Raw genomic sequence first — 57671 nt, forward strand, 5'->3', positions numbered from 1 at the left:
TCACGTGGGACCAGACTTCACTGAACCGGATAAAGCGGACTGGACGCCGAACGTCGAGCGGGCGGAGATCGTCTTGCCTGTTAAGGCCGACGACCTTTTGTCCGACCCCGAAACGCTGCTCAGACAGGTCGATCAATACGCGGCTCCAAACGAAGCTGCTTTGCTGACTTATTTGACCTTGCCGTTGCAGGACTGCGAGCGAATACATGTGGCGTTCGAAATGGCGCGATCCTTTGCCCACCGCATCGCAAAGGAGCGCGAGCTGGCAACGCTGGTGATTTTGCATAGTCCGGGGGCAATCGGGACCGCGTATCCGCTGCACGCTCACCTGCTCATCGTGCCGCGGCGGATCAGTGGACTGGGCCTCCGGCATGGTCCTTTTGACCAGCCGCTGATCCGGGACGAGGGCCAAGAGGTCTTAAGGGAACTATGGGAAGACCACCGTAGTGGGGGAGGCAAGCCCTAGTCGCTGATCGGCAGCTCGGTTTCGGAGGCCCCAACGCTTTTCGGAACCGAGCGGCTGATGTTGATTGCTGGACCGCCGGCTGAGCAGTGGCATGCCCAAATTGGCCAGCGGCGCGAGCCAAAAAGGGGCGTGATAAATCTCATTATCCGAGGATTTAAATGCATCGGGGGAGAGGGACAACGTTGCGGCGAATGCTGATGATGCCCGCCGTTTAAAACCGGTGTTAAGAAATTAGGGGCATATCAGGAAAATAAACCTGCAAGGACATGAGGGTCGTGTTCTGCTCGATGAGATCGTGAATCTAAATTCAAGGTCGATTGCCAGCCGCTTACACTTGCTTCGTGACTGCAATTTCTCTGGCCGCGAATTCGAATGAAGCGCCGGACGCGCGCCGACGGCTACCGCCGATACGTTGATAAGGGATGGCTGAGGAATGGTCCTCGAATGAAAATCAGAAGGTAAATACAATGACGCAGGTCACCGCGATCGATCTCGAAGCTGGGGTGAAGAATGCGATCGAACACAATGCAGCGATGATGGGGCCGATGCTCGATACTATTAGATTCCGAGCGCTTTTGGCACCTGATAAAGACGACTACCGGGCCGTTAGAATTTTCCCTGGCGCTGTCGTGATTGAAGTTGATCTTATGGTCCAATGGGGCGTCAAACAGCGAGTAAGGTTGCCTTTGACAGCTTGCATCAATCAGATTGAGATCAATCTGGCTGAGGTTGGGAGGAGGCTTGAGCGAGTGCTGGCTAATCTCGATGAACTGCTTGAGCACCGCGATTTAATCCAAGCCGAGGCAAACAAGCAGGTATCATTGGCTCGGCGTCAAGGCATCGGACTTAGGGTTACTGCGGTGGAGTTCGCTACGGTCGATCCTGAACGGGCGGATCGAATGGGCGAAATGGATATTCGTTACGAAGCAGCCGCCTGTGACATGCTCCGATCGTTTCGGGATACGCTCTCCGTTTCCTCAGTCAAGGAGACGAGTATCGAAATGAAAAGCTTGCGTGCTAAGCTTCTCCCCGCATCCGAAAAATTCAAGTTGGCCGATGCGAAGGGAGCGGTTGGCTTTATTGAAGCCAGAAGCCTGACGCAGTTGCAAGGCTTATCGAAAGACCTCGAAGCTGATTTGCGGGAAATTGCGCGATCACCAGAGGCTCAATGCGGGTCGCAAGACATGTTTTGCACGCGGTTCGAATGGATCGGCGGCACCGTATATTCTGAAGATTATCTACCCGACATTGGGGAAATTGATCCTATTTGCTCGTCGGTAAAATCTGCTGATCTGATGCTGGCTGAAGGTGATCTGGTTGCATTCACTGCTGACGGTCGACTGTTAAGCTGATTACGGGATCCCATGGATCTAGCTCACGGGGAAGCAACGAAGGCACATCGATCAAAGATAGCTTCGTGCTCTATTATCGGCCCTACTGGCACTGATCGCAGGAATCCAAAGGCGGACGTGCGCGCACGCGAAGCGCGATAGTGATTGGCGACGAGCCCCGGAAAGCAGTTCTACAAATAAGGTTGTATAATCTTCCCGAGCGGTATTATTTGGCTTGACGGACACGCATCAGCCACGGATAATCCCGATCAGGATGATGGATGCCGAGAAATTGGGTGCGGTGGTGCGCGCTGAACGAAAGGCTCAGGGGCTGCGCCAGGTCGAACTGGCCGCCGCCAGTGGGGTGGGGGTTCGCTTTCTTGCCGAACTGGAAGCGGGCAAGCCCACCGCTCAGATCGGGAAGGCACTTGCCGTCTTGGCGGCACTCGGCTGCCAGGTCGAGATCGTGCGGCCCGGAAGCGCCGAGGCGATCTGATGGTCGAGCCGCTGCGTGAATTGACGGTTTTTCTGCGCATAACGGTCGCCGGTCGACTCACTGTCGACCGTGCGGGGGCGATGGCGTTCCGCTACGATCCCGACTGGCTCGCCGATCCGCAGGCGCCGCCCCTGTTCCATTCCCTGCCCAAGACCGCCGAAGCGGCCGGTGACCGCCTCTGCAAGGCGGTGTTCGGCGGTCTACTGCCGGAGGAGGCCCAGCGCAGCGCGGTCGCCCGTGCGCTCGGCATCTCGCCCGACAACACGTTCCGCTTGCTGGAGCGATTGGGCGGGGATGTGGCTGGCGCGCTGTCCTTCCTGCCCCCCGGCGAGGAGTCGGCATCTGCCGCCGCTCCGACCCGGCCGCACGAACCGCTCGACGACGACGACCTGGCGGCGATCATGCTGCAGCTTCCGGTCACGCCGATGCTGGCAGGGGAGGGCGGGCTGCGCCTCAGCCTGGCGGGCGCGCAGGACAAGCTGCCGGTCGTGCTGGCGGGCGGTGCTATCGCTCTGCCCCATCCCGGCGAGCCGTCGACCCACCTCATCAAGCCCGAGCCGGCGCGTTTCCCCGGCCTTGCCGCCAACGAAGCCTTCTGCATCGCCCTGGCCCGCGCCTGCGGGCTTGCGGCAGTGCAGGCCGAGCGTCGGGTGGTGGTCGAACGCCCGTTCCTCCTCGTCGAGCGCTACGACCGCGAGACCACCAATGGCGCCACGCTGCGCCTGCATCAGGAGGATTTCGCCCAGAGCCTCGGCGTAGTGCCGAGCCGCAAATACGCGGCCGAAGGCGGGCCTGCATTCCGCGACGCCTTCGCTCTCGTGCGCAGCGCCACCACTCGCCCTGCACGCGAGGTTCTGCGCCTCCTGGACGCCGCGCTGTTCAATCTGGTGATCGGCAATGCCGACGCCCATGCGAAGAATTTCAGCCTTCTGCACCGGGACGGCAAGGCAGGGCGCGAGACCATCCTCGCCCCGCTCTACGATTTGGTCGCGACCTTCCGCTGGCCCGGTCTCGCCCCGCATCTCGCGATGCGATTCGGGGATGCGCGCCGCCTGGAAGAGGTCGACGGCGCGAGCTTTGAGCGCTTCGCGGACCAGGCGGGCGTCGGCGCGCCGTTCGTGCGCCGTCGGGCGGGCGAGATCGCGGAACTCGTGCTGGATCATGCCGAGCGTGTCGGCTCAGCCGACGATACCGAATTGCGCGATGCGCTCACCTCACGCGCTCAGACCCTGCGCCAGAAGGCCGGACGCTGATACGACCGGAATTGGCGTATCGGCAATCTAGCACGGCTTCTCTGAACGGAGAGACTTCGAATGCGCCACCATGCCGATGCCATACTGCACTCACCGAGCGACCTCGTGCGCTATCTCGGCTGCGCGCACGCCACCGCGCTCGACTTCATGCGTTTGACCCGGCCCGAAGATGCGCCCGAACGTAACCAGGAAAGCGATGCGATGGGCGCTCTCGTGCAGGAGGCCGGCCTCGCTCACGAGGAGGATTATCGCAACCGGCTTGCGGCGGAAGGCGGACTTGTCGAGATCCCGGCCGAGGGAAGTCTTCAGGAACGGGCGGCAACCACCATTGCGGCGATGTGGAAGGGCGCGCCCGCGATTTTCCAGGCCGCTTTCCTGCAGAGCCCCTGGCACGGCTTCGCCGATTTCCTCGTCCGGGTGGAGGAGCCGTCCGACCTCGGAAGCTGGTCCTACGAGCCGGTCGACACCAAGCTCGCCCGCTCGGCCAAGGCGAGCCATATCGTTCAGCTCGGCATCTATGCCCGGATGATCGGGACGATCCAGGGGAGGGCGCCCGCCCGGGTGCACGTCCAGCTCGGTTCCGGCGAACGGGCAAGCTTTCGCATGGCGGAGTTCGGTCACGTTCTGGATGCGGCGATCACGCGTTATCTGGCCTTCGTTGCCAACGGCGCTCGAGGCACAACGCCCGATCCGTGCGATGCCTGTTCGCTCTGCCCTTGGCTGGATCACTGCGAAGGGGTTTGGGAGGCAGAGGACCGCCTCACGCGCATCGCGGGGCTGTCCACGCCTCAGGCGGAGAGATTGCAGGCCGCCGGCATAGCGATCTTCGCCAATCTCAGCCCAGGTGACACGGTCGAGGTAACGCCCTTTTCCGAACCCGGCCGGACGATCGAAGCCCAGGTGATCGCGACCGACAACCGCGTGTCTCAGGAAAGTCGCGATTTCATCGTCCGCACCGCGATACCCAACGAAGACGATAAGTTGCGACCCGGAATGAGCTTCCGCGTGCAGTTCACCCGCAACGGCACGACCCGGCCGGCAATTCCCGAAGAGGCGATCGTGTGGGGCGGCGAAGGCTCGCACCTGTTCCTAGTCCGAGAGGGCAAGGCCGTGCGCGTGCCGGTCACCATCACCTCGCGGCGCGACGGGCGGGTGTTCGTCGACGGACGGGTGAGCCGCAACGACCGCGTGATCGTGGAAGGTGTTCAAAAGGTCCGCGACGGGCAGGACATTCGGCTCGTCCGCCGAGCGCGACAGCCCGAGCAAAATGTTCGCGTCGAGAACGCGCCAACCCGCGGCAGAGATGGAGACTAGGTCGGATCTGCCCATGCTCGCGGTCAAGCGGCCGCTGCTGATCGGCGTCCTCAACCTGCTCATCGTCATTGCGGGTGTTGCGGCGCTGATGGGTGTGGAGGTGCGCGAGCTTCCCAATGTGGACCGGCCGATCGTTTCGGTCACTGCCACACTGCCGGGAGCCGCGCCCGAGACGATGGATGCAGAGGTCACGAGCATCCTAGAAGACGCCGTGGCGCGGGTTTCGGGCGTGCGCCAGATCAGTTCCTCGAGCGAGGAGAACAATTCTCGCATCCGGGTCGAATTCAACCCCGGCGTCGATCTCGACACAGCGGCGACCGACGTGCGTGAGGCGGTCAGCCGCACCCAGCGTGATCTGCCCGAGCGGGTCGAGCAGGTCACCGTGGTGAAGGCGGACCAGGATGCGCAACCGATCATGACGCTGGCCGTGCTGAGCGATGCCTACGATCAGGCGGAGCTGACCCGGTTGGTCGACAACGATATCATTCCCGAATTGCTGACAGCCGACGGCGTCGCCAGCATCGAGCCGTTCGGCGCGCGGCAGCGGCAGATGCGCGTCGCGGTCGACCCGCTACGGCTCAACCGCTTCGGCCTCACCTTGACCGATGTCGCCGATGCGCTCGAGAACGCGCCGTTCGATGTGCCGGTCGGCTCGTTCCGTTCGGATGCGCAGAACCTGGTCGTGCGCGCCGATGCGAGTGCAACCGAGCCCGACCGAATAGAGAACGTGGTCATCTCGGGCAATGTGCGGGTGGGCGACGTCGCGCAGGCCGATTTCGCGCCTGCCAATGCGACCAACTTCGTGCGGCTGGACGGGCGGCCGATCATCGGGCTGGGGGTAGTGCGGCAGGCCAGTTCGAACACGATTCAGATTTCGGATTCGATCCGGCAGGCGATCGAGCGGGTCAACCGGCGGTTCGACAATGTCGAGGTGGAGGTCGTTTCCGACGATGCGGAGTTCATCCGCATTTCGGTCCGGGAAGTGCTGATCACTCTCGCCTTCACGATCCTTGTGGTCGTGGCGACCATGCTGATCTTCTTCCGCGCGTGGCGACCGACGATGATCCCGAGCACGACGATCCCCGTGGCGCTGGTCGGCGTGATCGCGGGCATCTGGCTTATGGGCTTTTCCATCAACCTGCTCACGCTGCTGGCGCTGGTCCTCGCAACCGGACTTATCGTCGACGACGCGATCGTGGTGCTGGAAAACTGCCAGCGGTTGCAGAACAAGGGGCTGGGCAAGCGCGCGGCGGCGGTCGTGGGCACACGGCAGGTGTTCTTTGCGGTCGTCGCGACCACCGCGGTGCTGGTCTCCGTGTTCGTGCCGATCAGCTTCCTGCCGTCCGAGACCGGGCGCCTTTTCCGTGAATTCGGCTTCGTGCTTGCGGTCGCGGTCATCCTGTCCAGCTTCGTCGCACTCTCGCTAGTGCCCGCGCTGGCGGCGAAGTTCGACCTTACCAGTAACGGCGAGGGCGATGGTCGCCTGTCCCGCTTCGGCAGCGCCGTGACTGACCGCTACGACCGCACCTTGAAGCGCGCGCTCGATGCACCGAGAGCTATGATCATCGGTTCCATCCTGGTGGCGGGGCTGGCCGGGTTTCTCTATACCCAGCTCGATAACGAACTGGTCCCTGACGAGGATCGCGGTGTGATAACTGTCGATGCGACAGGGCCGGACGGCGTCGGACTCGATTTCATGGATCGCGAACTCGACGAAGTGGAGGGGGTGCTCCAGCCCTATCTCGAGAGCGGTGAGATCGAGAGTACCTTCTCGATCGTTGGCCGCTACGATCCCAACCGCGTCCGCGTGACCGCCGAACTGGCAGACTGGGGCGATCGGGATCGCAGCCAGACCGAGATCGTGCAGGACCTCAACGACCCACTCGCCCAGATTCCCGGCTCGCGCACCAATGCCCGCGGACGCGGTACGCTCAGCTTCGGCGGCGGCGGCGGCGGGCTGGAGGTCGCGCTGACCGGTGCCGAATATAGCCGTATCTATGAGAGCGCCGATGCCCTCGCGACCGCGATCGACAGGCAGTCCGACATTCTATCCAACGCCGAGATTTCCTACCAGCCCACCCAGCCGCAGCTTTCCGTCCGGATCGACCGGCAACGGGCGTCGGACCTCGGCATCGATCTGAACGACCTGTCGCAGACGCTGCGGGCGATGGTCGGTGGGGAGGAACTGGTCGACCTCAACGTCGGCGACCAGGCCGTGCCGATCTTCCTCACTGCGCAGGCGGTCAGCGTGACAAACCCCAACGATCTGCGCAATCTCCACGTGCGTGGATCGGGCGGCGAGACCGGTGGGAACCGGCTGGTGCCGCTCTCGGCAGTGACCACTATCGTGGAGCAGGGGATCGCCGCCGAACTGGACCGCACCGAGCAGCGCCGTGCGATCGAGGTGAATGCCGATATCGAGGCGGGCACGCCCCTGCGCGACGCAGTCGACGAGATCGAGCGGCTGGCGCAAGAGACGGTGGCCGAAGACATCGACTTGCTGCTGCAGGGCGACGCCGAGAGTCTGGAGGAAAGCTCCAATGCCCTGCTTCTGACTTATGGCTTCGCGCTCGCGATCGTTTTCCTCGTTCTGGTTGCGCAGTTCGAAAGCCTGACCAGCGCGCTGGTCGTGCTACTGACGGTGCCCTTTGCCTTGGCAGCGGCCGTATTCGCCTTGTTCCTCTCGGGTGTGTCGCTCAACATCTATTCCCAGATCGGACTGGTGATGCTGATCGGGCTGATGGCCAAGAACGGCGTGCTGATCGTCGAGTTCGCCGATCAGTTGCGCCATCAGGGACGCAGCGTGCGCGAGGCGGTGGAGGAGGCCGCGGCCATCCGCCTGCGCCCGATCGCCATGACGCTAGTCTCTACGGTTATCGGCGCGGTGCCGCTGATCCTTGCGAGCGGTGCGGGCGCTGAAGCGCGGCAGTCGATCGGCTGGGTAATCTTCGGCGGGCTCGGCATCGCGGGCGTCTTCACGCTGTTTCTGACACCGGTGCTCTACCTTGTTATCGCCCGCTTCGGTCAGCCGCGCAGCGTCGACCTCGCCCAGTTGCACGAGGAGATCGACTCGCTGGATGAGGATATGACGGTGGCCCCCGCATGATCCGTGTCGGCATCTTTGTCGCGGCAGCCGGGGCTTTGTCGGCCTGCGCTTCCCTCGACCCCTATCCGGTCGATCGTCCCGTGACCGCGCCACCTGTCTACGCGGGAGACTTGCCGCCCAGCGGCGTGGCGGCGAACTGGTGGGAGGGGTTCGGCGACCCCGTGCTCGACACGCTGGTGCAGCAGGGGCTCGACGCCAATCTCGACATTGCCATCGCGCGCGATCGTCTGCGCGCAGCCGATGCACTGTTACAGGCGGAGCGGGCGGACCGAATGCCGCGCTTCGATGGAGCGGCCGACGCGACTATCGGCTTGGGCACAAGCGATAGCGATAGTGCGAGCGTGGGCCTGCTCGGCAGTTTCGATCCGGATATTTCGGGGCGCCTCGCAGCGGAGATCCGAGCCGCCGCCGCCGACTATGCGCAGGCCGAATACATCGTCGCCGACCAGCGCAGACTGGTGGCCGCCGCCATCGCCGCGCAGTATATCGAGTACCGCCGCACCGGCGCGCAGCTGGAGCTGCTCGCGCAGTCGACCGACTTGCAAGAGCGGACCTTGCGCATCGTCACGCTGCGGTTCGAGGCTGGGCTTGCGGCCAATCTCGATGTCCGGAGAGCCGCAGCAGACCTCGCGCAAACGCGCGCACGGCGGGGCCTGATCGAGATTGCGAGGGCGGGCGCGGCCAACCGGCTCGCGATCCTGCTGGGCCAGGCAGCAGGGCCGTTCGCTCCGCCCCCCGCTCCGGGCGAGAAGACCATTCCCGACTTTGCCGGTGGGCCTCCCGCGGGCACGCCTGCCGATCTGCTGCGCCGCCGGGCCGATGTGCTTGCCGCCGAAGCGGCGCTGCTGCGGGCCGCCGCCGGCGTCGGAATCGAACAAGCGGACTTGCGCCCCTCGCTGACAATCCCGGCCAGCGTGGCGCTCGGCGATGGCAGCATCGGCGGCATCTTGGACGAGTTCATCGCCAGCGTCGGAGCGGTGCTGGATCTGCCGCTTTTCGATGGTGGCCGTCGACGCGCTGAGGTTGCCGCCGCGGAAGCGGAAGCCGACGCCCGCTTCGGTGAATACCGGCTCACCTTTCTCGAGGCTCTGGGCGAGGTGGAGAACGCTCTGGTCGCGCTCGACGCAAACGGCCAGCGGATCAATGCACTGCGCGAGGCGATCGAGCAAAGCGAAGCCGCGCTCGAACAGTCCGACGCCCTTTACCGCGAAGGTCTAGCGACCTTGTTCGACGTCCTCGATGCGCAACGTCAACTGATCGCCAGCCGCCAATCGCTTATCGACAGCGAGGCTGCGCTTGCGACGGCGTTCGTGTCGTTTCACGCGGCCATCGGCGGGCCGGATGGTCAGCTTCCCTAGGGAAGGATATATGCAACCACCGCCCGCCTTTTTCGTCGAAATCACTGGACGAAGCACTTTGCCCTTCGAGTGACGCAAACAGTGGCGGGACCGCCGGTCACGAGTTCGGTGGGCAACGCTCGGCTGGCACTGGGCTCCAGACGAACAGGGTTCGAATATCAGAACTGGCGACGACCCGCCGATCGGAACGGCGGCCAGCACCTTTGAAGCTGAAGAACTGTTGGTCAGACAGTCCGAGCGAGCACCGCCTCGGCGCTGGTCCAGTCGGCCTTCCCGTAGCGGGCATTGTCGAGCGGCGAGAGCTTGCCTCGCCCGCTCGCCATGTCGCGAATATACTGCATTCCCTGCCAGGCCGGGAACGCAGCATCGCTATCCGGGGTCAGCAGCCGGGCAACGCGGATCAGCGCCAAAAGCCGGCCCATCCCGCCTGCACGAAGCAGCTTCCAGGGCCGGCCGTCCAGCCGCGTCATCCCTGCCGCGAGATCGCGGGGCGAAACCACGTCGCCCGCAATGCGAAGGAGGCGGGGGGCGCCATCGTCCAGAGCAACATCGGCGGTATAGTCGGCCGTGTCGTCCTTGGTCGTGAAGTCCATCAGCTGGTCTGCGTCGCCCTTCTCCAGCGTCATTCCGCCCCCCCGCATGACTTTCCACAAGCTTTCCGGGGCATTTATTGCTATATCGTGCTGATGCGAGGCTGCTTGCACGCGCCCGTTCCCCGTTTTCTGCCTGAGCGGAACTCTTCCGCCCGCTAAACCTCGCCGCCCTGTCCACGGGCGGATCTATTGTGAGTTCCAATGTCCTTCGAAAATCTACCGTCAATTCTGCGCGACACCCTTGTCGAACGCGGTTTCGCCTCTGTTACTCCGGTGCAGGCTGCCGTGATCGCCCCCGATGCCGGGGGGCGGGACCTGATCGTTTCCGCGCAGACGGGTTCGGGCAAGACGGTCGCTTTCGGTTTGGCGCTTTCGAGCGAACTGCTTACCCACGGTGACGCTGAGTCGCGCGGCGAGGGGCCACTGGTACTCATGATCGCCCCGACGCGCGAGTTGGCATTGCAGGTCAGTCGAGAGCTCGCCTGGCTGTATGGCAGGACCGGTATTCGCATCGCAACTTGTGTCGGCGGAATGGATGCGTCCAAGGAACGACGGGCACTGCGGGGCGGACCGGCGATCGTCGTGGGCACTCCTGGGCGGCTGCGCGATCACCTCGAACGCGGCGCGCTCGACCTGTCGGGGCTCGCGGGCGTCGTGCTCGACGAGGCTGACGAGATGCTCGATATGGGGTTTCGCGAGGATCTCGAAGAAATTCTCGACGCCGCGCCGGAAACGCGCCGTACGCTTCTGTTTTCAGCAACCTTGCCTCGTCCGATCGTTCGCTTGGCCGAGCGCTATCAGACCAACGCCTTGCGTTTGACACTCGCGAGTGAGGGCCACGGGCACGGAGACATCGCTTACCAGGCGATTACCGTCGCTCCGTCCGAGATCGAAAACTCGGTGGTGAACCTGTTGCGCTTCCACGAGGCGGAAACGGCCATTTGTTTTTGCGCCACCCGCGACAATGTGCGGCGGCTGCATGCCACCTTGCAGAATCGGGGTTTCGCCGTCGTGGCCCTGTCGGGCGAACATTCGCAGTCGGAACGCAACCAGGCTATGCAGGCATTGCGCGATCGCCGTGCGCGCGTTTGCGTTGCCACGGATGTGGCGGCGCGTGGTCTCGACCTGCCTTCGCTGAGCCTCGTCATTCATGTCGAGATACCGCGCGATGCGGAAACGCTGCAGCACCGTTCGGGTCGTACCGGCCGGGCGGGAAACAAGGGCACCGCCGTCATTGTGGTGCCCTACAATCGCCGAAAGCGTGTGGAAGGCATGTTGCGCGGTGCGAAGATATCGGCGGATTGGATGAGCGCGCCCTCGGCCGAATCCATTCGCGCTCAGGATCACATCCGCTTGATGGACAAGCTTTCTGCTCCGGTCGAATACGAGGAAGCGGACCGCAAGGTGGCCGCCGAGTTGATGAGCCGCATGGCACCGGAAGACATCGCAGCGGCACTGGTGCAGGCCCACCGTGCGAAGATGCCGCAACCGGAAGAATTGATCGCGGATACACCGGCGGCGCGTGAAAAGAACAAGGCCGACAATCATCGTCCGGGCTTCGACGACGTGGTTTGGTTCAAGATTGGCATCGGCCGACGACAGAATGCCGAGCCGCGCTGGCTGTTGCCGATGATTTGCCGCCGGGGCCACATAACGCGTAACGAGATCGGGGCGATCCGGATTGGCCAGAACGAAAGCTGGTTCCAAATCCCGCGAGCGATCGCTTCGAAATTTGCGGACACGATTGGCCGCACAGCTTCCGCAGACGACAGTCAAGATGCCATCGCAATCGAGCGAAGCGACGAAGGGCCGCGTGTGGAGGCCCGCCAGAACCGCAAACGTGGCGATCACGATCCGGGTGTGAAAAACTTCCGAAAGGGTCGCCGCGAGAAGGGTGGCGGAGAAAAGAAAGGGAAGCGCAAACCCGCTCGGCCGTCGGGACGCTGAAGGGCGAGTTCTGACATGGGCTAGTACTGTCGCCAAGGCCCGGAGCGATTGGCGGCAGCGGTTTGCAACCGCACTGCTAGAGTTGAGATGCTTTGCCATCCTTACGGCGATCGCTAGGCGGAATGGGATGGACTTCGACGACCTCATCTTTCGCTATTTCGGGACCACCTCGCTGGATGGGGTTGGCGAGGGGGCGCGGGTGGCCGGCGTTGAGCGGATGCTGGTCGATTTCGGGCTCTCGCGCGATCGCGGGGGTCGGTTCGCATTGTGGACGCTGCTGTACATGTTCGACGCCGCACCCGATCTGGACGTTGCATTTCCCGATCCGGCGGATCGTGAGGCGGCGCGCAATTTCATGGATTTGCTCGCCGGTGCCGAGGGCGAGCCGCAATGAACGTGCCCGCCTTTCGCGACTTCGATGCTGAGCGCTTCCTGATCGAGCACTGGCAGAAGCGGCCGCTGCTGATCCGCAATCCGTGGCGGTCATGGCGCAATCCATTGCCGCCGGAGGAACTGGCGGGGTTGGCGTGCGAGGGCGAGGTGGAATCACGCCTCGTCCACGAAACGGCATCCGGCGAGCTGGACCTGGAGCACGGTCCGTTGTCGCCCGAGCGGTTCGGCGAATTGGGGCGCTATCCGTGGACTCTGCTCGTGCAGGCGGTCGATCACCACGTTTCCGCCGTCGCTGCGCTGCTCGATGCATTTCGTTTCATTCCCAACTGGCGGGTGGACGATGTGATGGTCAGCTACGCGGTTGATGGCGGCGGGGTGGGCGCTCATTTCGATAGGTACGATGTGTTCTTGGTGCAGGGGCTGGGCCGCCGGCGCTGGCGGATCGGGCCGCAGTGCGACGAAGCCACCCCGTTGCAGCCGTACGATGATCTGCGCTTGCTGGCAGAATTCGAACCCACGGCTGAATGGGTGCTGGAGCCGGGCGATATCCTCTACGTCCCGCCGGGTTTCGCGCATGAGGGCGTGGCGGTCGGCGATGATTGCATGACCTATTCGGTGGGCTTCCGCGCGCCCTCGCGCGGCGAACTGCTGTCGGGGTGGATCGATCACGCGCTCGACACCCTTACCGACGACGATCGCTACACCGATCCCGACCTGAGCATGCAGGACAATCCGGGTGAGATTTCCAGCGCGGCGCTCGACCGGGTCTACGAGATGATGACGCGCAGCCTGTCCGACCGGCCCGCATTCGCGCGCTGGTTCGGCGAGTATGCCACTGCGCCGAAGACCGACCGGCTGGACTGGGCACCCGAGGGGGCGGTTTCGATGCAGGACGTACGGTCCGCGATGGAATCCGGCGCGACGATCATGCGCAATCCCGCCAGCCGCTTCGCCTTCGTGTGCCATGAGGCTGGATCGGTGACGCTGTTCGTCGATGGCGTCGCAGAGGAATGCGCCGGTGCGGCTGCCGATTTTGCCCAGCGTCTCTGCGCGGAGCCAACGATGGTTCCCGGCCCCGACATGGCGAGGTGCCCATCAGTGGTGAACCTGATCCACGAGTTGGTCCACCGGGGCGGCGTAGCCTTCAGCGAAGACGACTGACACGCGCGATCACACCGCGCGCCACGCGCCCGGCGCCAAGCCGTCCAGCGTCCATTCGCCCACCGACCAGCGCACCAGCCGCAGGGTGGGATGACCGATGGCGGCAGTCATGCGGCGCACCTGCCGGTTGCGTCCCTCGCGGATCGTCAGCCGCAGCCAGCTGTCAGGAATGGATTTCCGCACGCGGATCGGGGGATCGCGCGGCCATAGCCGCGGGTCGTCGATGCGCTCCGCGCTGGCGGGCAGGCTCAGGCCGTCCTTCAGCCGCACGCCCCGTCGCAGCATTTCTAGGTCGTCTTCGCCCGGATCGCCGTCCACCTGCACCAGATAGGTCTTGGGCAGCTTGTGCCGTGGATCGGCGATCCGCGCCTGCATTCGCCCATCGTCGGTCAGGATCAGCAGCCCCTCGCTGTCGAAGTCGAGCCGTCCTGCCGGGTAATATCCCGGTGCGTCGATGAAATCGGCCAGCGTCGGGCGCGGCGGTCCCTGCCTCTCATCGGTGAATTGGCACAGCACGCCGTACGGCTTGTTGAAGGCGATCACGCCCGCCATTGCGCTCAGGCTTCTACCTGTTCGAGTGTTTCCTGCGCGTCCAGCCATTCGGCTTCGGCCTCTTCCAGCGCCGCGGCTATCGAAGCCCGCTCGCGAGCGAGATCGGCTGGCGATTTCGCCTGAGGGGCGGGCGACGGATCGGCCAGCGCGACATCAATCGCGGCGATCTGCTCCTGCAGCGTGGCCACGCGCTTTTCCGCTGCCGAGACATTGCTACGCGCAGCTTTGGCTTCCTGTCGTTGCTTGGCGGAGGAACCCCGGCCCCCCCTTCCCTTGGCCTTGCCGCCTTCCTTCGGCTGGTTCCGGCCCAGCACGAAATCGATGTAATCCTCCATGCTGCCTGGATATTCGCGCGCCGTACCCTCATCCACCAGCACCAGCCGGTCAGCCGTCAGCTCCACCATATGCCGGTCGTGGCTGATGAGGAGGACCGCGCCGTCGAAGGCGTTGATCGCCTGCACCAGCGCCTCGCGCGCGTCGACGTCCAGGTGGTTGGTCGGTTCGTCCAGGATCAGCAGGTGCGGCGCGTCGCGAGTAATCAGGGCCAGAGCCAGCCGCGCCCGCTCGCCGCCGGAAAGCTTGCCGACCTGGGTCGTCGCCTTTTGCCCGGAGAAGCCGAACCGGCCCAGCTGCGCGCGCACTGCACCGGGGGACGCCTTTTCCATCGCGCGGGTCATATGGTCGAGCGGCGTGTCGTCGGACGACAGCTCTTCCACCTGATACTGGGTGAAATAACCCACTTTCATGCGGGGGGAGACGTTCATTTCGCCCTCCATCACCGGCAGCTGCGCGGCGAGCAGACGGGCCAGCGTGGTCTTGCCATTGCCGTTGCGGCCCAGCAGCGCGATCCGCTCGTCCGGATCGATCCGCAGATCGAGGCGCTGCAGGATCGGCGTCTCGTCATAGCCCACCGCGGCGAGATCGAGCGTGATCATCGGCGGGCGCAGCTCGTCCGGGCTGGGGAAATCGAAGCTGAGGCCCGGATCGTCCATCAGCGCGGCGATCGGCTGCATCTTGGCCAGCATCTTGGCGCGCGATTGCGCCTGCTTCGCGGTGGAGGCACGGGCGCTGTTACGCGCGACGTAATCCTGCAGCCGGGCGCGCTGCGCATCCTGCGACGCCTTGGCCGCGGCGAGCTGCGCGGCACGCTCCGCCCGCTGCCGCTCGAACGCGTCGTAATTGCCGGGATACATGGTCAGCTTGCCGCCCTGAAGGTGCAGAATCCCGGTAACGACATTGTTCAGCAGATCACGTTCGTGGCTGATGACGATCAGCGTGCCCTGATAGGATTTCAGGAAGGATTCCAGCCATAGCGTCGCCTCCAGATCGAGGTGATTGGACGGCTCGTCCAGCAGCATGATGTCGGGTGCGGACAGCAGCAGGGCACCAAGCGCAACCCGCATCTTCCATCCGCCCGAAAAACTTTCGAGCGGGCGCGCCTGCATCTCCTCATCGAAGCCCAGGCCGTTCAGAATGATGGCCGCCCGCGAGGGCGCAGCATAGGCGTCGATCGCCAGCAGACGTTCGTGAATATCGCCGAGCCGGTTCATGTCGGTGCAGGTTTCCGCCTGCTCCAACAATTGCGAGCGCTCGGTATCGCCCGCGAGCACCGCGTCGAAAGCGGTGGTGGCGCCATCGGGCGCTTCCTGCGCGACATAGCCCAGCCGCGACCGGCGCGGCATCTCGATCGTGCCGTCATCCGCCTCCAACTCGCCGATCAGCGCTTTCATCAGCGTGGACTTGCCCGCGCCGTTGCGCCCGATCAGCCCGATCCGCGCGTCGATCGGGATGGCAGCCGAAGCGCCCTCGAGAATGGCCCGGCCGCCAAGCCGCAACGTCAGATTGTTGATGGTGATCATGAGGCCGCCGCCACTATCAGCGAAGCGGCGTATTCCCAAGCGAATGACGTTCTGACTGGTGGAGGTCGCGTTTGGTTCTTCTCAGCCGGCTCGGCTACCGGGCGTAATCCGGATCGCATGTAGGACCGCTTCTGGCTTGCGGTTGCGCAGCAAGGATCGGGTAACCGTGTATGCGGATACCCGATCCTTGCTTTTCACTTAGCCTGACAGCTCGTGGGATTGGACCGTTACACAGCCGATACCGCAGAATAACCGTATTGCGGTGCTTCGGCGTTCCTACTCAGAAGCGATAGCTCGCACTGAGTTTGACCGAACGGCCATACCGGTAATAACCCTGCGAAAGCAGCGGATTGCCGTTCAGGCTGTATGTCTGCTTGGAGTCCAGCAGGTTCTGTCCGTCGAGCGCGAGAGTGACGCGATCGGTAATGTCATAGGATATGTGAGCCGTTACCCAGGTAATGGCATCGGCCTCCTCGTTATACCCTGCACCCAGCACGTTGATCGCGGTGGTGAAGCTGTCCGTATGATCGGCCGTCGCGGCCAGCGACAGCGGACCTTTCTCGTAAAGCAGGCTGAGAGAATATACGGACGGCGCAATCCCTTCCAGCGGACGGACCTCGTCGCCGACATAGCTCTTGGACCAGTTGCGCGTGAATTGCCCGCGGACGCCGAAGCCGTTGTTGAAGAGATGCTGCAGACCGACTTCGATACCCTTCACCTTGGCGTAATCGCCATTGATGGGGCGGATGATGTTGAACAGATATCCCGGCACGCCGATGTCGACGCCCGGCTCCCAGCTGGTCGTGATCTGGTTCTTTATGTGCTTGTAGAATCCGGCGACGTTGAAGATCGAGCTCGGCGCGAAATACCATTCGAGCGACACGTCGAACTGATCGGCCTGGTACGGTTTCAGATCCGCGTTGCCGCTATAGACCTGTGTGAATTCGCCCCACGACACACTCTCGGTGGTGTTGGTCGGCGCAAGGGCCTCGACCGATGGACGCGCCATGGTGCGCGCGGCGCTGAGACGCAGGCGAAGGTTGTCGATCAGGTCGATGCTCAGATTGGCCGAGGGCAGGAGGTAAGTGTACTCACTGTCCTGCGTTATTTCGGACGGGGCGTCGTAGACGGCGGTGTAGTTGAACGCGCCGTTGGCGATGATGCTCAGAATCTTCGCATCCCACGCCTGCGCGCTGGTATTGGTATTCACCAGGCGCAGCCCGATATTGCCGCTCCAGCGTGCGCCCGACAGGTTGGCCTGCACATAGCCCACCGCGGTATCCTCCGTCACGCGGTAGCTCTGAAGCGGGTTCCACACAGGCGCTGCGGCGGAGAAATCGTATGTCCCACCGCCCGGGCGCGGCGTTCCGTCATACGCTTCGAGCGCGGCAAGGTAGCCCGGAATGTCGAATGAGAGGAAGGAGCGGGGGAACATCGCGTTCACACCGTTCATGAAGTTGGGCAAGTCCAGGGTGCGTGAAATGACGTTGCCGCCCAGGTCGCCAACGTTGATCGCGTAGTTGCCGGAATAATAGTCGGCACCGCCGGTCAGCGAATTGTTGACCAGCTCACGCGCCTTCTCGCGGCTGTTGTAGGTGAAGCCGAACAGAACGGATTCCAGCGGCCCCATGTCGGTGAACAAGTTGCCGGCGAAGGACAAGCCGGTGATCTTGTCGTCGATGTTGTCGCCTGCCAGCGAGAAATAGTGGGTGTTGAAGTCCGAAGGACCGAACGCTCCATCCGCCAGCCCGCTGACGAGGTCTCTTCCGTCGTTGAAGGTAACGCGCACGTCGGGCACCGCGGAATCGTTCAGCATGAAGCTCGCGGTATTGGGCTGGTTCATGCGCAGGACCACGTAGCTGTCCTGACCGCCCGAATTCCGCGAGGAACTGGAGCGGTAGATGTCTGCGGTCAGGGTCAGGGCGTCGGTCGCCTCCCACTTCGCATTGGCACCGTAGAGATCGGTATCCACCACACGGTAGGATGTCTGGTTGAGCAGTTCCGGATTCAGAGCCAGCTCCGGATCGGGATTGTTCATGTCGAAACTGGTGACGATACCGTCCTGGATCTGGATGTTCGACCAGCGCCCCGGGGAAAACAGCGTGTAATACGACTGCTGGAAACCGACCTGTGGGGAATCGAGCTTCGTCTTGATGCCGTCGAGCGTGAGGGTGAAGGTGTCCGTGGGACGCCATTCGACCTTGGCGGTGAAAGCCCGGCGACGTTTTTCTTCCAAGATCGAGCCGACCCGGAACTGGCCGAGACCGATCAGGCCGTATTCGTCGGGATCGAGCTCCCCGTTGCCGTTCGGGTCGATATTTCCACCCCAGGCATTGCCGTACAGCCAGCTTTCGTCGGTCGGATCGGGGTTGCGGGTCCAGCCGCCATCGTTGCCGGCGACGTCGGTGCGATCCTTGCGCCGCTCGAGAACCACGCCCAGCATGACGCCTAGCGTATCGTCGGCGAAGGTGTTGCTGACGACCCCGGAAAACTTCACGCCCGCATATTCGGACATCAGGTTGTAATCGCCCTGCAGGCGGACCACTCCGTTCAGGCCGACCTTGTCGAACGGGCTCGCCGAACGCAGATTGACCAGGCCGCCGATCGCACCCTCGGTCAGCGACGCTTCCGCCCCCTTGATCACGTCCGCCCCGCTGATCACGTCGGCGGGCAGGACGTCGTAAGCGAAATCGCGGCTCGCGCCATCGGTGGCAAGCGTCCGACCGTTGAAGGTCGTCAGGGTGTATTCGGGGCCAAGGCCGCGGACGCTGACATACTGTCCCTCGCCGCCGGCGGTGCGGCTTATGGCGACGCCCGTGATGTGCGCGAGCGAGTCTGCCACGTTGTCATCGGGGAAGACGCCCAGTTCCAGCGCGCTGATCGAATCCTGTACCGTCGATGCATTCTTCTTCAGATCGACCGAGCGGGCGATACTCCCGCGCACGCCGCGAACCACGATCACTGTGGACGACGTATCGGCGTAATCGGTTTGCTCATCGTCCGCCGCGGCCTGCGCATCGTCCGCCGTAACGTCCTGGGCCGCCAACGGAGTGGCCGCGACCAGTGCTGCGACACTGGAACCCACGACTGCCATGGCACGAAATTGACGATATGCGTTCATCATAAGCCCTCCATCAAGCTGCCCGGCATTCTCCGGCCGTAACAGCGCCCCGATTTGCGAAACGAGGGCCGTGCCCTCAGTATGTTTCATTTTGCATCGTACGCACGTAATTTTTTGATGGCAAGCACAATATAACGATATTTATCCCGGTGGTTTTGGCCCGCGATACGTTTGTGCTTTGCTGAAACCTACCGTTATCATGCGTTTGCAGGGCGCTTCGAAACCGTGTCGTATTGCGGATGATAACGGTACCTCTTACAAGGCATATTCAAGCGGGCATCACGGGGCACAATGACCAAATTGCGAGACACCAGCGGTCGGCGCCAGAAAATGATCGCCATGCTGAAGGATTTGGGCAGTATCCAGGTGGCGGAACTGTCCCGGCAGTTCGACGTGTCGTCCCAGACGATCCGGAAAGACCTTGATTTCCTGTGCGAACGCGGGCTGGCCGAAAGGTCCTATGGCGGCGCCATATCGACCGACGTCATAAACGCTGGCGGCGAACCCGCCGTCGAGACGAAGCAGGTGATCAATGTCGAGGAGAAGCGGCGGATCGGGAAGTGCGCGGCCGATATGGTTGTGGCGGGCGATTCGATCGTGCTCGATTCAGGTACGACCGCCATGGCCATCGCGACGCACCTGCCGGATATCGAAGACATCACCGTCGTCACGAACGATTTCAACGTCCTGTCGATACTCGCGCGCAAGGAGCACGTGGTCACGGTGATGCTGGGCGGGCAAATGCGCCGGCGCAACATGGCCTTCTACGGCGGGCAAACGATGGACGCGCTGGACGCGCTGCATGTCGACAAGCTGTTCCTGGGCGTGGATGGGTTCGATCTGCAGCGAGGGCTCACTACCCATTACGAGCCCGAAGCTGTCCTCAACCGCAAGATGGTGGGCCGCGCTCGATCGGTCATCGCGGTGACCGACAGTTCGAAATTCGGGCGCACCTGCCTGCACCGGATCATCGATGTCGGCGAGATTTCCGCGTTGGTGACCGACACCGACGCGCCCGACTACATTCGCGATGCAGCCCGGACGGTCGGCTTCGATCTTTACGAGGCTTGAGAGAAGGCGGGGAAGACCCGCAGCGCGTTCTCGTAGTAAATCTTCCGGATCACCGAACGCGGCAATGCCAGCCCGGGCGTATCGGCCTTGAGCGTGTCGACATACTGGCTGTCCGGTGTCGCGAGATATTTCCAGTCCGACCGCCATACGCTCTCTGCCTGCGCGGCGAAGTCCGCGCCGGGATCCATCGGCGGGTTCTGGGACTTCGCCTCCTCCGATGGGGGGCTTAGCGTTAGATCGGTGCCGTACATGACCCGGTCCTGATACTTGATGAGGAAATCGCGCACCCGCTTGCGATCGCGGTTCGACTGATATTGCAGGTTGCTCATCCTCGCCGCCATGTCGACGACCGCGTTGGGATGGGCATCGAGGAACGCCGCCAGTTCGTCTACGCTCCACTCGATACTGGCCAGATGCGCCCCTACTACTGTCAGATCGGGATGCGCTTTCACGAAGCGATCGCGTGCGTCCATCAACTGGCGATAGCTCGGCATCTCTGGATGCAGGTACATGTGATATTCGGGATGCGCCGCGAAATAGAGGCGATCGTTCTCGGTGGTCATCTGGTCCAGCGGCAGCCAGCAGTTGTAAGGCTCGCCCTGATGCGCGATCAAGGGAACACCGCGCTGCGTGATATGCGCCATGACGGTGTCGAAGCCGGGATCGTCCAGCATGATCAACTCCCCGTCCCGGTCACGCTCGACCATGCCGATGTTCTTCCATACCTTCACGCCGATCGCACCGGCGGCCAGCTCCCTGTCGATGTGAGCGTCCGTCCGGGAAGACCAGTTCGCGGATTCGAAACCGTCCATGGAGAAGGTAGTGGTAAACTGGAAATGCCCGGGATCATCCGCGAAGTAGCGGTGCGCTACCTCAGCCTGCGTATCGAGAGAGGGGAAGTCGGGGTAATCCACGTTGATCGACAACACCTGGAAGCCATTGTCCCGTACCAGGGTGAGGAACGATGGATCGTACATGTTGGCATGCACGTGGACGTCCACCTTGGCTACGCGGTCGAAGTCGGCTTGGGTATAATGCGTATCAGCAGAGGAGAGAGCCTCCGGGCGGGAGCCGCCTACCGCTGTGCATGCACCAAGCGCTGCTGAAAGAGCGGCGAGCACGAGCGAATGCTTCAGACTGGGGATTCTCATCTGGCCTCCTGATCGAATGAAAATGAAAGTTCATCCTTGCATCGATTTTCGTTATGTTACATCTATCGGTGCGAAGAGCAAACGGATATTCCGGGCGGGTTTGTCCGGCGAGTTGAGCGCTGGAGGGCGAGGAATGAATTACAAACCAAGTCTGCGACGTCGGCAGTTGCTGCAGCTAATGGGCGGCACGTCCGCTGTGCTGGCAGTCGGCGCGATTACCGTTCCTCCGGTGTTCGCCGCGCCGGTCGCCAACCGCTTCGGCGATGACGCGCTGATGATCGAGATCGACGGCGCCATGCGCACGCGCCTGCTTGTCGGCGGACGCGCGCTGACCGACTTTTCGGATAGCGAGATGCTGCTTCCCGTCGAAGGCACCGCGCTCGCCCAGTTCCTGCTCACCGAGCAGGGCGAGGGTCCTTCGAAGGTGGCGGGTCTTTCCGGAACGACGCACAGCGCCACGGGAGTGAGCGCGAGCGGAATCGAGAAGACGGTCGAATTCACGTTCGATCCCGCGCGACCGGGCGTCGCAGCGATCGTCGCCACTTACCGCAACAAGGGGCGCGAGGCGGTGTCGCTGCGCGGATGGCGCAATGCGTCCCACAGCCTCGCTCGTGGACCGCGTGGCGTGTGGACCTTTGCCGGATCGTCGCACGGCGACCGGCGCGATTGGATCCAGCCCGCACCGGCAGGGTTCGAGCAGCGCAACTACATGGGCATGAACGCATCGGATTATGGCGGGGGAACCCCGGTCGTCGACATCTGGCGTCCCGACGCGGGCCTGGCCGTCGGCCATCTGGAGCTGACGCCAGAACTGGTCGCATTGCCGGTCGCGAGTACGGCCAGCGGCACAAGCATCGCGATCGAGAGCGATCGGCCGTTCGCGCTGGCACCGGGCGAGGAGGTGTCCACGCTGACGACCTTCGTCGCCGCGCATACCGGCGACTGCTTCGTGCCCCTGACCGCTTATCGCGAGATCATGGCCGCGCGCGGGATGACCGACGCCTATGTTCCGGCGTCCGCATACGAAGCGATGTGGTGCGCCTGGGGATACGAGCGCAATTTCAATGTTGCGCAGGTCATCGACACTCTGCCCAAGGTGAAGGAGCTCGGCATCGAGTGGGCCGTCCTCGATGACGGCTGGCAGACGGCGGAGGGCGACTGGTATCTCGATCCGGTCAAGTTCCCGCGCGGCGACGCCGACATGATCGACTTCGTCGACCGCATAAAAAAGGCAGGGCTGCGCCCCCGTTTGTGGATCGCACCGCTGGCCGTCGATCCCGGCACCGACCTGCTGCGCGATCACACGGACATGCTGCTGCTGGACGAGAACGGCGCGGTCAACGATGTGACGTGGTGGAACGCGTTTACGCTGTGTCCGGCCTACCAGCCGACGATCGACAACTGCACCGCCCTGGTGCGTAAGATCATCGGTGAGTGGGGATTTGAAGGGCTTAAGCTGGACGGGCAGCACCTCAACGGTGTTCCGCCGTGTTACAATCCGGCGCACAACCACGCCTATCCAGAGGAAGCGTGCGAACAGCTGCCTGCCTTCTGGGAGGCGGTGCATGAAGCGGCGACATCGATCAATCCGGATGCAATCCTGGAATTCTGCCCATGCGGCACATCCTTCGCATTCCATTCCCTTCCCTACATGAACCAGGTTCCGGCATCCGACCCGCTGTCGTCCTGGCAAATCCGGACCAAAGGCAAGACGACCAAGGCGCTCATGGGCCCTTCGGCCCCCTTCTCCGGCGATCATGTGGAGCTAAGCGACGGCGGAACGGACTTCGCTTCTGCAGTGGGTATCGGCGGCGTGGTTTCGACCAAGTTCACCTGGCCGCGCGATACCGACAACCCCAGCGGCGAGCTTCCGCCCGGCGGATATGTCCTTACGCCCGAAAAAGAGCGGCACTGGCGCAAATGGATCGGGCTTTACAAGGAACACGATCTGGCGCGCGGCACCTATCGCGGCGAGCTGTACGACATCGGGTTCGACCGGCCCGAGGCACATGCCATCGACCAGAACGATCGTAGCTACTTCGCCTTCTACGCCGACAAGTATTCCGGGCCGGTAGAATTGCGCGGACTTGCAGCCGGGCGTTACCGCGTGACGGACATCGCCAGCGGTAAGGTTCTGGGTACTGTCGATGCCGTTGGCCCCGAACTTCCCGTCGCGTTCCAGGAGCACCTCCTGCTGCAAGCGGAAAGGGTGTCGGCATGACGGCGACCGCCGTGTCCACGCCGCCTGCCGAACGAAGCTGGCTGATCTTTGCCCTGTCTACCGTCGGCCTGTGGGGCGTATGGGGAGCGATCGCGGGAATGTCGGCGGAACGCGGGTTTCCCGAAACGCTGGTCTATTGCGTGTGGTCGCTGACCATGGTGCCGCCCGCGCTGATCGTGCTCGCCATGTCCGGCTGGCGTCTGGACAAGGACGCCCGGTCGATCGCGTACGGATTGACCATCGGACTGCTCGGCGCGGGCGGTCAGTTGATCCTGTTCTATGCCGTAACCCGCGGCCCGGCCTACCTGATCTTTCCGGTCATTTCCCTCTCGCCGATCGTCACCATCGCGCTTTCGCTACTGATTTTGAAGGAGCGGACCGGCAGGCTGGGGGTGCTAGGCATCGTGCTGGCACTGGTGGCGCTTCCGATGTTCGACCTTTCGCTGTCGGGCGCGGTGGGGGGGCTGGGCTGGGCTCCGCTCGCGCTGCTAATCATGTTGTGTTGGGGCGTGCAGGCGTTTTTCATGAAGCTCGCCAACAACACCATGAGCGCGGAAAGCATCTTTTTTTACATGATGCTGTCCGGTCTAGTGCTGGCGCCTGTCGCCTGGTCGATGACCGATTTCACGCAACCGATCAATTACGGCGCGGACGGACCCTGGCTGGCGGCGGGAATTCAGATGCTGAACGCCGTTGGCGCGCTGACGCTGGTTTTCGCTTTTCGTTACGGCAAGGCGATCGTCGTTGCTCCCCTTTCTAACGCCGGCGCGCCGCTGGTCACCGCCGTCCTGTCGCTGCTGATCCTGGGCGCCGTTCCCGGCCCGCTGAAGATCGTGGGCCTTGTGCTGGCCCTCGTCGCTTCCGTTCTGCTGGCGATAGAGCCGGAGGCGGCAGACGAAACCGAAGCTAATTTCGACGGAGAAACCGTATGAACCTGTTGCTCGACCGGGTCGCCCGACACAAGGCGGGCGAGGATGTCGGCATCTACTCGGTATGCTCCGCCCACCCCATGGTGATCGAGGGCACGCTGCGTCATGCGCTGAGGCGCGATGCGCCTTTCGTGCTGATCGAAGCGACCTCCAACCAGGTCAATCAGGATGGCGGTTACACAGGGATGAAGCCGGCGGGCTTTCGGGACCATGTGTCGCAGATCGCCCAGCGCGTGGGCTTTCCGGAAGATCGGATCGTGCTTGGCGGTGACCATCTCGGCCCCAACGCCTGGACTTCGCTGAGCGCCGAGGAAGCGATGGAGCGGTCCGATGTGCTGATCGACCAGTATGTTCGGGCAGGGTTCGCCAAAATCCATCTCGACTGTTCGATGTCCTGCGCCGACGATCCCGTTCCCTTGCCCGAAGAGACGATTGCCGAGCGCGCGGCGCGGCTTTGCCGAGTGGCGGAGGCCGCCTATATCGAAGCTGACACGCAGCCCCCGGTGTACGTGATCGGAACGGAGGTTCCCGTGCCGGGCGGCGCGACGGAAGACCTGGAACCGTTGCAGGTTACCTCTCCCGAGGCGGCGCTTGGCACAATCGCCATGCACAAGGAGCTGTTTCCGGCGGAAGCCTGGGACCGCGTGATCGCCCTGGTGGTTCAGCCGGGCGTGGAATTCGATCACCATCAAGTGCTGGATTACCGGCCGGAGGCTGCGCAAGACCTCAGCCGGAGCCTCGACGATGTGCCGGGCATGGTCTTCGAAGCGCATTCCACCGACTACCAGACCCAGGAAGCCCTGACCGCGCTGGTACGCGACCATTTCGCTATCCTGAAAGTCGGGCCCGGCCTCACCTTTGCGCTGCGCGAAGCCTTGTGGGCGCTCGACGCCATGGAACGCGACATGCTGGGCGAGGGCGCGTCCGATTTCCGTGCAAGGGTGCTGGCGGTGATGAACGACAAGCCGGGGCACTGGAAGAAGTACTATCATTCGACCGGCTCCGACTTGCAGCTGGACCTGCAATATTCGCTGAGCGATCGCATCCGCTATTACTGGCCGGATGCGCTGATATCCGACGCGCAGGAGGAGATGTTCGCCAATTTGCGCGCATCCCCGCCGCCGCTCCCGCTGATCAGCCAGTATCTCCCGCAATCCTATGCCGAACTGCGCGAGGGAACCATCACGAACGATCCGGCCGAACTGGTCATGGCGCACGTCATGACGACGCTGGACACATACCTGAAAGCGACCGACGCTGGAGATAGAAGCAATGCTTAGGCTTGGATACGATGAGAGGGAGCTGGAGCAGAAAGGCGCTCTCTGGACTGCTCGCGAAATCGGGCAGCAGCCCGAAACGCTAGTGGCGACCGACGGGATCGTGACGGAGATGAAGGATCGGATCGCGGCGTTCGTGCGACCCTATCTGTCCAATCCCCTTGCGCGTGTCATCCTGACCGGCGCGGGCACCTCCGCGTTCATCGGCGAATGTCTGGCGCCATTCCTCGACGCGCAGGCGACCGCTCGGGTCGAGGCGGTGGCCACCACGGACATCGTGAGTTCGCCGTTCGTCTATCTGCGAGCAGACACACCGACCTTGCTCGTCTCCTTCGGGCGTTCCGGCAACAGTCCGGAAAGCAAAGGAGCCATCGAGATCGCGGACAAGCTGGTTGCCGACGTGAGCCACCTGGTCATCACCTGCAACGCTGAGGGCGCGATCGCCGGGCAGGGCAACGATAACCGTTTGACGGTGCTGCTGCCTGATGCAGCGCACGACCGCAGCTTCGCCATGACGTCGAGCTTTACGGCAATGATGTATGCCGCCTGGGCCACGTTGGCGCGCGAACCGGTCGATCTGGAACGGATTTCGGAAGGCTGCGCGAACATCCTTCAAATCACCATACCGATGATGCAGCGTCTGGCGGACGCTCGTTTCGACCGCGTAGTCTATCTCGGTAGCGGTCCTTTCAAGGGCCTGGCGCGCGAGGCGGCGCTCAAGCTCATGGAACTGACCGACGGCAAGATCCCTACCTGCTTCGATTCCCCACTGGGGTTCCGCCACGGACCCAAGACAGTCGTTACCGACCGAACCATGGTGATGCTATTCATGTCTAACGATCCCCTTACACGGGCGTATGACATGGACCTTCGTGCAGAACTCATCGCCGACAGCAAGGCGGCGGAAATCGTCACATTGTCGGCCATCGACGATATCGAAGATGCGATCCTAGTTCCGGGAATGGCAGACGCGAAGGACCCCGAATTGCTCTATCCCTATATCATCGCGCCGCAGATTTACGGGCTTCTCGCCTCACTCGATGCAGGGCTGACCCCCGACAATCCGAATGTGAGCGGTACGGTCAATCGTGTGGTCCAAGGCGTAAGGCTTCACGCATGCGAGACGGTCTGAACGCGGATATCTATCTGGGAGTCGATGGCGGTGGAACGAAGACCGCCTTCACGCTGATCGATAGCGCGGGCAGGGTTCTGGCCCAGCATATGGCAGGGTCGAGCTATTATCTGCAGATCGGCTTAGAAAGCCTGACCGAACTGTTGCGGGAGGGGGTGGCGCAAGTCTGTCCCGATCCTGAAACTCTGGCTTTCGTCTTTTTCGGTCTGCCGGCGTTCGGAGAGGACAGCAGGGTTGATCCGCTGATCGCAACACTCCCGCGCGAGATACTGGGCCACGATCGCTTTGCCGTGGGCAACGACATGGTATGCGGCTGGGCCGGATCGCTGGGCGGTCGGGACGGCATCAACATCGTCGCGGGAACCGGCTCGATCGCATATGGCGAGCGCGCGGGGAAAAGCGCACGGGCAGGCGGCTGGGGCGAGATTTTCAGCGACGAGGGCTCCGCCTACTGGATCGCCACCAGGGGCCTGCAGCTCTTTTCCAGAATGAGCGACGGGCGATCCCCGCCCGGACCGTTGCTGATGGCGCTACGCGATTACTTCGCGCTGCATGAGGATCTCGACCTGTGTGGGCACGTCATGGGTGCGGCCGCGAACCGCGAGAGTATCGCTGCGCTCAGCCAAATCGTAGCGGCGGCGGCGAATGCCGGAGACGCGGCGGCGGCGAATATTTTCCGTGATGCTGCCAGTGAGCTTGCCGAAATCGTGCACGCCGTGGCGGAAGAACTCGCCTTCGCACCGGATGAGGATATCCCGGTATCCTGGTCCGGTGGCGTGTTCCGGTCGGGCGACCTCGTCACCGAACCGTTCAAGGCCAGACTGGCTGAGATGGACCCGCGCTACCGTCTTGTGGACCCAGTCGCCGATCCGACGATGGGGGCGGCGCTGTATGCACTGCGTCGGGCAGGCAACGCGCAAGCCCGTTCCATCGCACAGACGGCTGGCTAGGTTCGCGACAGGTTCGGCTCCCTGCCGCTCGCCTTGGTTTCGTGGTTCCGGGTCGTCTCGTTGAGCGAGAGGGCCAAGCCTATTCGGTGACCTCAATGGTAGCGCCCGTCCGGAAGGCGGCGATATCGGCCTCCCATTCCTGGCCCAGATCGGGGCGATCGGCATTGGCGAACCGGACCGAATAGCGCGGATCGGCCGCAAGCGTGGATGCTCCATCGCGTAGGGCGAGGTAAACATCGTAGGCGCCGCGCGGCACGCTGTCGTCGATGCGAAGGTCGATACTGACTTCAGATTCTGAGCCCGGCAGCCAGGCTCGGGGATCCGCGTTCACCCCGCCGAACTCCAAAACGGCACCGGACTGCCGATTCTTCAGCAACACCCGGAACTGTTTCGGGTTATACGGCGGAGCCCACCCCGTGTTGGCGATCGTCAGCGCAATCCGGGTGGTCTCGCCTCCCTCAACCACGCGCGGATATTTCAGGCGCAAGAGCGAGAGCCGGTAACCCATGCTGTTGCGCACATCGTCCAGGCATCCGCCGGCTTCCCAGCGGTCGTAAAAGAGCGGGCGATAATAGCCCGCGTTGAGATAGGTCAGGCCGAACCGCGCGCCTTCTCGTAGGATGTCCGCGCATTCGGACCGGGGGGAGGGGTCCGGGTCCGCCAGAGGGTTGCACGTCTCCCCTCCGAAAGGCCCGCGCGCGCTCAGCCGGGCCATGGCGTCGCGTTGTTCTTCCCGCTTTTGCGCATCCTCCGAATAGGTGCCGACATCGGTGTCGCTCGCGAGGAAGCAATCGTTGTGAAATCCGATCCCGGCACTATCGGAAGCCGCGCCTCGCGAGGCGAGCCATTCCTCGATATACGGCGGATACCGGAACTGCACACTTCGCTCGGGCGGAGCGGAACCGATGATCGCGTCCATGATTCGCCGGCGTTTCGCGGGCGAAGTCAGATCGTTCGAAGACGTGTGCCACTCGCCCCACGCGCCGATATACCCGGCCTGTATGAACGCGATGACGTCTGCATTTTCCCGCATGACGGCGCTCAACTGCTCGATATGCTTTAGGACGATTTCGAGCGGCGCATCCTGCGCAGTTTGGTAATCCGTCTCTCCCCGGGGGTAATTATAGACGGGGCGGACGATCAGTTTGACGCCTTCGTTGCGCGCCGCGGCAAAGCCACGGGACAGTTTACGAAGAAACCCGTCGGGCAAAGGCCGACTCTTGTAGCCGCTGAGGTCGATGCGGACGTAAAGCAACCGATAGTCCTGCGCGAAAGCGTCGCGAAGCTCGCGCCGTTTCAGATCCTGCAATGGGTGCTTCGCCGAGAGATAGAAGCCTCTCTCTGGATTGGGATGAGCCCCGTCATCAGAGACAAACTCGACTTCCTGAAGATCCGTATGGCTGGCCGCTGCCGCCGCGGGGATGGCTGCATTCAGTGCGAGCATGACAGCCGCACCTATACCGACGATCGCTGTCTTCGCATTCGGGAAAGAAAACGAAACTTTCATCGAAAGGTCTCCCTCGTTTTTTGCCAGATTTGCAGTTTGCCCATCCTATTCCCGGCCCGATTGCCCTGTCTATGTTTCCTTTTTTTGGGGTTTGACAAATTATCATATTATTTTATCCACGACGTCGATGGCGATGAGGGCGCTGGTTCGAACAAGGGGTGGCCAGCCACGATGCGCTTCAGTGGGAGGACAAAAATGATGAAAATTGCGGGATATGATCCAATAGCGCTACGCAGCCGATCGGATGTTTCGGTAGACGAGGCGCAGGCCCTTGCGGCGGGGCGGCGCACCAAGCGTGCTTCGGGCTACTGGAAATTCCTCGTGGGCAGTTCGCTGCTCGCAGCGTCCATGTCCAACGTCGCGCATGCACAGGAAGCGGACGAGGAGCTTTCCAAGCCCGCCTCGGACGAGACGGACGACAATGTCATCGTCGTGTCCGGCATTCGCCAGAGTCTCGCCTCTGCGCAGGAGATCAAGCGCAACGCCGACACGGTCGTAGACGCGATTACGGCCGACGACATCGGATCGTTGCCCGACCGCTCCATCAACGAAGCGCTGCAGCGTGTTCCCGGCGTTGCCATCAACCGCTTCGCGGCACCCAACGATTCCGCGCACTTTTCGGTTCAGGGCTCAGGCGTCACGGTCCGCGGGCTGAATTACGTTCGCAGCGAGTTCAACGGTCGCGACGCTTTCTCCGCTTCGGGCGGGCGTGAGCTCGGCTTCGACAGCGTGCCGGCGGAACTCGCCGGCTCCGTCGAGGTGTTCAAGAATCTGACCGCGGACATGATCGAAGGCGGCATCGCCGGCACGGTCAGCATCAACTCGCGCAAACCCTTCGATTCAACCGATCCCGTGCTCTTCCTCTCGGCCGGGATCAATTACGGCGACATCGCGCAGAAGTCCGCGCCGTCGTTCGTCGGCCTGTTCAGCGACCAGTGGGAGTTCGGCGACGGCGGCCGGGTCGGCCTGCTGGTCGGCGGCAGCTATTCCAAGCAGTACAGCCGCGCGGACTCGATCTTCCTCAACGGTTTCCAGCCCCGCTTCAATGCTCCGTTCGAGGCCGATGGCACCTGCGCCAACGGGCGCATCATCAACGAGGGCGAACCCTACGCGCTACGGGTGTGCGACAACTTCCCGACGCCCGCCGGGTACGACCAGGTCTATACCCCGCTGGGCGCCGGGTTCCGGTCGCAGGATTTCGAGCGTGAGCGCAACAGCCTGAACGCCGCTCTCCAGTATGAGAACGCAGCTGGAAATCTGCTGGTCACGGCGGAGTATATCCGCTCGGAATTCAACGAAAGGTGGACCGAGCGCACCATCGAGGCGGACAACTGGTTCCCCGATGCCGGCCAGATCTACCCGGCGGGCTACCTCGACCAGCCCGGATTTGCGTACGACCCGGACGCCAATTTCATGTATGATGAAAACGGTGTCTTCACCTCGGGCACGCTGGTGCACAGCGGCGGCTACGTCAGTGGACTGTGCCAGGGTTCTTCGAGCGACTGGTGCGATTATCGCCAGTTCATACCCGGCGGGATTTTCACCAAGCTTTCGAACCGTTCGGCCTTCAACGATGTGACGGCGCAGGACGCGTCGCTGAACATCAAGTGGTCGCCGTCCGACCGTTTGCACCTGATGTTCGACGGGCAATACGCGAAGTCCAAGGTCGACAACGCCGACGATGCGATCAATTTCAATACGCTGGCGAACTACGATATCGATCTGACCGGCAAGTATCCGGACGTCAATTTCATCACGCCCGGTTTCGATCCTGCGGAATATATCGGAAGCGGCAATTCCACCTATTATCGGTCGGCGGTCGAAAACCGCGCTATCAATGATGGCGAAGAATATGCCTTCAGGGCGGATGCTTCCTACGATCTGTCGGAAGACAGCTTCCTGAAGGAGGTTCGCGTCGGCGGCCGATATGCGAAGCGTAAACAGACGGTTCGCACCAACGAGTTCAACAACTGGGGCGGTCTGTCGGAGACCTGGATCGAGGGTGGTCCCAACTTCGTCAACAGCGATCCGTCCGTCGTTTCGTTCTACGGCTTCCCGGATTTCTTCCACGACGCCGCGACCCCGCCGCCGGCTGCGTTGTTCATCCGCGACTCGATACTCGAAACGCGTGGCGGGCTTATCGATCTGGCCCGTTCGCTCGCACCTCCGGGCTACTTCATGCCGATCGAGGATCGTGGCAGCGATCTGATCAAGGGCTATTTCCTGCCAGGGGAAGTGTATCCCAACAGCGAGGAAACGTGGGCCGGATACATCTCGACCTCGTTCGGGACAGAGTTCGACAGCGGCATGAAGCTGTCGGGCAACCTCGGCGTGCGTTACGTCCACACCCGCGACGAATCGTCCGGCGCGATCAACTTCGCGCCGTCGTCTCAGGTCATTCCGGATAGCTTCAATGGCGACTTCGTTGCATTCTGCGCGGGCCAGGCGCAGGGCACCGGGCCGCTGCCTGCATTGTGTCGACCGGGGGTCACCGCTGCTCAACAGCAAGCGGCGCTCGACTTCGCGGATGGCGCAGCGCTGGCCGATGTTGCGGAGAACAGCTTCGATCACTGGCTGCCATCGCTGAACGTGCGCTTCGATGCGTCGGACGAACTGGTGTTCCGCTTTGCCGCCTCGAAGGCGATCTCGCGGCCCGAGTTCAGCAAGCTGCGGAATTACGTCGGGCTCAATTACAACGCGCAGCTCGGCGGTTTTACCGCGCGGTCCCAGAACCCGTATCTGCGACCAGTGGAGGCTTGGCAGTTCGACCTGACCGCCGAGTGGTATTTCGCACCGGTCGGGTCCCTGACGCTGGCTGCCTTCTACAAGGACCTTAACAACGTCGTCGTCTCCAATCAGGTCTATAATCGCGACCTGACCAACAACGGCGTGACGCTACCGGTTTCGGTCAGCGGCCCGGCCAATTCGGAAGGGCATACGACCGTCAAGGGCGCGGAAATCGCCTATCAGCAGACCTTCGACTTCCTGCCGGGAGCCTTGGCGGGTCTGGGCACACAGCTTTCCTACACCTTCATCGATGTGGGCAAGATCGCGCTCGGCCCGCCCGCCTACGCGCCGTCGAACAACCTGGTGGAAACGGGCAACCAGCCCACCATCGACATCTCGGGGCTCTATGAAAGCCTGCCTCTGGAGGGCCTGTCGAAGCATAACTTCAACGCGGCCGTGTTCTACGAAAGAGGTAAGATCCAGGCGCGGGCGGCTTACAGCTGGCGGTCCCGGTTCCTGCTCACCAGACTCGATTGCTGCTTCCCCTTCGGCCCGGTGTATCAGGAGCCCAGCGGGCAGCTGGACGCATCTATCGGCCTGGATGTGGACGACAGGTTCCGTCTGGTGTTCGAAGTCCAGAACTTGCTGGACACCACGCTCAAGACCTCGTTCGTGCTGAACGGCGACGGTCTGCGGACGCCGCGTTCGTGGTTCAAGAACGACCGCCAGTATGCTCTTACGGCGCGGATGAAGTTCTGACCGTCCGAAGACGTACGAATGCGAATAAGAGGGTGTTGGAGGAGTATCGAGCCATGAATTCCGCAAAATCCGGGCGCTCGATGCGCAATCCTGCATCGAAATTGTTCTCGAGGTCGATCTGCACGCTTGCCTTGCTCTCGCTCGCGGCATCGCCGCTGGGGGCGAAGGAGGGTGTCGACGACCTCGAGCCTACGGGGACGTATTCGGTCTATCAGACCGATGCCGCGCAGACCCCGCCGATGGGGTGGAATCCGTGGAATGCATTTCGCACCGATGTTGACGAGGCAAAGATCCGCGGGTCGGCAGAGGCACTGGTCGACAACGGTCTGGCCCAGCTTGGCTATCGTTACGTCAATATAGACGATGGCTGGGCGTTGCAGCGCAAGGCCGACGGGACGCTCAAGATCCGCGATACGATGTTCCCTTCGGCCAAGGTCGAGGGCTATCCCAACGGCACCTTCGTCCCCTTCACGGATTTCGTCCATGGTTTGGGCCTGAAGGCCGGCCTCTATACCGATATCGGGCGCAACACCTGTGCCCAGTATCACGACGCGAAGAGCCCCAATCTGCCGGTCGGAACGATGGCCGAACGCCAGGTGGGCAGCCTGGGCCATGCCGAACAGGACATGAAGGCGATCTTCGGAACCTGGAATTTCGACTACGTGAAGATCGATGCGTGCGGAGTAGCCGACTACGCACCGGGTACCGAGCCGGTCGAGTCCGGGCGCTTCGCGGTGTTCCCGCCCTACATCGTGCGGGGGGACATTCCCAAGTCGAACCCCGACGCGGTGGAGGCGCTTTACGCGCAGCTCGGTAGCGCGATTAAGGAGTGGGGCGGACCCGATGCGGTGCTGAGCATCTGTGCCTGGGGCGAGGCGCTGTCGCCGCGCTGGGGGCACAAGCAGGGCAATCTGTGGCGCACCAGCCCGGATATCGAATTCAACTGGGACAGCATGCTGCGCAACATCGACAGCGCCGTCTATCGCACGCTCTATGCCGGTCCGGGCCACTGGAACGATCCAGACATGCTGGCGATCGGACATGGCGATTTCGACGAGAACCACCTGACCGAAGCGCGTGCCCACATGAGCATGTGGGCGATCATGGCTTCACCCCTCTTGCTCGGATACGACCTGCGCCACTCGCCGCAGGAACTGCTCGATATCGTCGGCAATCGCGAGGTCATCGCGATCGATCAGGACCCGGCCGGCAATCAGGGCGTCGCCTATCGCGATGGCGAGGCGATGGTGGTCGTTCGCACGCTCTCAGGCCCCGGATCGCGCGCGGTCGCCTTCTTCAACCGGGGGGACGAGCCGGTTTCCGCGACGGTGAATTGGACGCAGCTCGGTTTCGCGCCCGACACCGACGCGAGCATGCGCGACGTCTGGAGCCATGAAACGCTCTCCCCGGCATCGGGTGCGATAACCGTTAAGCTGGGTGCCCGCGAGGCGAAGCTGTTCCGGATCAAGGGAACGCCACTCGATCCCGATGCTGTGTGGCTCGATGAAATGCCGGCGCGCATCAATGTCGCGGCCGACGGGCTTGGCAATCACAGTCTCCCTGACGGCTGGACCCCGGCGCGCGTCGCCGCCGCGCCCGACGGCGGGCCGCTCGCTGCCGGGAAGACCACGTTCGACAAGGGTATCGGCCTCTTCGCCAGTTCACGCCTCGAATTACGGACCGACGGTGAATTCGGCCGTTTCACTGCGCGGCCAGCGGTGGCCGAAGGTGCAGTGCCCGTTCAGTTCCAAATCTATGCCGACAAGAAGCTCGTGGCCGAGACAAAGGTTGTCGCCGGACAGATCGGGGCGATCGATGCGGACGTAACGGGGGCCAAGATCGTGGAACTGGTCACGCGTGCCGGGGGTACCGAGCAGCGTGGTCCGATGGTCGCCTGGGCGAACGCGAAGTTGCAGCGCTAATGGGGTTTCGGCCCGACGGTCGAGGCTTTCCCTGAGGGTCCTGCCGCTCCGTTAGCCGCCCCCTATCGCATTGCGATGCAGCGGCAGGCGCGCGGCCATTGCGTGGTGGGCTTGCTTCATCCGGCGCATTGCCTGTGCCAATCCGTCTGCGTCCAGGGCCGCGCAGAGCGGGTCGCTGCCGAGCGGCTTCATTCCCTGACCTTCCAGAACAGCCGCCCAGCTGCCGACCGTGAACAGCTCGTCATCATAGCGGAAGATCCGTCCCTTGCGGCGATATAACTCCAGGCGAGTCTTCAGGCTGTCAGGAATGTCCATCGTGCGCACGTAATTCCAGAAGGGCGTGTCGTCCCGCTGGGTGACATGGTAATGCGCCACGATGAAATCGCGCACGGCGGCGTAGCTGGAAGTCATCAGGCGATTGTATTCGTCGCGCTCCACGTCGGTGAAATCACGGTCGGGGAAGAGCGCCAGCAGCTTCGAGATACCGGTCTGGATCAGGTGGATGCTGGTCGATTCTAGCGGCTCCAGAAATCCGCCCGACAGGCCGAGTGCGACGACATTGCGCTCCCACAATTTCTCGCGCACTCCGGTGCGGAAGCGCAGCGGCCGGGGATCGTCGGCAGGTTCGCTATCGAGGTTCGCCAGCAGAAGCCGCTCGGCCTCCGCGTCTTCCATATAGGCGCTCGCATAGACATGGCCGTTGCCGGTGCGGTGTTGCAACGGGATGCGCCATTGCCATCCCGCCGCAAGGGCGCGCGAACGCGTGTAGGGCGCGATCTGCTCCTTCGCAGCACTCGGTACCGCAACAGCCCTGTCGCACGGCAACCAGTGCGACCAGTCCGTAAAGGGCACGTCCATGGCCTCGCCCAGCAACATGCTGCGAAAGCCGCTGCAATCGATGAATAGGTCGCCGGCGACCCGCGTGCTATCCTCTAGCTTGACTGCAAGGACGTGCCCGGTCTCACCGTCGAGCTCGCCATCGACGATCCGCCCCTCCTGCCGGGCGACCCCGCGCTCGATCGCATAGCTGCGCAAGAATGCCGCGTAGGACGTCGCATCGAAATGATAGGCGTATTGCAGGTTGGAGAGAGGCGAGCGCGGATCGGCCTGGGGGTGTGCGAACTTGCCGTTGCGCGCTGCCATGGCGCTCATGGAATATTCCTCCAGCGAGCCCACGCCTTCGGCATCGCGCAGCCACGACCACAGCTGGTGGAATGCGATACCGTCGAAGTCGCGGCCGGTCCGGCCGAACGGATGGAAATATCGAGTGCCTGGCCTACCCCAGTTCTCGAACTCGATCCCGAGCTTGAAGGTGCCCTGCGTGGCTTCCAGAAACGCCCGCTCGTCGATCCCGAGGAGTTCGTTGAAGCCCAGTATGGGGGGAATCGTTGCCTCGCCTACGCCGATTGTTCCGATCGCGTCGGATTCGATCAGGGTGATGCTGCGCAGTCCACCAGCCAGCACGCGCCCGGCGGCGGCGGCCATCATCCATCCGGCGGTACCGCCGCCGACGATCACCAGATCTCGTATCGCATTTCCGTCCCCACGGCTCATTGTCCGCGTTCCTCCGTCAACCAATTGTCGTAGTCCGTTTGCGAGCGCACCACTTTCGCCACCGCATTGCGCTGCGCGTCCAGCACTTCGTCTGCTCGTTGCAGGGGGACCGACAGCGCGAGCGCGTCGTATCCCGAGCCCGCTTCAACCAGAGCATCGAGCGCGCGCGTCCAGCTTGCATCCCCGATCGCGTCGACCTCGCGCGGGGGGAGACGACCGGATCGTGCGAAGCGCCGCGTCACCTGCATCAGTTCCACGGATCCGCCGTGCTTCCGGAGACGCTTCCACAAGGCACCGGCATGTTGCGAATGGACATGCAATGCGGAGACGAAGTCACGGATTTCGTCGGAAATGAGGGCGGCGCGGCGGTTGTATTCCCGCTCGATCAGAGGGTGCGGTTCGCTGCCCGGCATGAGGTCCAACAGGAGAGCCAGGTGCATCGCCGCAAGCGTAAATCCGAAGCCGCCAAGCGGGCCGGGCACGGCGGCGGCGTCGCCGAGCGCGACGCGCCGACCCTCCATCGGTCTTTCGAGCCGTCCGGTTGCGAAAGCCAGCTTCCGCGCATCGGGGGGAGTCGACGGGGCACCTCGTTTCGGGTCGAACACCGCAACTTGGCGCGTCGTGCGCGGTCCCGGCAGAGTGGACAGCCATCCCCAATCCCTTGCCGCATATTCGTTCAGCAGCGAAGGTGGCCCCACAGCGTCCCACAGCAGCATTTCACCGTCCGGGATCGCCTCGCCCCAATCTTCCGACCGGGCGTCCTGGAGCACCGCGCCGCACCCGGCGCATTCCAGCCGGAGATCGACCTCGGCAAGCGAGTCCGTATCTCCGATGAAGATGACACCCGCCTGCTCGGCGAAGCGCCGCAAAAGAGCCGTGAAACCCGCGGTGTCGAGATGCAGCGCATATCCGATCGCGTCGCCCGCGTCCGTCCGATGCAAGCTGTCGGGATCGAATTTCCCGGCCTCCGCCAAGGCAATAGCTGCAGAGCCGGTCGCCGGATCGCGGCGTCCCGTCCGCATGCGTTCGATGAGCGAAATCGGAATGCCCATCGCAACGGGCTCTTCCTCCGCAACCGGGACGATGAACGGTGCCTTCGTCCAACCGGTGAACCTGTCGCCCAATGTGTGGGAAGCCAGTCCGGAGCGGATCGGTCCAGTCTCGTCCAGACCTATCAGATCGAGCAGTCTCATCGCGGGCGGATGAACGAGCAGGATGCTGTCGGCGATGCCGCCCCCTGTGGTGGCCCCCTGCATCACGCGAATATCGGCTTTCGGCAAAGCGCGTTTCAGGGCCAGTGCCGAACACAAGGCGACCGCCCCGCTGCCGATGATCGCGGCGCTGGTTATCGGCTTTCGCGCGTTTTCCATAGTCACGAGGCGACCTCTCCCGCCAGTACGGCGGCGTGCGTCGGAAGCGCCTCGACTCCCTCGGCGATACGGTGGGATAGCCCCGACATCGCCTGCCGAAGACCGGTGAGGGACGGGAACTCCGTGCGCGGGTCCCAGCCGTGCGGCATGATCCCCTGACCGATCATCACCGAAATCCAGCTCGGCTCCAGGAACAGCCCCCGGCGATACTGCGGCACCAGCGCGCAAGTGCGCCACAGCTCCATCTTCTCCGCCAGCGTTTCGGGGATGTCCATGGTGCGCACATGGTTCCAGAAGTCGGAATCGCTGCGCTCGGTCGCGTGATAATGCAGGATCAGGAAGTCGCGGATGCGGTCGTATTCGTAATCGACTTCGCGATTGAATGCGGCGCGCTCTTCCGGCTCGATCGTGCCATTGGGAAAGTGCTCCAGCAGGCCGGTAATGGCTGTCTGAATCAGGTAGATGCTGGTGGATTCCAGCGGCTCCAGAAATCCGGAGGCGAGCCCGATCGATACGACATTGCCGACCCAGCTGCGCCGCCTCCTGCCAGCGCTGAACCGCAGCACGCGCGGTTCGGCGAGGGCTTCGCTTTCGAGTGCGTCCAGCAGGCCCTGCCGCGCCTCGTCGTCGGAACAATGCTTGCTCGAATAGACGTAGCCATTGCCGACGCGGTGGCGCAGCGGGATCCGCCAGCGCCAGCCTGCGGGCATGGCGATCGCCCGCGTGTAGGGTTCGATCTCGTCGCTCGCGGGGAGGCAAGGGGCGGCGACGGCGCGGTCGCACGGCAGCCAATGCGACCAGTCTTCCCAATCTTCCTCCCCGATCAGCAGCGCGCGGAAGCCGGAGCAATCGATGAACAGGTCGCCTTCCACCCGAGCGCCGCTTTCGAGCAGGAGCGCGGACACGTCGCCGCCTTCGTCGCGCTCGACCGACACGACGCGCCCTTCGGTCCGTCGCACGCCGCGCGCGGTCGCCCGGTCACGAAGATAGGGGCCGAACAGGGTCGCATCGAACTGATAGGCGTAGCCGAAGCTCTCGATCGGATCGCCGTCCTGCGCGGGCCGGGCGAACCGCCGGGCCTCCGCCGCCATCACTGCGAAGGAATAGTCGTCTATGCGCGAGGCCTGGCCCTCGGTCCGGGCGCGCAGCCAGAAATGATGAAAACCGACCCCCGCCAGGCTGCGCCCATAGGTGCCGAAGGGATGGATGTACCGCTCTCCCTCGCGTCCGAAGCCCGAAAACTCGATCCCCAGCTTGTAGGTCGCCTGCGTGGCAGCCATGAATTCGCCTTCGTCTATCCCGAGGCGCGCGATGAATGCGCGCAGATGCGGCAGGGTCGCCTCGCCCACACCGACGATGCCGATATCTTCGGATTCGATGAGATGGATATCGGTCGTCGCACCGACCATGGTCTGGAGCGCGGCGGCGGTCATCCACCCTGCCGTTCCGCCGCCCAAGATGACCACGCGCAGGGGATCGGAATGCGAATGGATTATAGGTTCTGCCATCGTATCCGGACGCCTCCCCCTGGCGAATTCTCGCTTGTGATCGCTAGCCTCGACCGGGCTTGCCGTGCTCGTCGGGCGGGCAAGGATATTCACGCGTTCGCGTGCTTTGTCCCGCCATTTTGGGATAGGGCACCGGCACAACCAGAGGCAATAAAAAGATGCAAAACGAAGATTCGAAGCAGCGCCTTCTCGCAATCGCGTCTAGGCCAGGGGAAAGGGTGCGATAGCGGGAAACAGACCGCAAACCGGAGGATTGGAAGCACATGCAAAGAGACGGCGTCGTTTGCGAAACGCGTATCGAGCCGTTCGGCCATCTGCCGGACGGACGGGAGGTTCATGCGCTCCGGCTGGAAAACGGGCGCGGGTTCGTTGCCACGGTGATCACCTACGGTGCGCGGCTGCAGAGCATGTTGGTCCCCGATGCGGCCGGTAGCGTGGCGGACGTGGTGCTCGGCTATCCCGGTCTCGCCGGCTATCTGTCGGATCCCGCCTATCTCGGAGCCACTGTCGGCAGGTGGGCCAATCGCATCGCCGGGGCGAAATTCTCGCTGGGGGGAGAAGAGTTCGTTCTCGCCAGCAATGATGGGCCCAATTCGCTGCACGGCGGGACGCAGGGTTTCGATGCCAGGTTATGGACTATCGAGAGCCATAGCGGCGGCGAGAGCGCGACGGCGGTGCTGTCGCTTTTCAGCCCGGATGGCGAGGAGGGATTTCCCGGCGATGTGCGGGTGAGGGCGATCTTCACGCTCGACCCCGATGGGCGATTAGCGGTGGAATATCAGGCGGTCTGCGATGGACCGACGATGCTGAACCTGACGCATCATAGCTACTGGAACCTGCGGGGCGAAGCGAGTGGCAGTGACGCGCGCGAGCAGGAGCTCACCATCCATGCGGATGCGTTTCTTCCGATCCGGCCCGGGGGCATTCCGACGGGCGAATTTCGCGACGTCGCGGGAACCCCGTTCGACTTTCGCCAGCCTCGCCAGCCGCTGACGCATGCGGGAAACGACGACGCGCAGTTGCAGGTGGCAGGGGGCTACGACCACTGCTGGACGCTCGCTGGCGGTCGAACGGCGGAACCGCGTCTGGTGGCCACGCTTCGCGACCCAGCTTCGCGGCGCGCCGTCGATCTATGCTCCGACCAGCCTGGCCTCCAGTTCTACGGCGGCAATTTCCTGTCCGGTGAGCGCGCGGGCAAGTGCGGGCGGGTCTATCGCCCGCATGACGGCCTCGCGCTAGAGCCGCAGCTGTTTCCCGACACGCCGAACCAGCCCGCCTTCGGTTCCGGTGTGCTCGAACCCGGCGAGACCTATCGCAACCGTATGATCTGGCGGTTCTACTGCGACTGAGCGGCGGAAAGTTCGCGCCACGCTTCGACGAATTCCCGTGCTCTTTCACCCACCTCGGCCGGGGTCCGGCCCGGCTTGTAAAGCGAGGAGCCCAGGCCGAAACCCGACGCGCCGGCCTTCACCCATGGTTCCATGGAGTCGACCTCGATCCCGCCCACGGGCAGAACGGCGAGTTCTTTCGGGAGCACCGCGCGCGCGGCCTTCAGAGCGAGCGGGCTTGATGCTTCGGCGGGGAACAGCTTTAGCGCGGTCGCTCCGGCGTCGATAGCGGCAAACGCCTCGCTCGGCGTCGCGAAGCCAGGTAGAGACGCGAGGCCCGCAGTTGCCGTCGCCTCAATCACGCCCGCGTTGGTGTTGGGCGAGACGACGATCTGACCGCCGGCGTCAGCCACCTGCGCAACCTGTTCGACGCTTAGCACTGTGCCTGCGCCGACCATGGCGCGGCCTCTCAACTTCTCGGATAACCGAGCGATACTATCGAGCGGTTCGGGGGAGTTGAGGGGTACTTCGATCAGGCGGAAGCCCGCCTCCACCAATGCTTCGCCGATGTCTTCCACTTCGTCGGGCGTCACGCCGCGCAGGATGGCGACCAGCGGGCAGGCGGAAAAGGCACTGTCGAACTCGGGGATGAACCTCATGGCAATAGGCCTTCTAATTTGACGATACCGCGCACGAACGCCGCTTGGCTATCGATTACGGTTGACTTGCGACCTGCTCGTTCGATCGCCTTGGCATAGAGAACCCCTAGCCGCTCATCGGCCAGGATATGGACGAGATCGTGACCGTATTCGGTAAAGCGTGCGGCGACCTCCGCTCCTATAAGCAAGCCGCTGGCAAAGGACGGTGCGTCATCCTGTGCGAGCGAGCCCAGCAACCCGGCGGCCCGGATACCGAACAGCGCGGCGGACAGGTCGCGTTCGAGGCCCTTGTCCACGCCTGCGAGGAAGGCTTCGCCCGGGGTGACCGAACCGGCAAGCTGCGATGCGAGGATGCTGTCGCGGCTGAGCATGGCGAATAGTTCGCCTGTCATGGCGGTGGTGAAGCGGGCGATACTTCCGCCCTTCATCTCTACCCATTTGCAGTGGGTGCCCGGCTGGATCAGAAGCGCATCGGGCGGAACGAGACCGGCGTCCACGGCCCCAAGCAGCTGAACTTCCTCCCCCCGCATGACGTCCACGCGGGCAGCGTCCATCCGGGATACGCCCGGCACGATATACACATCCCGGTCCGGCTGCACGCAAGCTGCAGCCAGCCCAGACAGGTCCGCCGGAGTGGGCACGTAAGGTGCCTCGTGCCAGCCGATCGACGATCCGACCATCCCGGCCATGACGATCCGTTGCGGCCCGAAGCGATCGCGCATCGCCTCGATCTCGACCGCAAAATTGGGCTTCGCCGCCACTCCGCGATCGTCCCTTTCGGTGGTGACGACCCGGTCACCCTCGATGAGATAGACGCGGCGGTTGGTCGTTCCCCAGTCGACTGCAAGAAAGGTTCCCACGCTCACCACCCCACGCTCACCACATTGCGGCATAGAGTGCGATGAGGATCCCGATCACCGCGAACCCGGCGATATTGAAGGACCTGCTGGTCGCATAGCTGATATCCGCCGTCTCGATCCGGTCGCTGCCGGCCGCGCCGGGTTTCAGGAACGAGACCAGTATCGCAAGTCCCAGCGAGAGGAAGAACACCCACATCATGCGGTTCATGAAGGGCACCGCGTTCAGCGCCGCGATCCCGCCCCAATCGCTGGGGAACCAGAACACGACGCTGCCCAGGATCGACACGGCTGCGGCGGTGATGGCACCCGCTTCGCTCGCCCTCTTCCAGAACAGGCCGAGCAGGAAGATGACCGTGATGCCTGGCGTGATGAAGCCGGAGAATTCCTGGATGAACTGGAATGCCTGATCGAGGCTGCCGAGGAGCGGGCGTGCCGCGAACAGCGCCAGCAGCGTGGCTACGCTCGCGCTGATCCGGCCGATCAAAACGAGATGCTTTTCATGGCCCGCGCGCCGGGTCTCGTCCTCCGCTTCGCTTCTGTACCCGCGGCGCTTGGCATAGAGGTCCAGGGTGAAAATGGTCGCGATCGAATTGATCTTCGACGCGGTCGACGCGACGACCGCCGCCATCAATGCCGCGAACACCAGTCCCAGCAGGCCGGTCGGCAGATAGCGCATCATGGTGGGATAAGCCTGATCGGCGGGGTCAAGGCCGGGTGCCAGAATGACGGCGGCGAGGCCGGGCATCACGACCACCAGCGGCATCAGCAGCTTCAGGATGGCGGCAAACACCACGCCCTTCTGCGCTTCCTTCAGGTTCTTCGCGGCGAGAGCACGCTGGATGATATACTGGTTGAAGCCCCAATAGCTGAGATTGGCGATCCACATGCCGCCGACCAGCACGGCGATCCCAGGCAGTTCCTGATAGCCGATATCGCCCGGTTCCAGGATCATGTTGAACTTGTCCGGAGCCTGGTCGAGCAGCGTGGTGAAGCCGAACCAGACGCCTTGCCCGCCGCCCACTTCGTTCAGCGTCAGGCCCGAGATGATCAGCCCGCCGAACACCAGCAGCGTAACCTGGACGATATCCGTCAGGGCGACCGCCTTCAAGCCACCGTATAGCTGGTACAGCAGGGCGAACCCGCCCAGGCCGAACAAGGCCACCGTCTGGTCGACGCCGGCGACCTGGTTGACCACGATCGAACCCAGCCACAGGATCGAGGTAAGGTTCACGAAGACGTACAGGCCGAGCCAGAAGATCGCCATGATGGTGCGGATATTCGGGCCATACCGCTGCTCCAGAAACTGGGGCATGGTGTAGATGCTGTTCTTGAGGAAGATCGGCAGGAAGAACTTGCCGACGATCAGCAGCGTTAGCGCCGCCATCCATTCATAGGATGCGATGGCGAGGCCGAGGCGATAGCCCGAACCCGACATGCCGACGATCTGTTCGGCAGAGATATTGGCGGCGATGAGAGACGCGCCGATCGCCCACCAGGGCAGCGACTTCGAAGCCAGGAAATAATCCGAGCTGTTCTTTTCATGCCCCGCACGGTCGCGGCTGACCCATTGCGCGAGACCGAATATTCCCACCGCATAGATCGCCACCACGACGATATCGAATGTCGCCAGACCCATAGGATCGCACCCTCCGCCCCGCGGGCCACCCGCGATGGCCCATTTCATTCTGGAGCCGAATTATATTATTTATGGACTTTGTCCAGCCGTGGATGGTTTGTCTATCGCGATCACCACTTTAAGCTATGATGGCAGATAACCGATTTTGGTGGGAAGGAGCAGCCTTGGTGAGGGCAGTAGAAGACGACGGGAGCGTCCGCTCCCGGCTTGGCCGGAATCTGACTCAGGGAATGCTCGAACATCTCGGGCGAGCGATCATCGTGGGCGAATACAACGATGCGCCGTTCCCCACCGAAGCGGAATTGACGCAGCATCACGGGGTCAGTCGCTCCGTCACGCGCGAGGCGGTGAAGATGCTGACGGCCAAGGGATTGCTCAGCGCACGCCCGCGCCAGGGGACGGTCGTCGAGCCGGCGGAGAACTGGAATCTTTTCGACCCCGATGTCCTTCGATGGCTGCTGGAACGAAGAGCCTCGGTCGTCCTCTTGCGCCACTTCAACCAGCTGCGGGTCGCGATCGAACCCGAAGCGGCCGCCTTGGCGGCTCGTTTTCACCAGGAAGACGATCTGAAACTCATTTCGGATGGGCTGGACCGGATGCGCGAGGCCGAGAAGGGCCAGGACGATACGCTCTCCGCCGATATCGCCTTCCACGTGGCGATTCTGGAAGCTTCCGAGAACCCGTTCTACCGCCAGTTTCGTGATGTGGTTTCGACGGCGTTGCAGACCTCGATCCGGTTCACCAACAAGATCAAGGGCCATACCGCCAGCATCGAGGACCACGGTGCCGTCCTCGATGCCATCGCCAACAGGGACGAGGACGGTGCGCGGCGCGCGATGCGGCACCTGATCGGTGAAGTGCTCGACCTAATCGGGCAGGATAGCGGCGACGGGCAGGGCGGGCGTGCCGCCTCGCTTCCCTAGTGACTGTCGCGCGGTAGACCCTTGGTCTGGGCGATGCGCTGATAGGCGACGGCACATTCCAGCACCGCGCCTTCGCCGAATTGCCCGACCAGATTGCGCTGTATTTCCTGCCATGGGGTCTGTGATTCCGGTGCCAAACCTGTGTTATCGTCGCTGATTTCCTGGCGGCGCCGGTCGAGTTCCTCGTCATCCAGTAGCACGTCGACCTTGCGCGCGGTCAGATCGATCCGGATCGTGTCGCCCGTTCGCACCAATGCCAGCCCGCCGCCGACGGCGGCTTCAGGCGAGGCATTGAGGACCGACGGAGATCCGCTGGTGCCCGATTGGCGACCGTCGCCGATGCATGGAAGCGTATCGATACCGGCCTGGATCAAGGCGGCGGGCGGACGCATGTTCACGACCTCAGCCCCCCCGGGATAGCCCACCGGCCCGGCACCGCGCATGATGAGGATGCAATCCTGATCGACCCCCAGTTCGGGATCGTCGATCCGCTGGTGATAATCCTCCGGCCCATCGAACACGATCGCGCGCCCTTCGAACCGGTTCGGCGATTCCGGGTTCGAAAGGTAACGCGACCGGAATTGCGCCGAGACGACCGAGGTTTTCATCACGGCATTGTCGAACAGATTGCCCGACAGGACCGTCAGCCCCGCGTGCTCCGCCAGCGGTTGGCCGTAAGGACGGATGACCTGCTCGTCGAGCGAGCGGGCGGTGCCGATATTGTCCGAGACAGTCTTTCCGGTGGCGGTCATGACCGATCCGTCCAGCTGGCCGTTGCGCAGCAATTCGCCCATGACGGCGGGCACCCCGCCGGCCCGGTGGAAATCCTCGCCGAGATATTCCCCGGCGGGCTGGAGATTGACGAGCAGGGGGACCTTCGCCCCGTGTTCCTCCCAATCCGCGATCGTCAGCTCCACACCAAGATGCCGCGCGACCGCGTTGAGGTGGATCGGCGCGTTGGTCGACCCGCCGATCGCGGAATTCACCCTGATCGCGTTGAGGAAGGCTTCGCGCGTCATGATATCGCTGGGCTTGCGGTCCGCGGCGACCATTTCCACGATCCGGCGTCCCGTCTCCCACGCGCATTGCTGGCGGTCGCGATGGGGCGCAGGGATGGCGGCCGAGCCCGGCAACGACATGCCTAGGGCCTCGGTCAGCGAATTCATCGTCGTGGCGGTGCCCATGGTGTTGCAATAGCCCGTCGAGGGCGACGACGAGGCGACCAGCTTGATGAATCCCTCGTAATCGATCTCGCCCTTCGCCAGCATCTCGCGGGCTTTCCAGATGATCGTGCCGGAGCCGACGCGCCGCCCCTCGTGCCACCCGTTCAGCATCGGACCGACCGACAGAGCGATAGCCGGCACGTTGACCGTCGCAGCCGCCATCAGGCACGCCGGGGTGGTCTTGTCGCACCCGATCGTCAGAACGACGCCGTCGATGGGATAGCCGTAGATGGTCTCGACCAGGCTCAGATAGGCGAGGTTGCGGTCGAGCCCTGCGGTGGGGCGCTTGCCGGTTTCCTGGATCGGGTGCACCGGGAATTCCAGCGGGATGCCGCCCGCTTCCCGGATGCCGTCCTTCACCCGCGCGGCCAGCACCAGATGGTGGCGGTTGCACGGCACGAGGTCGCTGCCCGTCTGCGCGATCCCGATGATCGGGCGGTCGGATTGCAGTTCCTCGATGCTCAGCCCGTAATTCAGATAGCGCTCCAGATAGAGCGCGGTCATATCGGGATGGTCGGGGTTGTCGAACCAGTTTCGCGAGCGAAGTCTCTTGCGTGGTGCTCGCATCTCATTCTGGCCCGTCACGTCGCCTTATCCCCCGAAAACAGTTGTACCGCGCTATGTGCGCCGATCATTGATAACGGCGTTCTTCCTGCTAAGGAACCTATAAATCATATAAAACATGTGAGAGTGTCTGGAATGATGGATTTCGCCGCAATCGGTTTGGGTAAGATAGCCCGCGACCAGCACCTGCCCGCGGTTGCCGAGAGCGACTTTTTCACCCTCGCGGCCACTGTCGATCCGGACCAGAAGGCCGACGGAACACCGTCGTTCGAAAGCGTGGAAGCGCTCGTGGACAGCGGGTTTCAGGGTGCTGTCGCTATCTGCACGCCCCCGGCGGTCCGCTTCGCGGTGGCGCAGGCCGCACTCGCTGGCGGACTGCACGTTATGCTGGAAAAGCCTCCCTGCCTCAGCCTGACGCAAGTCGAGGACCTGACGGCGGATGCGGACCGGGCAGGCTGCACGCTCTTCACCGCGTGGCATTCACGCGAAGCAGATATGGTCGCCCCCGCAAGAAAATGGCTGGAAGGACGATCCGTTCGCCAAGTGCAGATCGTCTGGCGCGAGGATATCCGCCAATGGCATCCCGGCCAGCACTGGATCCTGCAAGAGGGCGGCTTCGGCGTGTTCGATCCCGGCATCAATGCGCTGTCGATCCTGACCGAAATCCTTCCGGGCACGGTTGAGGTCACGGGTTGCAGGCTGGATAATCCCGAGAACTACGCCTCGCCGATTGCCGCGTCGATGCAGATGCGGCTGGCCGGTGGCGCGGAAGCGCACGCCGATCTCGATTTTCGGGAGTCGGGAACGCAGACGTGGGAAATCCGGATCGAGACCGATGACGGCTCCATGGTCCTCGCGGATGGAGGAGCCTGCTTGACGATCGGCGGACAGGCCGTTCCTTCCGAGGGTGGAGCGGGCGAATATGCGCGCCTCTACAGCCGGTTCGCCGACCTTATCGGGGCCGGTGCGAGCGATGTGGACAGCGCGCCGCTCGGGATCGTGCTGGAGGCGCTAAAGGTGGGCGAGAAGCGAAAGGTTGAACCCTTCGCGTTTTAGCCTTCGGCACCGGTGCCCGCGCGCACCTAACGGCGGAGGCGCGGGCATCGTCAGCTCCGGTTTTCCGCCCTCTCCTGCGCGGCGACCGCTTCGGCCGCTTCCATCACCCGCAGGACGTTTTCCCCGGCCAGCTTCGCGATATCGCCATCGCTCCACCCCCGGCGCATCAGTTCCTTGAGCAGCGCCGGATAGGTTGAAACGTCCTCCAGCCCTTCGGGCAACTGGTTGCCGACGCCGTCGAAATCCGATCCGATCCCGACGTGATCCACACCTGCGACCTTCGCGATGTGCTCGATGTGATCGGCCACTTCGCTCAGCGTGACCTTGGGCGCGGGATGGGCCGCGAGCCACTCTTCGAAAAGCGCGGCGGCTTTCTCCGGCTGACCGATCGCCAATCCCCCGTAGGGCGGTGCGTTCAGCCGCGTTCTTTCGGCGCCCCGATCCGCCGACCAGCGGCGAAAGGCATCGGAGACATAGGGGTCGGCATAATTGACCATGACCACGCCGCCGTTCTCGCGAACGAGCTTCAGCACATCGTCGGACACATTGCGCGGATGATCGTTCAGGGCGCGGGCGTTCGAATGGGAGAAAATGATCGGTGCCTTGGTGACCCGCAGAGCGTCGCGCATGGTCGCTTCGCTGACATGGCTCAGGTCGACGAGCATTCCCAGGCGGTTCAGCTCGTGCACGACATCCTCCCCGAACGGGGTCAGCCCGTCATGCTGCGGGTTGTCGGTGGCCGAATCCGCCCAGTCGATGGTGATGGAATGGGTGAGGGTCAGATAGCCTGCGCCCAATGCGGCATAGGTCCGCAGGATGGAGAGATTGCCGTCGATCTGGCCGCCGCCCTCCACGCCGATCATCGAGGCGATCCTGCCTGCCTTGTGCGCGCGCCGCACGTCGGCGGCAGTCCGGGCGAGCGCGAAGGTTTCGGGATACCGCGCGACGATCGATTTCACGAGGTCGATCTGCTCCAGCGTCTCGATCACCTGCTCGTCGCCGGGCAGGGTGGGGGACACCCAGACGGACCAGAACTGGCCCCCGACCTTGCCTTCTTTCAGCCGCCGGATGTCGGTATTGTACTGCGCCGAGTCCGCCGAGATATCTTGCAGGTCCATGGTCCAGCGCTTGTCCGGGGCGTTCTCTCGCAGCATCTCCGGCAGGTCGTTATGCCCATCGATCAGCGGGGTTTCGGCCAGCACGCGGTCCACCCGCGCATCGTAATCCTGCGCGGAAGCCGGGGCCGCGACGGCAAGCCCGGCTGCAAGGACTGTAAGAACAAGGCGTGTCATCTTCATCGCGCTCCTCTTGCGGTGCGGGTGTGTTCGTCGGACGGCGTGTCCTCGTTGGCCGGGGTGGTCGCCTGCCTTTGTTCCTCGTGCAGGTTGAGCATCGATTCCATCAGCGCTTCGTCGGCACTCGACATGATACCCAGGACTTCCGCTTCCTCGCAATCTTCCGCCGCCAGATATGCGTGGCCCATGCTGGAATCGATATAGAGCGACTGCCCCGCCTCCAGCGTCACCGGATCGTAGAATTCGGTCTGCACGACCACCTTGCCGCTCAGCACGTAGATGAATTCCTCGCCCGAATGGCGCACGAGATCGCCGAACTGTTCGGCGGAGCGGGCGCGGATCTTCGTGATGACGGGTATCATCCGCTTCCGGCGAAGCTCCGTGCACAGATAGTAATAATCGTAGTTGGGCGTTTCCACACGAACCGAGCGCCCGATATCGCCCAGGCTGCGCCGGGCGGTAACAGCCTGCGACGCGGTCTCGTCCTGTTCGGAAAACAGGTCCGACATGCGCAGGCCCAGCCTTTGCCCCAGCGACTGGAGCTTGTCGTAGGTCAACGTAAGCCGGTCATGCTCGATCTTGGATAGCGTGGAAACGGGGATGCCGCTCTTCGCGCTCATTTCCTTGAGGGTCCAGCCTTCCCTCTTGCGCAGATTGCGAAGCAGAGAGCCCAGAGTGGGCGGTTCCTGCGACATGCCGATCCCTCACACAGCCATTGACGAATTTTCCAATCAGGATAAACATTGTCCCAATCGGAATGTTATTCATTCATAGAGAAAGCTGGTGGCGGGGGCAACGGGAATGCGATTTTTCAAGCTGTTTATCGGTCTGGCGCTTATCGGTACATTGATCGCGGCGGGGGCTATCTCCACCGCGCAGACGCTCGATGAAACCGCGGCCATGCAAGGTCCGCTGACCCCCGAACCGGCGGTCGCGCAAGCATCCCCATCATCGGGCGGCACTGGCGAGACGCTCACCCAGGACGACATCAACGCATGGCTCGACGGGTACATGCCCTATGCGCTTCGCTCCGGCGACGTGGCTGGCGCCGTCGTCACCGTGGTGCGTGATGGCCAGATCGTCGCGGCGAAGGGCTATGGCTATGCGGATGTCGGCAAGGGGACGCCGGTCGATCCCGCACGCACCCTGTTCCGCCCCGGCTCGGTCTCGAAACTCGTCACCTGGACCGCCGTCATGCAGCAGGTTCAGGCCGGGAAGATCGATCTCGACGCCGACGTCAATCGCTATCTCGATTTCGAGATTCCGCCGCGCGACGGGCAGCCGGTGACGATGCGGCAGCTCATGACCCATACGGCCGGGTTCGAAGAGGCGGTGAAGGACCTCATCAGCTTCGATCCCAAGGCCGCGCAGCCCATTGGCACCTATCTCAAGCGTTGGGTGCCAGAGCGTATCTTCGCCGCCGGTACGACGCCGGCCTATTCGAACTGGGGCACCACGCTGGCGGGATATATCGTGCAGCGCACGTCCGGCATCCCGTTCGACGATTATGTCGAACAGAGGATTTTCCGTCCGCTCGGCATGAACACCGCGACGTTCCGCCAGCCGCTGCCTGCCCGCCTCGAGCCGCTGATGGCTACCGGCTATCCGCTCGCCTCGGGCGAAAAGGAGGGGTTCGAGATCGTCGTTCCCGCCCCGGCCGGATCGCTGTCCGCGTCCGGGCTGGACATGGCCAAGTTCATGATCGCCCACCTGCAGGGCGGCGGCCCGATCCTCGACGCGAAGACCGCGGCGATGATGCATGACAGCCCTCTCGACAAGGTCGATCCGGCGTCGCTGATCCCGCCGCTGAACCGTATGGAGCTGGGCTTCTTCGAAACCAACATCAACGGGCGCGACGTCATCGCGCATCTCGGCGATACGCAGAACTTCCACACCTCCCTGCATCTGTTCATGGACGAGGGCGTGGGCCTGTACGTCTCGTTCAATTCCACCGGCAAGGAGGGGGTCGTGCAGGAGGTTCGGGGGCAGCTGTTCCAGGATTTCGCCGACCGCTACTTTCCGGCCTCCGGTACCGATGGACGGGTCGATCCGGAAACGGCGAAGCGGCATGCCCGGATGATGACCGGGGTCTGGATGAACAGCCGCCGGGGTCAATCGAACTTCATCGATATCCTCAACCTCTTCGGCCAGACCGACGTCACGCTGGACGCGGATGGCGGATTGCTCGTCCCCTCGCTGGTGGAACCGGGCGGCGCGCCGCGCAAGTGGGACGAGATCGCGCCGTTCGTGTGGCGCGATCGCACCGGGCACGACCGGCTGGCGGCGAAGGTCGTCGACGGAAAGGTCGTGCGCTGGAGCTTCGACATGGTCTCCCCCTTCATGGTGTTCGACCCGGTCGAGCGCTATCGCTCCAAGACGTGGATCCTGCCGCTGCTCTATGCCAGCCTGGCGATCCTTCTCCTGACCGCGCTCTACTGGCCTGCCACCTGGTTCGTGCGTCGTCGCTACCAGTCGGAGCTGCGGGTGGCGGGCAACGCACGCCGCGCCTATCGCGCCGCCGGGATCATGGCGTGGGCGGAATTGCTGACGATCGGCGGATGGACGGCGCTGGTCCTGGCGATGTTCACCCAGCTCGAACTGCTGAGCGGGGCGTCCGACCCGCTGCTGTGGCTTGCGAAGATCGTCGCGATCATCGTCTTCGTCGGTGCCGTGCCGATCGCAGGCTGGAACGCGTGGCTGACTTGGACGGATGGCCGCAAGTGGACGTCCAAGCTGTGGAGCGTGCTGTTCCTGCTGGCGACCGTGGTGGTTCTCTATGTCGCCATCGTCTTCCACGTCCTCGTGCTGTCGACGAACTACTGATGCGCCTGACGGTCGAGACGCAGGCGATCCGGCTTGCTGAACCCTTCGCGATATCGGGCTACGTGTTCGAGCACGCGGAAGTGCTGGTCGCGACGCTGGACGACGGGTCGCATCGCGGCCGGGGAGAGGCTGCCGGGGTTTATTATCTGGGCGACGATCTCGCGAACATGCGCCAGCAGATCGAGGAGGTGAGGGACCAGGTCGAGGGCGGGATCACCCGCGCCGACTTGCGCTCCGCCCTGTCACCGGGCGGCGCGCGCAACGCGCTCGACGCGGCGCTGTGGGAGCTGGAGGCTGCTCGCACCGGGACGCCGGTGTGGCAACTCGCCGGGCTGGACGAGCCGAAACCGGTGCGCACCACGATGACGGTGAGCGCCGACAGCCCGGCGAAGATGGCCGACAAGGCCACCCGCTTCGCCAGCGCGAAGGCAATCAAGATCAAGCTGACCGGCGACCTCGATCTCGATCTCGCGCGCGTCGCCGCCATCCGTGCTGCGCGTCCCGACGTATGGCTGGGCGTTGATGGCAACCAGGGTTTCGAGGCGCGCGAGCTGGACCGGCTCGTGGAGGGGCTGCAGGCGCAGGATGTCTCGCTGCTGGAGCAACCGCTTCAGCGTGGGCGCGAGGCGGACCTGGACGGGTTTTCCTCGACCATTCCGATCGCCGGGGATGAAAGCCTGCTGAGTCTGGAAGATCTCGAGCGGGCGGTCGGGCGGTTCGACGTCGTCAATATCAAGCTGGATAAATGCGGCGGGCTGACCGAGGGTCTGATGATGGCCGCGGAGGCCCGGCGGCTGGGGCTGGGCGTGATGGTCGGCACCATGATCGCCACCAGTCTCGGCACCGCGCCCGGCTTCCTGCTGGGCCAGCTCGCCGATCTGGTCGATCTCGACGGTCCGCTGCTGATTGCAGAGGATCGGGAGCCGGGCGTCACCTACACGGACGGGATGCTCTACGCCCCCGCCGACGTGTGGGGGGCGGGGGCCCCGGCGATCGCATGAGTCTTGCGAAGCCGGAGGAGCAGACCTGGTTCGGCCAGCCGCGCGGCCTGACCGTGCTGTTCCTCACCAATATGTGGGAGCAGTTCTCCTACTACGGCATGCGCGCGCTGCTGGTCTATTACATGACCAAGCAGCTGATGTTCGCGCAGGGGCACGCATCGCTGGTCTATGGCGCCTATACCGCGACCGCGTATTTCACCCCGATCGTCGGCGGGGTCATCGCCGATCGCTATCTGGGGAAGCGGCGCGCGATCCTGATCGGCGGGTCCATCATGGCCTTCGGGCACTTCATGATGACCTTCGAGATGCTGCTCTATCCTGCGCTGGTGACCATCGCGCTGGGCAACGGTCTGTTCCTGCCCAGCCTGCCGAGTCAGATCGACGATCTCTACGAGAAGGGCGATCCGCGGGTCGGCTGGGCCTACAACATATATTATGTCGGCGTGAACATCGGCGGCTTCCTGGCTCCGCTCATCTGCGGAACGCTGGGCGAACTCTATGGCTGGCACTGGGGCTTCGGCGCGGCCGGGATCGGGATGGGCCTGGGCCTCGCGATCTATGTCTGGGGCCAGAAATATTTGCCGGAGCAGAGCCGCTCGCGGAGCGGCGTTTCCGCGGCGAAGCTCGGCGGGGGTATCGGGCGCTTTCCCAAGGATATCGTCATTCTCCTGTCCGCCGTCGCCCTTTCGGTCGTCGTCTTTCGCGGCGCGTACGAGCAGGTCGGAAACACCCTGGCGCTGTGGGCGGATACGGGGGTGGATCGCACGGTGGGTGCGACCGAAATCCCGATGACGTGGTTCCAGTCGCTCAATCCCCTGCTGGTGATGCTGATGACCCCGCCGCTGCTTGGCTGGTGGCGGCGGAGGGCGGAGGCGGGGCGGCGCGAACGTCCCGCGCGCAAGATGGCGACCGGCGCGCTGATCGTGGGGGCCGCCTATCTGCTGCTGGCGCTGCTGGAGGCGTTGGGCGGCCCCACGCACTGGCTCTGGCTGGTCGCCTTCTTCGTGATCTTCACCTTCGGGGAGCTCTACATCCTGCCGACCGGCCTGGGGCTTTTCGCCAGGCTGGCACCGGCCGGACTGGGAGCGACCACGGTGGCCGCGTGGTACCTGACAATATTTGCAGGAAGCCTGGGCGCAGGGGTGGTCGGCACGCTCTGGAGCGTTACCGATCACGCGCTCTACTTCGCGTTCCTCGCCGGGCTGGCGGGGCTGGCGGCGGGAATGCTGCGGCTGATCGACCCGCTAGAGACGCGGATCGAGGATGAGGTGTCACAACCGGGTTGACAATTTTCCGATTAGGACAATAGTTCTCCTATTCGGGTATCCTGTCATCGACACGACTGTGGGGGCAACATGCGGCGCATCAAAACATCTCTTTTCATCTCGGCGGCGGTCGCCGCGATCGCGGGCGCCAATCCTGCGCAAGCCCAGACTGCCGGCGCGGACCGGGCCCCGGTGGCGGTGGGTGAAGAGATCATCGTCACCGCGCAGAAGCGCGCACAGACGCTTCTCGACGTGCCGCAGTCGATCTCCGTGGTGTCCGGGGAGGAGCTGGAGCGGGCGCAGGCCGACAATTTCCAGGAGTTTCTGAATTACGTTCCAGGCCTGCAGGTCGATCAGGCGACGCCGGGGGCGGGCCGACTCGTCCTGCGTGGCCTCAATACGGGGGGCGTCGCCTCAACCGTCGGCGTCTATGTCGACGAAACGCCCTTCGGCTCCTCTACCGCGCTGGCAAACGGCGCGGTGCTGGCGGGCGATTTCGATACGTTCGATATCGCCCGGGTGGAGGTGCTGCGCGGCCCCCAAGGCACGCTGTACGGCGCATCGACCCTGGGCGGGCTGATCAAATACGTCACCAACGAACCGGTTATCGGCGAATGGGAGGCGCGGGCACGCGGCGCGATCGAGGATACCCGGGGGGGCGAAATGTCGTATCACGGCAACGCCCTGCTCAACGTGCCGCTGGGGCAGACGCTCGCTCTGCGGGCATCCGGATTTTACCATAACAATGGCGGCTGGATCGATTCCATCGGCACCACGGCGACCGATGGCTTCGGCTATACTCTGGCATCCGACACCGAAGACGATATCAACAGCTCGTTGAGCTACGGCGGTCGCGCATCGCTCCTGTTCCGACCGAGCGAAAGCCTGGATATCCGGCTGACGGGGTTCCTACAGAACATCCGCGCCGATGCGGCATCGACCGTCGAGAGCGATCCCGACACGCTGAAGACCCTATACGGCCAGCAGAGCCAATCGCAGTTCTTCCCCGAGTTCACCGATGTGAATTACCGGCTCTACAACGGCACCATCAATGCCGACCTGGGGTTCGCCACGCTGACCAGCTCGACCAGCTATTCGACCCAGCGGCAGCGTTTGCGCGACGATGCCACCTTCAACCTAAGTGGGCTGGTGCAGGCGGCGCTGGGCGCGCCCGCCAACGAATTCGTCCTGGATCAGCGAACCAATACCCGCAAGTTCACCCAGGAATTGCGTCTCGCGGGCAGCCTGGCCGACAGCTTCGACTGGCTGATCGGGGGATACTTCAACGACGAGAAGGGTGCGTTGCTGCAGGATTACGCGGCCTACAGCCCCGGAACGACGACGTTGCTGACCTTCCCGTTCGTGCTCGGCCAAGTCGATCTGTCCTCGAAGTATCAGGAGTATGCGGGCTTCGCGAACGGCACGCTGCGTCTTGGCAGCATGTTCGAGATCGATCTGGGCGGGCGCTACAGCCACAACAAGCAAACCGCCGCGCAGGATGCGGGCGGCGTTCTGGCGGGCAACGTTCCGGTCAACACCGATCTAGGCTCGTCGGACGACGTCTTCACCTATTCGGTCGCGCCGAAGCTCCTCCTGAACGACCGGGCCACCGTCTACGGCCGGCTCGCCAAGGGGTACCGGCCCGGCGGCCCGAACGTGATCGCGCCGAACGCACCGGCGGGCACGCCCTCCAGCTTCGACCCGGACACCACGCTCAGCTACGAGGTCGGCTTCAAGGGTGAGACCGCCGACCGCAGCTTCGCGCTCGACCTCGCCCTGTTCCATATCGACTGGAAGAACATCCAACTGCTGACGGTTATCAACGGGTTCGGCGTAAACACCAACGGCTCGAGCGCGACCAGCGAGGGCTTCGAATTCACCGCGACGATGCGGCCGACCGATGGTTTGGCGGTGTCGGTCAACGGTGCCTATACCGACGCCCGATTGGACGAAGACGCCCCGGCGCTCGTGGGCGGCCTGAAGGGCGACCGTCTGCCGTTCACGCCGAAATACGCGGTTTCGGTGAACGGCGATTACGACTGGGCGATCGGCGCAGAGAGCGAGGCCTTTCTTGGCGGATCGCTGCGTTTCCTGTCGAAGCAGGCAGGCGATTTCGATGCCGACTATCGCGCGGCGAACGACCGGCAGCGGCAAATCCCCTCCTATGTCACACTGGATCTGCGCGCCGGGATCGATTTCGGGCGGTTCGGGATCGAGGCCTATGTCCACAACCTCACCGATGCCGATGGTAGAACGTCGACCGGCGTGTTGACCGCCAACGGCCTGCCGCTCAATCCTAACGGAGCCATCACCACCGGGGTCATCCGCCCACGCACCATAGGGCTGTCGCTCAGTGCCGAATACTGAAGCCACCCTGCTGCGCGAACGATCGGAGATGGAGCCCTCAGCCCCGGCGCTGCCCGGCCCGTATCTTATCTTCCTAGGCGACACGACCGAACCGGGGTTCGCGAAGACCGCCTTCGGACTGCGGGACTGGGCGAGGGAGCGCTGCGTCGGCGAATATGCGCTGGCAGAAGCGACCGTGACGGCCGGCTTGCCCCTGCTCACGCCAAGGGAAGCGGTGGGCAAGGGCGCGCGGGCGCTGGTGATCGGCGTCGCCAATCCTGGCGGCTTCATTCCGGACGCATGGGTGCCCCCGCTGATCGAGGCGATGGCGGCGGGACTGGACCTGATCGGCGGGATGCACAGCCGCCTGACCGATATGCCCCCGATCCGCGAGGCAGCACGCCGCCATGGTCGCGAGCTGTTCGACATTCGCACTCCGCCACCGGACATACCGGTGGCCACCGGACGCAAGCGAACGGGGCGGCGACTGCTGACGGTCGGCACCGATTGCGCCCTGGGCAAGAAATACACCGCGCTCTCGATCGCTCGCGGACTTGCCGCACGCGGGCTCGATGCAACGTTCCGGGCCAGCGGACAGACCGGGATCCTGATCGCGGGCGAGGGGATTGCCATCGATTCGGTGGTGTCGGATTTCGCCAGCGGCGCGGCCGAATTGCTCAGCCCGAATGCGGCACCCGAACACATCGACGTGATCGAAGGACAGGGCTCGCTGTTCCACCCCTCCTATGCCTCGGTCTCGCTTGCCCTTCTTCACGGTAGCCAGCCCGATCTCTTCGTGGTCTGTCACAAGCCGGGCCGAGAGCGCATCCTGGGGCATCCCGGCTACACGCTGCCTTCCATCGAGGACGTCATCGATCTCAGCATTCGCAACGGCCGGCTGACGAACCCCGCCATCCGCTGCGCCGGTGTCAGTCTCGCGACCAACGAACTGGCGGAAGCGGAAGCCGCCCGCCTGATCGCGGAAACAGAGGAGCGCCTTTCGCTCCCGGTGGCGGACCCCATCCGCGGCGGCCCCGCCTTCGAACGGCTCCTGGACGCCTGCACCTCGTGAGTGTGGCCGCCGATCGCTTCCGTCGCTTCCTCCTGCCGGGGTTGGCGTTCAAGGCGGTGGTGATCGGCGGCGGCTATGCGACGGGGCGGGAACTGGCGGAATTCTTCCTCCCGTTCGGGCCATGGGGCGGCGTGGCGGCGATGGCTTTCGCCATGCTGATCTGGTCCCTGGTCGCCGCAGCAACCTTCGCTGTGGCATTCCGCACCGGTGCGCGCGATTATCGCCACTTCTTCGAAACGCTGCTGGGCCGGGGCTGGTTCGTTTTCGAGATCGCCTACGCGGTCTTTGTCGTGCTGATCCTCGCCGTGTTCGGTGCCGCGGCAGGGGCCATCGCGCACGCGACGCTGGGCCTTCCCGCGATGGTGGGCACCATCGCGCTCATGGTTGCGATCATGGGATGCGTGGCATTCGGCAATGCGGGGGTGGAGCGGTCCTTCATGGCACTCTCGGTCCTGCTCTACGCAACCTATGCGATATTCCTGGTCCTCTCTCTGACCGGGGTCGGGAGCGAGATAGAGCAGGCGTTCGCCTCCGCTCCCGCACCCGCCGGCGAATGGCCGCTGGGCGGTCTGACCTATGCAGGCTACAATAT

42 protein-coding genes (2 of these 42 cut by a window edge) are annotated in these 57671 nt (G+C 63.5%); 27 read left to right on the forward strand and 15 right to left on the reverse strand.

Translation table 11 applies throughout. The annotated features are described in order from the left end of the window. From MKP08_RS07555 to MKP08_RS07585, 7 genes are all read left to right on the forward strand, one after another. Nucleotides 1-466, forward strand: partial view of a hypothetical protein gene (locus MKP08_RS07555; RefSeq protein ID WP_241553305.1) — the 3' portion only. Its footprint begins 188 nt before the window's first position; 466 of the gene's 654 nt are visible here — the last part of the coding sequence; its start codon lies beyond the left edge, outside the window; its stop codon occupies nt 464-466. A gap of 467 nt (nt 467-933) precedes the next feature. After that, nucleotides 934-1818 (forward strand): hypothetical protein, encoded by an 885-nt coding sequence (locus tag MKP08_RS07560; protein WP_241553306.1) that lies wholly within the window; start codon nt 934-936, stop codon nt 1816-1818. 253 nt (nt 1819-2071) lie between these two features. After that, on the forward strand, nt 2072-2293 hold the full coding sequence (locus tag MKP08_RS07565; RefSeq protein ID WP_373418077.1) for a helix-turn-helix domain-containing protein: 222 nt from the start codon (nt 2072-2074) through the stop codon (nt 2291-2293). Then, a complete protein-coding gene (locus tag MKP08_RS07570) occupies nt 2293-3546 on the forward strand; it encodes a type II toxin-antitoxin system HipA family toxin (protein WP_241553307.1) in 1254 nt (417 codons plus the stop codon). Before MKP08_RS07565 ends, MKP08_RS07570 begins: the two co-directional genes overlap by 1 nt. 60 nt (nt 3547-3606) lie before the next feature. Next, entirely contained in the window at nt 3607-4860 is a 1254-nt protein-coding gene (locus MKP08_RS07575; protein ID WP_241553308.1) for a TM0106 family RecB-like putative nuclease, read from the forward strand. 13 nt (nt 4861-4873) lie between these two features. Next, entirely contained in the window at nt 4874-7966 is a 3093-nt protein-coding gene (locus MKP08_RS07580) for an efflux RND transporter permease subunit (RefSeq protein WP_241553309.1), read from the forward strand. Beyond that, nucleotides 7963-9324: an efflux transporter outer membrane subunit gene (locus MKP08_RS07585; RefSeq protein ID WP_241553310.1), complete on the forward strand. Its 1362-nt coding sequence runs from the start codon at nt 7963-7965 to the stop codon at nt 9322-9324. Before MKP08_RS07580 ends, MKP08_RS07585 begins: the two co-directional genes overlap by 4 nt. A gap of 224 nt (nt 9325-9548) precedes the next feature. Here MKP08_RS07585 and MKP08_RS07590 read toward each other — a convergent pair whose 3' ends face one another. Then, nucleotides 9549-9950, reverse strand: coding sequence for a hypothetical protein (locus tag MKP08_RS07590; protein WP_241553311.1), 402 nt, complete (start codon nt 9948-9950; stop codon nt 9549-9551). A 168-nt stretch (nt 9951-10118) separates the two neighbouring features. Here MKP08_RS07590 and MKP08_RS07595 point away from each other — a divergent pair, with 168 nt between their 5' ends. From MKP08_RS07595 to MKP08_RS07605, 3 genes are all read left to right on the forward strand, one after another. Further along, nucleotides 10119-11864: a DEAD/DEAH box helicase gene (locus MKP08_RS07595; protein ID WP_241553312.1), complete on the forward strand. Its 1746-nt coding sequence runs from the start codon at nt 10119-10121 to the stop codon at nt 11862-11864. A gap of 127 nt (nt 11865-11991) precedes the next feature. Further along, the gene (locus MKP08_RS07600; RefSeq protein WP_241553313.1) at nt 11992-12258 is read left to right on the forward strand and encodes a hypothetical protein; all 267 of its coding nucleotides are present in this window, start codon (nt 11992-11994) and stop codon (nt 12256-12258) included. Continuing rightward, nucleotides 12255-13418: a cupin domain-containing protein gene (locus MKP08_RS07605; RefSeq protein ID WP_241553314.1), complete on the forward strand. Its 1164-nt coding sequence runs from the start codon at nt 12255-12257 to the stop codon at nt 13416-13418. Before MKP08_RS07600 ends, MKP08_RS07605 begins: the two co-directional genes overlap by 4 nt. A 9-nt stretch (nt 13419-13427) precedes the next feature. On the opposite strand, the gene MKP08_RS07610 is transcribed toward MKP08_RS07605, so the two are convergent. From MKP08_RS07610 to MKP08_RS07620, 3 genes are all read right to left on the reverse strand, one after another. After that, nucleotides 13428-13970 (reverse strand): pseudouridine synthase, encoded by a 543-nt coding sequence (locus MKP08_RS07610; RefSeq protein ID WP_241553315.1) that lies wholly within the window; start codon nt 13968-13970, stop codon nt 13428-13430. A 5-nt stretch (nt 13971-13975) separates the two neighbouring features. Next, nucleotides 13976-15829 carry an ABC-F family ATP-binding cassette domain-containing protein gene (locus tag MKP08_RS07615; RefSeq protein ID WP_241553316.1) on the reverse strand — a complete coding sequence of 618 codons (1854 nt, stop codon included), beginning with the start codon at nt 15827-15829 and terminating at the stop codon, nt 13976-13978. Nucleotides 15830-16109: 280 nt separating this feature from the next. Further along, nucleotides 16110-19040, reverse strand: coding sequence for a TonB-dependent receptor (locus tag MKP08_RS07620; RefSeq protein ID WP_241553317.1), 2931 nt, complete (start codon nt 19038-19040; stop codon nt 16110-16112). A gap of 201 nt (nt 19041-19241) precedes the next feature. Here MKP08_RS07620 and agaR point away from each other — a divergent pair, with 201 nt between their 5' ends. Next, nucleotides 19242-20021 (forward strand): transcriptional repressor AgaR, encoded by a 780-nt coding sequence (gene agaR, locus MKP08_RS07625; RefSeq protein WP_215228710.1) that lies wholly within the window; start codon nt 19242-19244, stop codon nt 20019-20021. On the opposite strand, the gene MKP08_RS07630 is transcribed toward agaR, so the two are convergent. Next, nucleotides 20009-21172: an amidohydrolase family protein gene (locus MKP08_RS07630; RefSeq protein WP_241553318.1), complete on the reverse strand. Its 1164-nt coding sequence runs from the start codon at nt 21170-21172 to the stop codon at nt 20009-20011. The two genes, agaR and MKP08_RS07630, sit on opposite strands and share 13 nt — an antisense overlap. Nucleotides 21173-21305: 133 nt before the next feature. Between MKP08_RS07630 and MKP08_RS07635 the strand changes: the two genes are divergently transcribed. Genes MKP08_RS07635 through MKP08_RS07655 form a run of 5 tightly spaced genes read left to right on the forward strand, consistent with a single transcriptional unit; the run spans nt 21306 to nt 27681 of the window. Continuing rightward, complete coding sequence (locus MKP08_RS07635) at nt 21306-23393, forward strand: glycoside hydrolase family 36 protein (RefSeq protein WP_241553319.1); 2088 nt, start codon at nt 21306-21308, stop codon at nt 23391-23393. Continuing rightward, nucleotides 23390-24325: a DMT family transporter gene (locus MKP08_RS07640; RefSeq protein WP_241553320.1), complete on the forward strand. Its 936-nt coding sequence runs from the start codon at nt 23390-23392 to the stop codon at nt 24323-24325. Before MKP08_RS07635 ends, MKP08_RS07640 begins: the two co-directional genes overlap by 4 nt. Further along, on the forward strand, nt 24322-25602 hold the full coding sequence (locus MKP08_RS07645; RefSeq protein ID WP_241553321.1) for a D-tagatose-bisphosphate aldolase, class II, non-catalytic subunit: 1281 nt from the start codon (nt 24322-24324) through the stop codon (nt 25600-25602). The genes MKP08_RS07640 and MKP08_RS07645 overlap by 4 nt, the downstream gene beginning before the upstream one ends. Then, nucleotides 25595-26731, forward strand: coding sequence for an SIS domain-containing protein (locus MKP08_RS07650; RefSeq protein ID WP_241553322.1), 1137 nt, complete (start codon nt 25595-25597; stop codon nt 26729-26731). Before MKP08_RS07645 ends, MKP08_RS07650 begins: the two co-directional genes overlap by 8 nt. Beyond that, nucleotides 26716-27681, forward strand: coding sequence for an N-acetylglucosamine kinase (locus MKP08_RS07655; RefSeq protein ID WP_241553323.1), 966 nt, complete (start codon nt 26716-26718; stop codon nt 27679-27681). The genes MKP08_RS07650 and MKP08_RS07655 overlap by 16 nt, the downstream gene beginning before the upstream one ends. A gap of 79 nt (nt 27682-27760) precedes the next feature. Here the strand turns inward: MKP08_RS07655 and MKP08_RS07660 are convergent, their stop codons facing one another. Beyond that, nucleotides 27761-29125 (reverse strand): DUF4832 domain-containing protein, encoded by a 1365-nt coding sequence (locus tag MKP08_RS07660; protein ID WP_256970032.1) that lies wholly within the window; start codon nt 29123-29125, stop codon nt 27761-27763. A 258-nt stretch (nt 29126-29383) separates the two neighbouring features. Between MKP08_RS07660 and MKP08_RS07665 the strand changes: the two genes are divergently transcribed. Next, the gene (locus MKP08_RS07665) at nt 29384-32674 is read left to right on the forward strand and encodes a TonB-dependent receptor (protein WP_241553325.1); all 3291 of its coding nucleotides are present in this window, start codon (nt 29384-29386) and stop codon (nt 32672-32674) included. A 53-nt stretch (nt 32675-32727) separates the two neighbouring features. Further along, the gene (locus MKP08_RS07670; protein WP_241553326.1) at nt 32728-34596 is read left to right on the forward strand and encodes an NPCBM/NEW2 domain-containing protein; all 1869 of its coding nucleotides are present in this window, start codon (nt 32728-32730) and stop codon (nt 34594-34596) included. A 51-nt stretch (nt 34597-34647) separates the two neighbouring features. Here the strand turns inward: MKP08_RS07670 and MKP08_RS07675 are convergent, their stop codons facing one another. The 3 genes from MKP08_RS07675 to MKP08_RS07685 are packed head-to-tail and all read right to left on the reverse strand — an operon-like array spanning nt 34648 to nt 39028. Continuing rightward, a complete protein-coding gene (locus tag MKP08_RS07675; RefSeq protein ID WP_241553327.1) occupies nt 34648-36150 on the reverse strand; it encodes a tryptophan halogenase family protein in 1503 nt (500 codons plus the stop codon). Then, nucleotides 36147-37520 carry a tryptophan 7-halogenase gene (locus MKP08_RS07680; RefSeq protein WP_241555565.1) on the reverse strand — a complete coding sequence of 458 codons (1374 nt, stop codon included), beginning with the start codon at nt 37518-37520 and terminating at the stop codon, nt 36147-36149. The genes MKP08_RS07675 and MKP08_RS07680 overlap by 4 nt, the downstream gene beginning before the upstream one ends. A 2-nt stretch (nt 37521-37522) precedes the next feature. After that, on the reverse strand, nt 37523-39028 hold the full coding sequence (locus tag MKP08_RS07685) for a tryptophan halogenase family protein (protein ID WP_241553328.1): 1506 nt from the start codon (nt 39026-39028) through the stop codon (nt 37523-37525). Nucleotides 39029-39291: 263 nt separating this feature from the next. Between MKP08_RS07685 and MKP08_RS07690 the strand changes: the two genes are divergently transcribed. After that, nucleotides 39292-40377, forward strand: coding sequence for an aldose epimerase family protein (locus MKP08_RS07690; protein ID WP_241553329.1), 1086 nt, complete (start codon nt 39292-39294; stop codon nt 40375-40377). Here the strand turns inward: MKP08_RS07690 and MKP08_RS07695 are convergent. Genes MKP08_RS07695 through MKP08_RS07705 form a run of 3 tightly spaced genes read right to left on the reverse strand, consistent with a single transcriptional unit; the run spans nt 40365 to nt 43511 of the window. Continuing rightward, nucleotides 40365-41015: a 2-dehydro-3-deoxy-6-phosphogalactonate aldolase gene (locus MKP08_RS07695; protein WP_241553330.1), complete on the reverse strand. Its 651-nt coding sequence runs from the start codon at nt 41013-41015 to the stop codon at nt 40365-40367. The genes MKP08_RS07690 and MKP08_RS07695 overlap by 13 nt on opposite strands. Further along, nucleotides 41012-41881: a 2-dehydro-3-deoxygalactonokinase gene (locus tag MKP08_RS07700; RefSeq protein WP_373418078.1), complete on the reverse strand. Its 870-nt coding sequence runs from the start codon at nt 41879-41881 to the stop codon at nt 41012-41014. Before MKP08_RS07700 ends, MKP08_RS07695 begins: the two co-directional genes overlap by 4 nt. 10 nt (nt 41882-41891) lie before the next feature. Then, the gene (locus tag MKP08_RS07705; protein ID WP_241553332.1) at nt 41892-43511 is read right to left on the reverse strand and encodes a sodium/sugar symporter; all 1620 of its coding nucleotides are present in this window, start codon (nt 43509-43511) and stop codon (nt 41892-41894) included. A 230-nt stretch (nt 43512-43741) separates the two neighbouring features. On the opposite strand from MKP08_RS07705, the gene MKP08_RS07710 reads away from it, so the two are divergent. Continuing rightward, nucleotides 43742-44434 (forward strand): FadR/GntR family transcriptional regulator, encoded by a 693-nt coding sequence (locus MKP08_RS07710; protein WP_241555566.1) that lies wholly within the window; start codon nt 43742-43744, stop codon nt 44432-44434. Here MKP08_RS07710 and MKP08_RS07715 read toward each other — a convergent pair. Further along, the gene (locus tag MKP08_RS07715; RefSeq protein ID WP_241555567.1) at nt 44431-46224 is read right to left on the reverse strand and encodes an IlvD/Edd family dehydratase; all 1794 of its coding nucleotides are present in this window, start codon (nt 46222-46224) and stop codon (nt 44431-44433) included. The two genes, MKP08_RS07710 and MKP08_RS07715, sit on opposite strands and share 4 nt — an antisense overlap. 135 nt (nt 46225-46359) lie before the next feature. Between MKP08_RS07715 and MKP08_RS07720 the strand changes: the two genes are divergently transcribed. Beyond that, nucleotides 46360-47277 (forward strand): Gfo/Idh/MocA family protein, encoded by a 918-nt coding sequence (locus MKP08_RS07720; protein ID WP_241555568.1) that lies wholly within the window; start codon nt 46360-46362, stop codon nt 47275-47277. Nucleotides 47278-47327: 50 nt separating this feature from the next. Here MKP08_RS07720 and MKP08_RS07725 read toward each other — a convergent pair whose 3' ends face one another. Both MKP08_RS07725 and MKP08_RS07730 read right to left on the reverse strand, forming a co-directional pair. Next, a complete protein-coding gene (locus MKP08_RS07725) occupies nt 47328-48575 on the reverse strand; it encodes a dipeptidase (RefSeq protein WP_241553333.1) in 1248 nt (415 codons plus the stop codon). Then, nucleotides 48572-49267 carry a helix-turn-helix domain-containing protein gene (locus MKP08_RS07730; protein ID WP_215228693.1) on the reverse strand — a complete coding sequence of 232 codons (696 nt, stop codon included), beginning with the start codon at nt 49265-49267 and terminating at the stop codon, nt 48572-48574. Before MKP08_RS07730 ends, MKP08_RS07725 begins: the two co-directional genes overlap by 4 nt. 106 nt (nt 49268-49373) lie before the next feature. Here MKP08_RS07730 and MKP08_RS07735 point away from each other — a divergent pair, with 106 nt between their 5' ends. From MKP08_RS07735 to MKP08_RS07760, 6 genes are all read left to right on the forward strand, one after another. Then, nucleotides 49374-51395: a serine hydrolase gene (locus MKP08_RS07735; protein ID WP_241553334.1), complete on the forward strand. Its 2022-nt coding sequence runs from the start codon at nt 49374-49376 to the stop codon at nt 51393-51395. Then, entirely contained in the window at nt 51395-52396 is a 1002-nt protein-coding gene (locus MKP08_RS07740; protein WP_241553335.1) for a dipeptide epimerase, read from the forward strand. Before MKP08_RS07735 ends, MKP08_RS07740 begins: the two co-directional genes overlap by 1 nt. Further along, a complete protein-coding gene (locus MKP08_RS07745) occupies nt 52393-53682 on the forward strand; it encodes a peptide MFS transporter (protein ID WP_241553336.1) in 1290 nt (429 codons plus the stop codon). Before MKP08_RS07740 ends, MKP08_RS07745 begins: the two co-directional genes overlap by 4 nt. A gap of 69 nt (nt 53683-53751) precedes the next feature. Next, nucleotides 53752-56028, forward strand: coding sequence for a TonB-dependent receptor (locus MKP08_RS07750; RefSeq protein ID WP_241553337.1), 2277 nt, complete (start codon nt 53752-53754; stop codon nt 56026-56028). 28 nt (nt 56029-56056) lie between these two features. Continuing rightward, entirely contained in the window at nt 56057-57079 is a 1023-nt protein-coding gene (locus MKP08_RS07755) for a DUF1611 domain-containing protein (protein WP_241555569.1), read from the forward strand. Next, a protein-coding gene (locus tag MKP08_RS07760) for a hypothetical protein (RefSeq protein ID WP_241553338.1) crosses the window boundary here: on the forward strand, nt 57076-57671 show its 5' portion. It continues 514 nt past the right edge of the window; only the first 596 of its 1110 coding nucleotides appear in the window; the start codon lies at nt 57076-57078; the stop codon falls past the right edge of the window. The genes MKP08_RS07755 and MKP08_RS07760 overlap by 4 nt, the downstream gene beginning before the upstream one ends.

The organism is Erythrobacter sp. LQ02-29, from assembly GCF_022576075.2.
In the GTDB taxonomy this organism is placed as follows: Bacteria; Pseudomonadota; Alphaproteobacteria; order Sphingomonadales; family Sphingomonadaceae; genus Alteriqipengyuania.

Excerpts from the sequence above, each read along its gene's own strand:
- MKP08_RS07560 (WP_241553306.1), top strand. The coding sequence starts at position 934 with ATGACGCAGGTCACCGCGATCGATCTCGAAGCTGGGGTGAAGAATGCG.
- MKP08_RS07565 (WP_373418077.1), top strand. The coding sequence starts at position 2,072 with ATGATGGATGCCGAGAAATTGGGTGCGGTGGTGCGCGCTGAACGAAAG.
- MKP08_RS07570 (WP_241553307.1), top strand. The coding sequence starts at position 2,293 with ATGGTCGAGCCGCTGCGTGAATTGACGGTTTTTCTGCGCATAACGGTC.
- MKP08_RS07575 (WP_241553308.1), top strand. The coding sequence starts at position 3,607 with ATGCGCCACCATGCCGATGCCATACTGCACTCACCGAGCGACCTCGTG.
- MKP08_RS07580 (WP_241553309.1), top strand. The coding sequence starts at position 4,874 with ATGCTCGCGGTCAAGCGGCCGCTGCTGATCGGCGTCCTCAACCTGCTC.
- MKP08_RS07585 (WP_241553310.1), top strand. The coding sequence starts at position 7,963 with ATGATCCGTGTCGGCATCTTTGTCGCGGCAGCCGGGGCTTTGTCGGCC.
- MKP08_RS07590 (WP_241553311.1), bottom strand. The coding sequence starts at position 9,950 with ATGACGCTGGAGAAGGGCGACGCAGACCAGCTGATGGACTTCACGACC.
- MKP08_RS07595 (WP_241553312.1), top strand. The coding sequence starts at position 10,119 with ATGTCCTTCGAAAATCTACCGTCAATTCTGCGCGACACCCTTGTCGAA.
- MKP08_RS07600 (WP_241553313.1), top strand. The coding sequence starts at position 11,992 with ATGGACTTCGACGACCTCATCTTTCGCTATTTCGGGACCACCTCGCTG.
- MKP08_RS07605 (WP_241553314.1), top strand. The coding sequence starts at position 12,255 with ATGAACGTGCCCGCCTTTCGCGACTTCGATGCTGAGCGCTTCCTGATC.
- MKP08_RS07610 (WP_241553315.1), bottom strand. The coding sequence starts at position 13,970 with ATGGCGGGCGTGATCGCCTTCAACAAGCCGTACGGCGTGCTGTGCCAA.
- MKP08_RS07615 (WP_241553316.1), bottom strand. The coding sequence starts at position 15,829 with ATGATCACCATCAACAATCTGACGTTGCGGCTTGGCGGCCGGGCCATT.
- MKP08_RS07620 (WP_241553317.1), bottom strand. The coding sequence starts at position 19,040 with ATGAAACATACTGAGGGCACGGCCCTCGTTTCGCAAATCGGGGCGCTG.
- agaR (WP_215228710.1), top strand. The coding sequence starts at position 19,242 with ATGACCAAATTGCGAGACACCAGCGGTCGGCGCCAGAAAATGATCGCC.
- MKP08_RS07630 (WP_241553318.1), bottom strand. The coding sequence starts at position 21,172 with ATGAGAATCCCCAGTCTGAAGCATTCGCTCGTGCTCGCCGCTCTTTCA.
- MKP08_RS07635 (WP_241553319.1), top strand. The coding sequence starts at position 21,306 with ATGAATTACAAACCAAGTCTGCGACGTCGGCAGTTGCTGCAGCTAATG.
- MKP08_RS07640 (WP_241553320.1), top strand. The coding sequence starts at position 23,390 with ATGACGGCGACCGCCGTGTCCACGCCGCCTGCCGAACGAAGCTGGCTG.
- MKP08_RS07645 (WP_241553321.1), top strand. The coding sequence starts at position 24,322 with ATGAACCTGTTGCTCGACCGGGTCGCCCGACACAAGGCGGGCGAGGAT.
- MKP08_RS07650 (WP_241553322.1), top strand. The coding sequence starts at position 25,595 with ATGCTTAGGCTTGGATACGATGAGAGGGAGCTGGAGCAGAAAGGCGCT.
- MKP08_RS07655 (WP_241553323.1), top strand. The coding sequence starts at position 26,716 with ATGCGAGACGGTCTGAACGCGGATATCTATCTGGGAGTCGATGGCGGT.
- MKP08_RS07660 (WP_256970032.1), bottom strand. The coding sequence starts at position 29,125 with ATGCTCGCACTGAATGCAGCCATCCCCGCGGCGGCAGCGGCCAGCCAT.
- MKP08_RS07665 (WP_241553325.1), top strand. The coding sequence starts at position 29,384 with ATGATGAAAATTGCGGGATATGATCCAATAGCGCTACGCAGCCGATCG.
- MKP08_RS07670 (WP_241553326.1), top strand. The coding sequence starts at position 32,728 with ATGAATTCCGCAAAATCCGGGCGCTCGATGCGCAATCCTGCATCGAAA.
- MKP08_RS07675 (WP_241553327.1), bottom strand. The coding sequence starts at position 36,150 with ATGAGCCGTGGGGACGGAAATGCGATACGAGATCTGGTGATCGTCGGC.
- MKP08_RS07680 (WP_241555565.1), bottom strand. The coding sequence starts at position 37,520 with ATGGAAAACGCGCGAAAGCCGATAACCAGCGCCGCGATCATCGGCAGC.
- MKP08_RS07685 (WP_241553328.1), bottom strand. The coding sequence starts at position 39,028 with ATGGCAGAACCTATAATCCATTCGCATTCCGATCCCCTGCGCGTGGTC.
- MKP08_RS07690 (WP_241553329.1), top strand. The coding sequence starts at position 39,292 with ATGCAAAGAGACGGCGTCGTTTGCGAAACGCGTATCGAGCCGTTCGGC.
- MKP08_RS07695 (WP_241553330.1), bottom strand. The coding sequence starts at position 41,015 with ATGAGGTTCATCCCCGAGTTCGACAGTGCCTTTTCCGCCTGCCCGCTG.
- MKP08_RS07705 (WP_241553332.1), bottom strand. The coding sequence starts at position 43,511 with ATGGGTCTGGCGACATTCGATATCGTCGTGGTGGCGATCTATGCGGTG.
- MKP08_RS07710 (WP_241555566.1), top strand. The coding sequence starts at position 43,742 with ATGCTCGAACATCTCGGGCGAGCGATCATCGTGGGCGAATACAACGAT.
- MKP08_RS07715 (WP_241555567.1), bottom strand. The coding sequence starts at position 46,224 with ATGCGAGCACCACGCAAGAGACTTCGCTCGCGAAACTGGTTCGACAAC.
- MKP08_RS07720 (WP_241555568.1), top strand. The coding sequence starts at position 46,360 with ATGGATTTCGCCGCAATCGGTTTGGGTAAGATAGCCCGCGACCAGCAC.
- MKP08_RS07725 (WP_241553333.1), bottom strand. The coding sequence starts at position 48,575 with ATGAAGATGACACGCCTTGTTCTTACAGTCCTTGCAGCCGGGCTTGCC.
- MKP08_RS07730 (WP_215228693.1), bottom strand. The coding sequence starts at position 49,267 with ATGTCGCAGGAACCGCCCACTCTGGGCTCTCTGCTTCGCAATCTGCGC.
- MKP08_RS07735 (WP_241553334.1), top strand. The coding sequence starts at position 49,374 with ATGCGATTTTTCAAGCTGTTTATCGGTCTGGCGCTTATCGGTACATTG.
- MKP08_RS07740 (WP_241553335.1), top strand. The coding sequence starts at position 51,395 with ATGCGCCTGACGGTCGAGACGCAGGCGATCCGGCTTGCTGAACCCTTC.
- MKP08_RS07745 (WP_241553336.1), top strand. The coding sequence starts at position 52,393 with ATGAGTCTTGCGAAGCCGGAGGAGCAGACCTGGTTCGGCCAGCCGCGC.
- MKP08_RS07750 (WP_241553337.1), top strand. The coding sequence starts at position 53,752 with ATGCGGCGCATCAAAACATCTCTTTTCATCTCGGCGGCGGTCGCCGCG.
- MKP08_RS07755 (WP_241555569.1), top strand. The coding sequence starts at position 56,057 with ATGGAGCCCTCAGCCCCGGCGCTGCCCGGCCCGTATCTTATCTTCCTA.